This is a genomic window from Planococcus sp. TJ-301 (assembly GCF_058268475.1).
The window spans coordinates 1094284-1151589 of record NZ_JBZDOH010000001.1; the positions used below are offsets into that span (position 1 = coordinate 1094284).

General features: G+C 47.0%; 57 protein-coding genes, 1 tRNA gene and 2 pseudogenes (2 of these 60 cut by a window edge). 19 read left to right on the top strand and 41 right to left on the bottom strand.

Annotated elements, in window-relative coordinates; genetic code table 11:
• The 4 genes and pseudogenes from AC4EHJ_RS05595 to AC4EHJ_RS05610 form a co-directional block, all read left to right on the top strand.
• Positions 1-255, top strand: the final stretch of a protein-coding gene (locus AC4EHJ_RS05595) for a helix-turn-helix domain-containing protein (RefSeq protein ID WP_490974582.1). 288 nt of this gene lie to the left of the window's left edge; only the last 255 of its 543 coding nucleotides appear in the window; its start codon lies off the left edge, out of view; the stop codon is at positions 253-255.
• 2 nt (positions 256-257) lie between these two features.
• Positions 258-699: pseudogene (locus tag AC4EHJ_RS05600) on the top strand (ABC transporter ATP-binding protein); the annotation flags it as partial.
• 4 nt (positions 700-703) lie between these two features.
• Positions 704-847: pseudogene (locus AC4EHJ_RS05605) on the top strand (spermidine/putrescine ABC transporter substrate-binding protein); the annotation flags it as partial.
• Between the two features lie 107 nt (positions 848-954).
• Positions 955-2148, top strand: coding sequence for an MFS transporter (locus AC4EHJ_RS05610; protein ID WP_490974583.1), 1194 nt, complete (start codon positions 955-957; stop codon positions 2146-2148).
• A 73-nt stretch (positions 2149-2221) separates the two neighbouring features.
• On the opposite strand, the gene AC4EHJ_RS05615 is transcribed toward AC4EHJ_RS05610, so the two are convergent.
• The 6 genes from AC4EHJ_RS05615 to fadH form a co-directional block, all read right to left on the bottom strand.
• Positions 2222-3337 carry an N-acetyldiaminopimelate deacetylase gene (locus AC4EHJ_RS05615; protein ID WP_490974584.1) on the bottom strand — a complete coding sequence of 372 codons (1116 nt, stop codon included), beginning with the start codon at positions 3335-3337 and terminating at the stop codon, positions 2222-2224.
• Positions 3338-3350: 13 nt separating this feature from the next.
• Positions 3351-4064 (bottom strand): 2,3,4,5-tetrahydropyridine-2,6-dicarboxylate N-acetyltransferase, encoded by a 714-nt coding sequence (gene dapD, locus AC4EHJ_RS05620; RefSeq protein ID WP_490974585.1) that lies wholly within the window; start codon positions 4062-4064, stop codon positions 3351-3353.
• Between the two features lie 66 nt (positions 4065-4130).
• On the bottom strand, positions 4131-5006 hold the full coding sequence (ccpC, locus tag AC4EHJ_RS05625; protein ID WP_490974586.1) for a transcriptional regulator CcpC: 876 nt from the start codon (positions 5004-5006) through the stop codon (positions 4131-4133).
• Complete coding sequence (locus tag AC4EHJ_RS05630) at positions 4999-6474, bottom strand: MDR family MFS transporter (RefSeq protein WP_490974587.1); 1476 nt, start codon at positions 6472-6474, stop codon at positions 4999-5001. The genes ccpC and AC4EHJ_RS05630 overlap by 8 nt, the downstream gene beginning before the upstream one ends.
• A gap of 69 nt (positions 6475-6543) precedes the next feature.
• Positions 6544-6987, bottom strand: a complete 444-nt coding sequence (cbpB, locus tag AC4EHJ_RS05635; RefSeq protein ID WP_135505660.1) for a cyclic-di-AMP-binding protein CbpB — start codon at positions 6985-6987, stop codon at positions 6544-6546.
• Positions 6988-7109: 122 nt separating this feature from the next.
• Positions 7110-7877 (bottom strand): 2,4-dienoyl-CoA reductase, encoded by a 768-nt coding sequence (gene fadH, locus AC4EHJ_RS05640; RefSeq protein WP_490975625.1) that lies wholly within the window; start codon positions 7875-7877, stop codon positions 7110-7112.
• Positions 7878-8013: 136 nt separating this feature from the next.
• Between fadH and AC4EHJ_RS05645 the strand changes: the two genes are divergently transcribed.
• On the top strand, positions 8014-8475 hold the full coding sequence (locus AC4EHJ_RS05645) for a YkyB family protein (protein WP_490974588.1): 462 nt from the start codon (positions 8014-8016) through the stop codon (positions 8473-8475).
• A gap of 38 nt (positions 8476-8513) precedes the next feature.
• Here AC4EHJ_RS05645 and AC4EHJ_RS05650 read toward each other — a convergent pair whose 3' ends face one another.
• The 5 genes from AC4EHJ_RS05650 to ykzS all read right to left on the bottom strand — a co-directional run bounded on the left by AC4EHJ_RS05650 (position 8514) and on the right by ykzS (position 13115).
• Positions 8514-9374, bottom strand: coding sequence for an NAD(P)-dependent oxidoreductase (locus tag AC4EHJ_RS05650; RefSeq protein ID WP_490974589.1), 861 nt, complete (start codon positions 9372-9374; stop codon positions 8514-8516).
• Between the two features lie 193 nt (positions 9375-9567).
• A complete protein-coding gene (locus AC4EHJ_RS05655) occupies positions 9568-10794 on the bottom strand; it encodes a DUF4129 domain-containing protein (RefSeq protein WP_490974590.1) in 1227 nt (408 codons plus the stop codon).
• Positions 10791-11945, bottom strand: a complete 1155-nt coding sequence (locus tag AC4EHJ_RS05660; RefSeq protein WP_490974591.1) for a DUF58 domain-containing protein — start codon at positions 11943-11945, stop codon at positions 10791-10793. The genes AC4EHJ_RS05655 and AC4EHJ_RS05660 overlap by 4 nt, the downstream gene beginning before the upstream one ends.
• Before the next feature lies 1 nt (position 11946).
• The gene (locus AC4EHJ_RS05665; RefSeq protein WP_490974592.1) at positions 11947-12882 is read right to left on the bottom strand and encodes an AAA family ATPase; all 936 of its coding nucleotides are present in this window, start codon (positions 12880-12882) and stop codon (positions 11947-11949) included.
• Positions 12883-12926: 44 nt separating this feature from the next.
• A complete protein-coding gene (gene ykzS, locus AC4EHJ_RS05670) occupies positions 12927-13115 on the bottom strand; it encodes a protein YkzS (RefSeq protein WP_490974593.1) in 189 nt (62 codons plus the stop codon).
• Positions 13116-13335: 220 nt separating this feature from the next.
• Between ykzS and AC4EHJ_RS05675 the strand changes: the two genes are divergently transcribed.
• Both AC4EHJ_RS05675 and AC4EHJ_RS05680 read left to right on the top strand, forming a co-directional pair.
• Positions 13336-13947 (top strand): CPBP family intramembrane glutamic endopeptidase, encoded by a 612-nt coding sequence (locus AC4EHJ_RS05675; RefSeq protein WP_490974594.1) that lies wholly within the window; start codon positions 13336-13338, stop codon positions 13945-13947.
• 53 nt (positions 13948-14000) lie between these two features.
• Positions 14001-14642, top strand: coding sequence for a DUF8580 domain-containing lipoprotein (locus AC4EHJ_RS05680; protein WP_490974595.1), 642 nt, complete (start codon positions 14001-14003; stop codon positions 14640-14642).
• Positions 14643-14723: 81 nt separating this feature from the next.
• Here the strand turns inward: AC4EHJ_RS05680 and AC4EHJ_RS05685 are convergent, their stop codons facing one another.
• From AC4EHJ_RS05685 to AC4EHJ_RS05730, 10 genes are all read right to left on the bottom strand, one after another.
• Positions 14724-15167 carry a MarR family winged helix-turn-helix transcriptional regulator gene (locus AC4EHJ_RS05685; protein ID WP_490974596.1) on the bottom strand — a complete coding sequence of 148 codons (444 nt, stop codon included), beginning with the start codon at positions 15165-15167 and terminating at the stop codon, positions 14724-14726.
• 93 nt (positions 15168-15260) lie between these two features.
• The gene (locus AC4EHJ_RS05690) at positions 15261-16610 is read right to left on the bottom strand and encodes a TrkH family potassium uptake protein (protein WP_490974597.1); all 1350 of its coding nucleotides are present in this window, start codon (positions 16608-16610) and stop codon (positions 15261-15263) included.
• Between the two features lie 106 nt (positions 16611-16716).
• Positions 16717-18000 carry an anti-sigma-I factor RsgI family protein gene (locus AC4EHJ_RS05695; protein ID WP_490974598.1) on the bottom strand — a complete coding sequence of 428 codons (1284 nt, stop codon included), beginning with the start codon at positions 17998-18000 and terminating at the stop codon, positions 16717-16719.
• Complete coding sequence (gene sigI / locus AC4EHJ_RS05700; RefSeq protein ID WP_490974599.1) at positions 17997-18746, bottom strand: RNA polymerase sigma-I factor; 750 nt, start codon at positions 18744-18746, stop codon at positions 17997-17999. Before sigI ends, AC4EHJ_RS05695 begins: the two co-directional genes overlap by 4 nt.
• A gap of 233 nt (positions 18747-18979) precedes the next feature.
• Entirely contained in the window at positions 18980-19756 is a 777-nt protein-coding gene (locus AC4EHJ_RS05705) for a TerC family protein (protein WP_490974600.1), read from the bottom strand.
• A gap of 217 nt (positions 19757-19973) precedes the next feature.
• On the bottom strand, positions 19974-21053 hold the full coding sequence (locus AC4EHJ_RS05710) for an SDR family oxidoreductase (protein ID WP_490974601.1): 1080 nt from the start codon (positions 21051-21053) through the stop codon (positions 19974-19976).
• Positions 21054-21125: 72 nt separating this feature from the next.
• The gene (locus AC4EHJ_RS05715; protein WP_490974602.1) at positions 21126-24185 is read right to left on the bottom strand and encodes an efflux RND transporter permease subunit; all 3060 of its coding nucleotides are present in this window, start codon (positions 24183-24185) and stop codon (positions 21126-21128) included.
• A 138-nt stretch (positions 24186-24323) separates the two neighbouring features.
• Positions 24324-25892, bottom strand: a complete 1569-nt coding sequence (locus tag AC4EHJ_RS05720) for a peptide chain release factor 3 (RefSeq protein WP_490974603.1) — start codon at positions 25890-25892, stop codon at positions 24324-24326.
• A 108-nt stretch (positions 25893-26000) separates the two neighbouring features.
• Positions 26001-27461 (bottom strand): UDP-N-acetylmuramoyl-L-alanyl-D-glutamate--2,6-diaminopimelate ligase, encoded by a 1461-nt coding sequence (locus tag AC4EHJ_RS05725; protein WP_490974604.1) that lies wholly within the window; start codon positions 27459-27461, stop codon positions 26001-26003.
• 10 nt (positions 27462-27471) lie between these two features.
• Positions 27472-28527 carry a M42 family metallopeptidase gene (locus AC4EHJ_RS05730; RefSeq protein WP_490974605.1) on the bottom strand — a complete coding sequence of 352 codons (1056 nt, stop codon included), beginning with the start codon at positions 28525-28527 and terminating at the stop codon, positions 27472-27474.
• 204 nt (positions 28528-28731) lie between these two features.
• On the opposite strand from AC4EHJ_RS05730, the gene AC4EHJ_RS05735 reads away from it, so the two are divergent.
• Positions 28732-30312, top strand: coding sequence for an ATP-binding protein (locus AC4EHJ_RS05735; RefSeq protein ID WP_490974606.1), 1581 nt, complete (start codon positions 28732-28734; stop codon positions 30310-30312).
• Between the two features lie 30 nt (positions 30313-30342).
• Here AC4EHJ_RS05735 and AC4EHJ_RS05740 read toward each other — a convergent pair whose 3' ends face one another.
• From AC4EHJ_RS05740 to AC4EHJ_RS05765, 6 genes are all read right to left on the bottom strand, one after another.
• Positions 30343-31035 carry a PepSY domain-containing protein gene (locus tag AC4EHJ_RS05740; RefSeq protein WP_490974607.1) on the bottom strand — a complete coding sequence of 231 codons (693 nt, stop codon included), beginning with the start codon at positions 31033-31035 and terminating at the stop codon, positions 30343-30345.
• Positions 31036-31144: 109 nt separating this feature from the next.
• The gene (locus AC4EHJ_RS05745; protein ID WP_490974608.1) at positions 31145-31861 is read right to left on the bottom strand and encodes a PepSY domain-containing protein; all 717 of its coding nucleotides are present in this window, start codon (positions 31859-31861) and stop codon (positions 31145-31147) included.
• On the bottom strand, positions 31858-33231 hold the full coding sequence (locus AC4EHJ_RS05750) for a sensor histidine kinase (RefSeq protein WP_490974609.1): 1374 nt from the start codon (positions 33229-33231) through the stop codon (positions 31858-31860). The genes AC4EHJ_RS05745 and AC4EHJ_RS05750 overlap by 4 nt, the downstream gene beginning before the upstream one ends.
• Positions 33221-33913, bottom strand: a complete 693-nt coding sequence (locus tag AC4EHJ_RS05755) for a response regulator transcription factor (RefSeq protein WP_490974610.1) — start codon at positions 33911-33913, stop codon at positions 33221-33223. Before AC4EHJ_RS05755 ends, AC4EHJ_RS05750 begins: the two co-directional genes overlap by 11 nt.
• 60 nt (positions 33914-33973) lie before the next feature.
• Positions 33974-35362: an aldehyde dehydrogenase gene (locus AC4EHJ_RS05760; RefSeq protein ID WP_490974611.1), complete on the bottom strand. Its 1389-nt coding sequence runs from the start codon at positions 35360-35362 to the stop codon at positions 33974-33976.
• A 55-nt stretch (positions 35363-35417) separates the two neighbouring features.
• Positions 35418-36344: a Gfo/Idh/MocA family protein gene (locus AC4EHJ_RS05765; protein WP_490974612.1), complete on the bottom strand. Its 927-nt coding sequence runs from the start codon at positions 36342-36344 to the stop codon at positions 35418-35420.
• Positions 36345-36463: 119 nt separating this feature from the next.
• On the opposite strand from AC4EHJ_RS05765, the gene AC4EHJ_RS05770 reads away from it, so the two are divergent.
• The gene (locus tag AC4EHJ_RS05770) at positions 36464-36607 is read left to right on the top strand and encodes a hypothetical protein (RefSeq protein ID WP_490974613.1); all 144 of its coding nucleotides are present in this window, start codon (positions 36464-36466) and stop codon (positions 36605-36607) included.
• A gap of 88 nt (positions 36608-36695) precedes the next feature.
• Here the strand turns inward: AC4EHJ_RS05770 and AC4EHJ_RS05775 are convergent, their stop codons facing one another.
• Positions 36696-37532, bottom strand: a complete 837-nt coding sequence (locus AC4EHJ_RS05775) for a DNA-3-methyladenine glycosylase family protein (RefSeq protein WP_490974614.1) — start codon at positions 37530-37532, stop codon at positions 36696-36698.
• Positions 37533-37629: 97 nt separating this feature from the next.
• Here AC4EHJ_RS05775 and AC4EHJ_RS05780 point away from each other — a divergent pair, with 97 nt between their 5' ends.
• From AC4EHJ_RS05780 to AC4EHJ_RS05790, 3 genes are all read left to right on the top strand, one after another.
• The gene (locus tag AC4EHJ_RS05780; protein WP_490974615.1) at positions 37630-38340 is read left to right on the top strand and encodes a thermonuclease family protein; all 711 of its coding nucleotides are present in this window, start codon (positions 37630-37632) and stop codon (positions 38338-38340) included.
• Positions 38341-38355: 15 nt separating this feature from the next.
• Positions 38356-38877, top strand: coding sequence for a 2'-5' RNA ligase family protein (locus AC4EHJ_RS05785; protein ID WP_490974616.1), 522 nt, complete (start codon positions 38356-38358; stop codon positions 38875-38877).
• Positions 38878-38929: 52 nt separating this feature from the next.
• Positions 38930-39002 (top strand) — tRNA-Val (locus tag AC4EHJ_RS05790).
• Between the two features lie 157 nt (positions 39003-39159).
• Here AC4EHJ_RS05790 and AC4EHJ_RS05795 read toward each other — a convergent pair.
• The 4 genes from AC4EHJ_RS05795 to AC4EHJ_RS05810 form a co-directional block, all read right to left on the bottom strand.
• Positions 39160-41193, bottom strand: a complete 2034-nt coding sequence (locus tag AC4EHJ_RS05795) for a TRAP transporter permease (protein WP_490974617.1) — start codon at positions 41191-41193, stop codon at positions 39160-39162.
• Complete coding sequence (locus AC4EHJ_RS05800) at positions 41183-41707, bottom strand: DUF1850 domain-containing protein (protein WP_490974618.1); 525 nt, start codon at positions 41705-41707, stop codon at positions 41183-41185. Before AC4EHJ_RS05800 ends, AC4EHJ_RS05795 begins: the two co-directional genes overlap by 11 nt.
• A gap of 75 nt (positions 41708-41782) precedes the next feature.
• A complete protein-coding gene (locus AC4EHJ_RS05805) occupies positions 41783-42763 on the bottom strand; it encodes a TAXI family TRAP transporter solute-binding subunit (protein ID WP_490974619.1) in 981 nt (326 codons plus the stop codon).
• Between the two features lie 117 nt (positions 42764-42880).
• Positions 42881-43465 (bottom strand): phosphatidylglycerophosphatase A family protein, encoded by a 585-nt coding sequence (locus AC4EHJ_RS05810; RefSeq protein ID WP_490974620.1) that lies wholly within the window; start codon positions 43463-43465, stop codon positions 42881-42883.
• A 104-nt stretch (positions 43466-43569) separates the two neighbouring features.
• Between AC4EHJ_RS05810 and AC4EHJ_RS05815 the strand changes: the two genes are divergently transcribed.
• The 3 genes from AC4EHJ_RS05815 (at position 43570) to AC4EHJ_RS05825 (ending at position 45319) form a co-directional block, all read left to right on the top strand.
• Entirely contained in the window at positions 43570-44292 is a 723-nt protein-coding gene (locus tag AC4EHJ_RS05815; RefSeq protein WP_490974621.1) for an alpha/beta hydrolase, read from the top strand.
• A gap of 76 nt (positions 44293-44368) precedes the next feature.
• Complete coding sequence (locus tag AC4EHJ_RS05820) at positions 44369-44887, top strand: YjcG family protein (protein WP_490974622.1); 519 nt, start codon at positions 44369-44371, stop codon at positions 44885-44887.
• Positions 44888-45319, top strand: a complete 432-nt coding sequence (locus AC4EHJ_RS05825; RefSeq protein WP_490974623.1) for a GNAT family N-acetyltransferase — start codon at positions 44888-44890, stop codon at positions 45317-45319.
• 222 nt (positions 45320-45541) lie between these two features.
• Here AC4EHJ_RS05825 and fabI read toward each other — a convergent pair whose 3' ends face one another.
• Together fabI and mgtE are read right to left on the bottom strand one after the other, a co-directional pair.
• Positions 45542-46312, bottom strand: a complete 771-nt coding sequence (gene fabI / locus AC4EHJ_RS05830; RefSeq protein ID WP_490974624.1) for an enoyl-ACP reductase FabI — start codon at positions 46310-46312, stop codon at positions 45542-45544.
• A gap of 79 nt (positions 46313-46391) precedes the next feature.
• Positions 46392-47762, bottom strand: a complete 1371-nt coding sequence (gene mgtE / locus AC4EHJ_RS05835) for a magnesium transporter (protein ID WP_490974625.1) — start codon at positions 47760-47762, stop codon at positions 46392-46394.
• 96 nt (positions 47763-47858) lie between these two features.
• Here mgtE and prpE point away from each other — a divergent pair, with 96 nt between their 5' ends.
• Complete coding sequence (gene prpE, locus AC4EHJ_RS05840; protein ID WP_490974626.1) at positions 47859-48596, top strand: bis(5'-nucleosyl)-tetraphosphatase PrpE; 738 nt, start codon at positions 47859-47861, stop codon at positions 48594-48596.
• Here prpE and AC4EHJ_RS05845 read toward each other — a convergent pair.
• Genes AC4EHJ_RS05845 through AC4EHJ_RS05860 form a run of 4 tightly spaced genes read right to left on the bottom strand, consistent with a single transcriptional unit; the run spans position 48581 to position 51366 of the window.
• Entirely contained in the window at positions 48581-49426 is an 846-nt protein-coding gene (locus AC4EHJ_RS05845; RefSeq protein WP_490975626.1) for an RluA family pseudouridine synthase, read from the bottom strand. The genes prpE and AC4EHJ_RS05845 overlap by 16 nt on opposite strands.
• Positions 49427-49479: 53 nt before the next feature.
• Positions 49480-50280 carry an NAD kinase gene (locus tag AC4EHJ_RS05850; RefSeq protein ID WP_490974627.1) on the bottom strand — a complete coding sequence of 267 codons (801 nt, stop codon included), beginning with the start codon at positions 50278-50280 and terminating at the stop codon, positions 49480-49482.
• Positions 50277-50954, bottom strand: a complete 678-nt coding sequence (gene yjbM, locus AC4EHJ_RS05855) for a GTP diphosphokinase (protein ID WP_490974628.1) — start codon at positions 50952-50954, stop codon at positions 50277-50279. Before yjbM ends, AC4EHJ_RS05850 begins: the two co-directional genes overlap by 4 nt.
• A gap of 22 nt (positions 50955-50976) precedes the next feature.
• The gene (locus AC4EHJ_RS05860) at positions 50977-51366 is read right to left on the bottom strand and encodes a UPF0738 family protein (protein ID WP_490974629.1); all 390 of its coding nucleotides are present in this window, start codon (positions 51364-51366) and stop codon (positions 50977-50979) included.
• A gap of 116 nt (positions 51367-51482) precedes the next feature.
• Here AC4EHJ_RS05860 and AC4EHJ_RS05865 point away from each other — a divergent pair, with 116 nt between their 5' ends.
• The 3 genes from AC4EHJ_RS05865 (at position 51483) to AC4EHJ_RS05875 (ending at position 53372) form a co-directional block, all read left to right on the top strand.
• Complete coding sequence (locus AC4EHJ_RS05865; RefSeq protein WP_490974630.1) at positions 51483-52076, top strand: CYTH domain-containing protein; 594 nt, start codon at positions 51483-51485, stop codon at positions 52074-52076.
• A gap of 103 nt (positions 52077-52179) precedes the next feature.
• A complete protein-coding gene (locus AC4EHJ_RS05870) occupies positions 52180-52578 on the top strand; it encodes a globin domain-containing protein (protein WP_490974631.1) in 399 nt (132 codons plus the stop codon).
• Positions 52575-53372, top strand: coding sequence for a ClpXP adapter SpxH family protein (locus AC4EHJ_RS05875; protein WP_490974632.1), 798 nt, complete (start codon positions 52575-52577; stop codon positions 53370-53372). Before AC4EHJ_RS05870 ends, AC4EHJ_RS05875 begins: the two co-directional genes overlap by 4 nt.
• Before the next feature lie 726 nt (positions 53373-54098).
• Here AC4EHJ_RS05875 and pepF read toward each other — a convergent pair.
• The 3 genes from pepF to mecA form a co-directional block, all read right to left on the bottom strand.
• The gene (gene pepF, locus AC4EHJ_RS05880) at positions 54099-55907 is read right to left on the bottom strand and encodes an oligoendopeptidase F (RefSeq protein ID WP_490974633.1); all 1809 of its coding nucleotides are present in this window, start codon (positions 55905-55907) and stop codon (positions 54099-54101) included.
• 61 nt (positions 55908-55968) lie between these two features.
• Positions 55969-57057 carry a competence protein CoiA gene (locus AC4EHJ_RS05885; RefSeq protein ID WP_490974634.1) on the bottom strand — a complete coding sequence of 363 codons (1089 nt, stop codon included), beginning with the start codon at positions 57055-57057 and terminating at the stop codon, positions 55969-55971.
• Between the two features lie 123 nt (positions 57058-57180).
• Positions 57181-57306: the 3' end of an adaptor protein MecA gene (mecA, locus tag AC4EHJ_RS05890; RefSeq protein ID WP_490974635.1), read on the bottom strand. It continues 531 nt past the right edge of the window; only the last 126 of its 657 coding nucleotides appear in the window; its start codon lies off the right edge, out of view; it ends in the stop codon at positions 57181-57183.

Here is a 57306-nt window from a genome sequence, read left to right on the forward strand (position 1 = left end):
TCCAATGAAAAAGAGATGGAACCGGTTTATTTGACGCTTTACAGAAATGGACATTTTAAACGGTTTGAGCCTTCCCTGGCGGAAACTTTTATCTATGTTATTGAAGGAAGCGTGCGTCTGGTTCTCGGCAACATTGAATACACAGCAAATACCGGGGACTCGATTTATTACGAAGCTTCCGACAATCATCAATTGATCAATATTGCGGACGGCAAAACAGAATTGATCATTGTAGCCACACAATCTTATTTATAAACTTGGAGGGATCGTCTGACCAATCAATAATCCGATTTGATAACGTGACACAAACTTATAACGGGGATTCCCCGGTTTTGAAAGATATCAGCTTTGAGTTGAAAAAGGGAAATTCTATACACTTCTTGGTCCATCCGGCTGCGGTAAAACGACGATTCTGCGTTTGATTGCAGGCTTTAACACGCCGACACAAGGCAATATCTATATCGGAGGCAAGAAAGTCAACCGGATTCCGGCGAACGAACGCAAAGTAAATACGGTATTTCAGGATTATGCCTTATTCCCTCATTTGAATGTATTTGAAAATGTGGCATTCGGCTTGCGCATCAAGAAAGTGAAGGAGCGGAAACTGACCGTCGCGTAAAAGAAGCCTTGGAATTCGTCAATTTGAAAGGCCATGAAACCCGTGAAATCTTAGAGATGTCCGGCGGTCAGCGTAATCGTCAACGATCCCGAAGTGACTGGCGACGAGCGATTCTGCCCTACTGAAGAAATGCGGGACCGCCTGGAAGTCTATGAAAACCTGGGGCTTGAGATGCTTGGTGTTTACAACGAACTGTTTTTGGAATTTAAAATGGACATGGAAAAATGACAGGCAGAGCTTCTGCCTGTTTTTTTCTTTGGCTTCCGGGTATTGTATTAAATGACATTGTGATAAACTTTTAGTCACACGAAAGAAATAAGAGAGAAGGATCGACGATGGCCCAAAAATCAAATAAATTCGCTTTATACGTGCTAATGTTCAATATGTTCATCGCAATGAGCGGCATCGGGCTAATCATTCCCATCATGCCTGAATATCTCGATACATTCGGCGTTGCCGGCCAAGCGCTCGGCACATTGATCGCTACATTCGCATTGGCACAATTTTTATTTTCTCCGCTGTCCGGAGAACTATCGGACAAATACGGCCGCAAGAAATTGATCATTATTGGCTTGATCATCTTCGGCTTATCCCAATTGGTATTCGGTCTGGCTTCCGATTTATGGATTTTGTACTTGGCGCGCTTTTTTAGCGGACTCGGCGCCGCTTTCCTCATTCCGCCAATGATGGCTTTTGTAGCGGATATCACCACCTATGAAGAACGCGGCAAAGGAATGGGGCTCCTCGGTGCTTCGATGTCACTCGGCTTTATGGTCGGCCCCGGATTCGGCGGCTTTCTTGCTGAAGTCAGTCTGCAATTCCCGTTCTATGTTGCCACCGCAGTCGCATTGATTGCAGCAGTGATTTCGCAATTCGCTTTGCCGGACGTTGCACCGACCATTGATGCTGCGCCCGCTAAACGCGAGAATCTCTTGCAGCAATTGAAAAGGTCCAGCTACACGCCTTATTTCGTCATGTTGATTGTCATGTTCATCTTTGCGTTCGGTTTGGCCAATTTCCAATCGACAATCGCTTTGTATGTCGATAAGAAATACAGCTTTACGCCTAAAGAAATCGCTGTCCTCATCACTGTCGGTGGCTTTGTCGGCGTCATCGTCCAGACTTTCGTCATCGACCGGCTGTTCAAGCGCTTTGGCGAAATGAAAGTGATCTTGGTCAACCTGTTGGTTTCCGCTGCGGCAATGATTGCTGTGCTTTTCGTCAACACCTTCTGGACGATCCTGCTGGTATCGGCAATTTTCTTTACAGCCGCTTCACTTTTGCGTCCGGCCATCAATACGCTCATTTCCAAACTAGCCGGTGATGAACAAGGGTTTGCAGCAGGTATGAACAATGCCTATATGAGTTTAGGAAACATGATTGGCCCTGCTCTTGCCGGAATCCTCTTTGATATCGATATGAGTTTCCCGTATATTTTCGGTACAGCCATTTTGATCACCTGCTTTTTCCTGGCGAATACGTGGTCATTGCGAAAACGCCAGCTGCTGGCTGAAAGCCGGACTAGCTGAAGGCCTAACATCTCATAACTTTAATGGAAAACAAAAAATAGACAGGCAGCCACTTAGCTGCCTGTCTGTTTTTTTATTGGCTTTGGAAAAATTCGTAGATGAATTGCGGCATCGTATCCAAAACCGCTTCGTCTGGATTAAGTTTGGAATGATGAAGGCCGTAAGGAGAACCAACACCCGCCCAAAACATGAGGCCTGGAATCTGATTGGTGAAATACCCGAAATCCTCACCCGTCATCGCCGCTTCAGCGCGTTTTGCTGAAACGCCTTTATAGCCGGCGGCGAAATGCAGGAATTGTTCTGCCAATTCTTCGTCATTATTCACTTCCAGATAACTTGAACCGTAATCGATGGTGATTCGGCAATGGAAGCCTTCTTCAATAGCGCGGCAATGTGCTTCAATGCGGGACTTCATGTTTTGCATTGATTCCAAATTCAAGGTACGGATCGTCCCTTCTAGCCGCGCGTGTTCCGCGATGACATTTTGGACAGTCCCTGCAGTGAATTTGCCGACCGTCAATACCGCCGAATCCATTGGGTTGACGTTGCGGCTGACGATTGTCTGCAGTTGAAGCAGAAGCGACGCCGCTGCTACCGCCATGTCTTCCGCATTATGCGGAAAAGCGGCATGGCCGCCTTTGCCTTGAAGGTCGATGAACAATTCCGAGGTGTTTGCAAACAACAACCCCGGCTTTGTCGATACTGTTCCTGCTGGCATTTCCGGCGCGATGTGCAGTGCAAAAATGTTATCCGGCAAAAATGCCGGCATTTCAGCTTTCAGCCATTCCCGGAACGGCAATGCGCCGCCCGGCCCTTCTTCTGCCGGCTGGAACAAGATTACCACGTCATCTTTGATCGGTTTTTCGGTTAATTTCTCCAGCAAACCAAGCGCAACCGCCATATGGACATCATGGCCGCACGCATGCATCCGCCCTGGATGGAGCGAAGAGAATGGGAGCCCTGTTGCTTCCGTGATCGGCAAGCCGTCGATATCCGTGCGCCAGCCAATCAATTTACTTGGAGCAGTGCCTGAAACCTTTACTGCCAAGCCAGTCTTCCATTCCACTACATCAAGACGATCTTGCGGCAGCTCCTGGATGATGCTTTTCAAAAGAGCCTGGGTTTTAACTTCCTGAAACCCGATTTCCGGTATTTGATGCAATTCTCTTCTGATTTTCATTAAATCCATAAAATATCGCCTCTTATAACTGGCGAAGTTCTTGTTTGATTTCCGTTTTCGAACGTGTTTTTTCATCCATCAATTTAAGGACGCGTGCTGGCGTGCCGCCGACTACTGAGTTGGCTGGCACGTCTTCAATAACGATTGCGCCGGCTGCAACAACCGCGCCTTCGCCGATGCGGACGCCTTCTAATACGACTGCATTCGCACCAATCATGACGTTGTCTTCTACTATGACAGGAGTCGCTGATGCAGGCTCGATCACACCGGCAAGGACTGCGCCTGCTCCGATGTGGCAGTTTTTGCCGACAGTTGCGCGGCCGCCAAGAATAACGCCCATGTCGATCATTGTGCCATCACCGATGACCGCTCCGATATTGATGACAGCGCCCATCATGATGATGCAATTATTGCCGATTTCCACATTTTCGCGGATAAATGCGCCTGGCTCGATGCGGCTGTTGATGTTTTTCATATCCAATAACGGAATCGCAGAGTTTCTGCGGTCATTTTCTACTACTGAGTCTTCGATGACAGCAGCATTTGCTTCAAGTGCTCCTTGGACTTGCGCCCATTCACCGAAAACGGTTGCGTGGTTCCCTTCTCCAAAAACTTTAGAGCCTGTGCCATAGTCCAAAGAAGCGACGTTCTGCCCTTTTACATAAACTTTGACAGGCGTTGATTTTGTAGCATTCTGTATGTACGAGATAATTTCATTTGCATCCATTTGCTTCATCAATAAAAACCTCTTTCTATAAGTGATGGTGTTATTATAACGGATTTAGAATAATAATTCAGTACATTAGCTTAATAAAGCGGCATGTTTTTTCACTATATCGACAAATGCCTCTACTTGGCGCAGCTGGAATGCAGATTCGTAGCCGATTAGCCATGTATCACGCGTAAGCTCCAATTCTTCCGCGCTGCTCGACAGCGGGATTTTGTGGACGCCCTCTGTCCCGTCCAGCGTAATAGAAGGCAAAATCGCATAGCCGATGCCGTTGACCGCCATTTGCTTGCACGTCTCAATCTGGTCAACTGTGATTTGCCGCTTCGGGCTTGAAGCGAAATGCTTCTGCCACCATTGCTGGATTTCCTCGTAATAATTGGAATCGCTTTTAAATTGGATAAACGGCCGTTCCGTCTTTTCCACTTGTTCGAGCGATGTGATTTCCTTATCAACCAAATACAGCGTATCACGGAATAAATGCATCTTTGTGCCTTTCCAATCGGTTTGGCCCCGGACAATGCCGACATGGGCTTCGCCTTCATAAAGCGCTCGGACGATGTCTGAACTCCAGCCGGTAATCAACTGGATTTTTGCTTCCGGGTAAAGCGTGACGAAATCTTTCAGCACCTTCGGCAGCCAATTCTGGCCGATGATTGTTGCGCAGGCAATTTTCAATGTGCCGTGGACTTTAGACGTCAGTGTATGAAGGATTTCAAATACCTCTTCCTTGCGCTGAATCATGTCAATCGAATAATTGATGACAAGCTCTCCGGCAGGCGTCGGCGTCAATCCTTTTTGCGAGCGGATGAACAATTGCTGTCCCCAGTCTTTCTCGATAGACTGCAGGCGCTGCGACAAGGCCGGCTGTGACAAGAAGAGCCGTTCAGCCGCTTTCCGCATATTGCCTTCTTCTGCCAGCACTTTGATGATCAGTTCTTCATTAGCCATCTCTTCTCAGCCCTCTCTTTCGCGGCAGCCCGAAGATCAGCAATAAACTGATCAGAGCAAAAACCGCGGTCAACCCGTAAACGTTCTGCGACCCTTGTTCGAGCCCTTCCTGCAGCACTTTAATTGCTTCTGGGGATAAGGCGGCCCGGCTCTTCTCCGTCAGCAATTCGTTGACCGAGTTCAACGTGAATCCTTCCCCAGTGCTGCGGAAATAATTTAACAGCGTCACATTCAGTACACTTCCTAACAATGCCGCTCCGATCGTGCTCCCCAAATTCCGCATAAAAATGTTTGAAGCTGTCGCGGAGCCACGCTGTTCGTAGGAAACCGCCGATTGGATCGAGACGATAAACGCGGTGCTTGTAAGCCCCATCCCGACGCCGATGAAAAAGCTCGACATCGCAGCCCACCACGGGCCGAAACTTGCCTGCATCAAAACGAACAGCACCGTCCCAATGACCAGTGACACGCCGCCGAGCAGCGAGGTTTGAAAATAGCCGATTTTCAGCAGCAGCTTCCCTGAAAAAAAGGCTGCAATCGGCCATCCGATCGACATAGCTGTCAGCGTGAATCCGGCGATTGTCGCGGACTGTTCCATGACACCAGTGACATAAGCAGGCAAATAGCTCGTTACGCCGATCAGGATGATGCCTGTAAAAAGGGAAACCAGGTTCGCGAATAAAATCGATTTATTGCGCCAGATGGAAAATGGCATCATCGGATCTTCCGCTCTTCGCTCCACAAAGACGAACAGGGTGAAAATAGCGGCCGCGCCTCCCAGCAGCATGAATGACGGAATAGAAGCCCAGCCAAAACCGACGCCGCCTTCAACGAGCCAATAAAGGAACATGGAGAGCGCAAGCGTCAGTAAAGCCGCGCCAGCGAAATCGATAGCCGGTTTCTTATGGTTCACCGGTTCCACCAAAAAGAACATCACTCCCAGCAACGCCAAAATTCCAAGTGGAATATTGACCCAAAATACGTATTCCCAGCCGACAGTCGCTACCAAGATGCCGCCTATCGCAGGTCCGGTCACTGCGGAAATCCCCCACACACTCGACAGGTAGCCTTGTATTTTCGCGCGTTCTTCATTCGTATAAATATCCCCGACAATCGTTGTTGCAATCGGCAATACTGCTCCCGCTCCAATTCCTTGGACAAAGCGGAAAAAAATCAATCCATCCATCGATGTCGCCAGCCCGCAAAGAAGCGAGCCAATCAAAAATAGGATGATGCCTACAGCAAATATCGGCTTGCGCCCGAAAATATCGGACAGTTTCCCATACAGCAGCACCGTAACCGTACTCATCAGCAGATAAGCAGAGAACACCCAGCTGTATTTGGAAAATCCGCCAAGCTCTGCCGAGATGCTCGGCATCGCTGTCGAGACGATTGTCGCTTCCACTGCACCGATAAACATTGCCAGCATCACGGACGCCAGCACCAATGGACGATTTGTTTTTTTCATAAGTTATGCCCTCTCTCTTGATGACAGAAAAAAGGCCTCGCAATGAGACCTCCAATGGCTATCTGAATCTTATTTTTTTAATTGGTAAATTTGCTTTTTCAATTGTTTCAGGACGACTCGGCGAGTCAAAATCCCCATAAACATTCCATCATCGTCGATGACACATAAAAAGTTCTGGTCAATTAGCAGGTCCAATGCCCGCCGAAAGCGTTCGTTGATATGAATCAGCGGAAAATCCCGCTCCATGATATCGTCTACTTTGATGTCAGGCAGCCGTTCATATTCGATGTGGTCGAGCCCCAGAATGGCATCAGTTATACGCTGGGCATTGATCAATCCGCGAAAACGGTATTTCGGATCCAGTACGGGAATCGCGGAATAGCCTGTTTTTGTCAAAACCAATAATGCGTGTTCTGCGCTATTGCCCACTTGGACATGTGCGACTTTTTCGGAAGAAATGATGAATTGTTCGATTGGCATATCAAGAAAATCTTTGCTAGGTAATGAAATCATGTACTCTACTCCTTTAACTTCATAAACGAGCCAACCTAATTCCGGTCGTTTTCATCATAACATATTACGGTAGCCGAAACTATTTTTCACTTTACGTTTGCCGTATGAATTGCAAGGATTTCCTAGAACGGAAATTTGTTCAGCCATTGCCCTCCGTCCAAAGTGACAATCTCCCCGTTCATATAAGAAGCTCTTTCCGACATGATAAACGCTGCGAGTTCCGCCACTTCTTCCGGCTTCCCAAGACGGCCCAGCGGAATGGATTCTAACGTGCGTTTTGCCGCTTTCTCGGATTCCCATAATTTATCGGCTCCACCCGTCCGTTCAATCGGCCCTGGTGCAATCCCATTGACCCGGATGCCGTATTGTGTGCCCCATTCCACCGCCAATGTCCGCGTCAATGACATGACGCCTGCTTTGGCGGCCGCTGAATGCGCAACGCCTGCCCCTGCGTTCCATGCATAGGTAGCTAGCATATTCAGGATATTTCCCTTCGCGCCCCTTTCAATCCAGTAGTTTCCGACTGCATGTGAACAGAAGAATGTGCCGTTCAGTACGATATCAATGACGGAACGCCAGCCGTTAGGCGACAGCTTTTCCGCGTGGACGATAAAATTGCCTGCCGCATTATTGACCAGCCCGTCGATGCGCCCAAATTTCTCATGGGCGAAGCTCACCATCGCTTTTGCGTGTTCCGGTTCCCGGACGTCCATTTGAAATACTTCCACAGAACCATTAAGCACTTCCATCGATGTGACAGCAGCATTCAGCTTTTCCATATCCCGCCCCGTGATGATGACATTCGCACCTTCTTTTGCAAACCGTTCCGCCATATGGTACCCCATGCCGCTTGATCCGCCTGTTACAATAATCGTCTGTTCTTTGAACATTTCCATTTCCCCAATCCCCTTTATGTGTAATTTTTCAATTCGGCCCTGCCGTCCGTCCAGTATACAGTTTCCCGTTAATTTGGTATGATGGACATGCTTAATTAAGCAAATTCCAACTTCAGAAAGGAATGGGTCCATGGCTACACAAAAAACGGATGCGGAAATTGCCCAGGCAATCTTCACCGTTAACCGGCACGCGAAAACCGCCCCTGACAACCAGTATTTGTACGCCTTGAAAAAAGAAGCCTTATCGACGATGATCACCAAGAATCGCGCCAGAAAAATCGGTCTTCACTTCAGCAAAAATCCCCGAAAAAGCCAACAACAATCTTCAGTCCTCGTTCAATGCGGTAACTATTATTTTCACATGCTGCCGAAAAAAGAAGACTTTGAACAGCTTGACCATTTAGGCCAGTTGGATGAATCCTATCGTAATCCACCCAGCAGGATGAACCTAAAAACCGCCAAGGAGATCCTCAGCTCTTTCACCGGCCTTCAGCCGAAAAAGAAAGAAGCTCCCCAAGCGCCTTTCACCAAAACGTACACGCCGAGAGAGGCAGATCGGTTTTATTCACCCAAAAAATCCTATTTTGATTGATCATCCGATACGCCGGCTTCCAGAGCCAGCGTATTTTTTTATTCTTCGTAATACTTGATCAATGCTTGGGTGCCGTTTTCCCCGTAGCCTTGATCAGCCAGGCTTTCGTACATGCGCAGCGATTGGCGAAGGCCCGGCAAGTCAATGCCCATCGCTTCAGCTTCTTCAGCGGCGATTTTCATATCTTTGATGAAATGCTTTATGTAGAACCCTGGGTCGAAATCGCCGTTGATGATGCGCGGCGCCAGATTGGACAGCGACCATGAACCTGCCGCACCAGAGGAAATCGACCGCAGCACCTGTTCCGGATCCAGTCCCGCTTTTTTCGCGTAGATCAGTGATTCGCAGACACCGACCATATTGGAGGCGATGATGATCTGGTTGCACATTTTCGTATGCTGGCCAGCCCCCGCTGCCCCTTGATAGACGATATTCTGTCCAAGCAATTCGAATAACGGCAAAGCCTCTTGGAAAACCGCTCTATCTCCGCCTACCATGATTGACAAGGTGCCGTTCTGTGCCCCTATGTCACCGCCAGACACTGGGGCATCCAGCGATTTCAAACCTTTTTCTTGAGCCGCTTCGTAAATCCGCTGCGCCAGTTTTGGTTGCGAAGTTGTCAGATCGACCAATACCGTTCCTTCTTTAGCGCCTTCCAATATGCCGTTATTCCCAAAATAAACTTGTTCGACGTCAGCCGGGTAGCCGACCATCGTGAATACTGTCTCGGCTTGTTCCGCTGCCTGCCGCGGCGACTCCATTAGCTTTGCTCCTAAAGCGACTAGGTTCTCCGCTTTTTTTGCCGTCCGTGTATAAATCGCCACTTCATGGCCAGCCTCTAATAAATGCTTGACCAAACTATTGCCCATGACACCAGTCCCGATAAATCCAATTTTCATATGCTATCACTCCTTCTCTATATTACCAGTTTAGCAAAAATCTTCTGTTAATTCACATAATTATTCAGCAACGAAAATCGCCATTTTAATAAAACGCAAAAAAAGAAGCCGATCCGCTATTCGGACCGACCACAAAAGGGGGAAATGAGAATGTTGCTGTGTTCAAATATACTATGCCCCGTCTATCAAAAGCTTAAACCTTTTCATTGAAATTCTTTTCTGAAAGCTGTTCGATTTCTTCCAAGAAAGGATTAACTTCATTTGCCGTAACTTCCCCTTGGCCGTACCGAACAAATTCGTATGTGGCAAAAAATCTTTCAGATACCTGCCAACCCATGCGCGATGTCCATTCCCTGACAGTCTCAGAAACGCCGCGGCCATGCCCAGCAGCTTCAGCCTGACGCTCGAACTCACGGTAGACTGCTCGGATATACTGCAAGTCAACCGCCTCTGCATGCGTTTTTTCTTCATATGTTTCGCGTGCAGCCGGTTTTGCGCTATTCATGCCCATCCGTTCAATGAAGACGGGCTGTTCCTTTTCCTGCTTTGATTTTTCAGGTCGCCATTTCTTGAGCCATAGCACCAATGCGGCGGTTATCCCCAATAGCAACGCGGCCAACATCACTTCAACCGGAAAATCGGCTGCTGCCGGCACTGCTGCCAAACCATTTTCTTGCCGTGTTTCTGAAGGTCCCATTTTGTTGATGGTTTCTTGGACTTTTTCTGAACTTGATAAGGCTGACAGCGAAACACCCAATTTCTCCATCAGCCCGGAAAATGGCCAAAGTACCAATTGCAGCAGCCCGCCTGCTGCCGCTCCCGCTCCTTGCCTGGCTTTTTCAGCGATGCTATAGACCAGCAATGCTGAAAGGGCGCTTGCAGCCAGCACAAAGCCTCCAGCTGCAATCAGCTGCGAAAAGCTGATGCCTTCCGGACGGTGCTTCAAATACCGGTAGCACAAACTAAGAAGCACATTCAATACAATTGCCGCAGCGAACAGCGTATACAAGATTCCTTCAGTTTCTTGTTCGGGGTTGAATATTGTTGTGAACATGGCAATCGCAAACAGTGCGACAATCAATAGCATCGGTTTGCTAAGTGCTTCATCGCCATCTTCGCTTCCTGAAAAACGGGTGTGCAGGCGATAAATGGCGGCCAGCATCCCTGCAGCCGCGAGCCACAGCGGAAATCCGATCAGCACTCCGCCAAGTGCGGTGGCTCCAGCGATTGCAGCCGATATCCAAACACTGTATGAAAGCTTTCCAAACAGCAAGAAAGCGGACAACGCGGCGGCAAAACTCAAAATTGGCCAGGACAGCAGCAAAGGATGCAAAGCTTCATCAGTTATAATGACAGCGATAATCGAAATGGCGAAGGCATCCATCCAAAACTTTGAGGCGGCATTAAAACGGCTGCTCATGCACTATCCCTCCCTTGGCGGCTTTCCAATACAGCCAGCTGGGTTCGTTTGCTCCATTTTGCTATTATGTTCCGGATATCGGCCTTTTCATCGGTCAGCACATATGTTGTAGACGGCAGTCCATCATGCCGCTCCAAATGGCTCGCCATTGCAATGAAAGGCATCGTTGAGTGGTCTTTGGATAATATGGATAGCAGTTCCAGTGCTTTCAGCCTCTGCTTTTGCCCTTCTCCAGATGGAAGGTAAAGGTAAGGAACCGACCCTGCTGCACGTATGTTTACAGCCAGCGCGTACGGAATGCCTGCCCGGTAACAACTTTCGATATAAGAAGCTAATTCTTCGGTCCGTTCTTCTAAATTCGGGATTGTCGCGTAATGCGACGCGACGTTCATCGCGAACAGCACCGATTCGTTCGCTACTTGAGTGAAAATTTTGGTCTGGTAGCTTTGCATGCGGGCGCTCGCCTTCCAATGGATATGGTGAAATTGGTCAGTCGGGAGGTATTCCCTTGTGCCCACAGGCTGAAACGGATCATCAAACAACGTGTGATTCAAATTGAAATAGCCGGCTTTTTGGCTGGAAGGCTTGTTATGGAATGGAAAATTCCGCAGCTTCGGATAAACCAATTTTTCCTGCAGCAGCCGGTCCCGGTACTCCAGCAACACATGGCCGTCGCCGAACGGCAATGGGATAGCCAATTCCATTTTTTTCAACCTCGAGAGCCCCCGATGATGGCCTATCACCGGTATCTTCACCTTTATTTTTTCTCTGAAACCGATTGTAAATGGCACATCCACTTCAATCATCTCACCGAACCGTTCGTTATGGCTGTCCGAGGGTTGGACCGCATCCTGAAACCAGATTTTCAACTTTCCTCCCCATATCGGCAATCCTCCATTTTCAAATTCCAATTCCCATTGGGATTCTCCGCCATTCAAGACACGCTGACGCATGAAAACATTGTGGTAGGCGAGTTTTTTTCCTGCCTGTTTTATATAAGCCCATTGCAGGCCAAATACCGCAGTTCCAAACGACAGCACTGCCGCTGATTCATATTGAAGAAACACAAAAGCCATAAAAAGGGCCACGGCCAGCATCCCCAAAATGATGCCCTGCTGCCTGGCGCCTTCTTCATGGCGGATCCAACCCATCTTAAAGTGCCTCAACAGGCATTGGGATGGATTCGGCGATTTCCTTCAGAACTTCCGACGGCTTGGCAATAAGCATCCCTTCACCTGTCAGGAGAAGTCGATGCAAAGCGACAGGCTGCAGTATGTATTTAACATCGTCTGGTGTCACAAATGTGCGCCCTTCGATAAACGCACGGCCCTGCGCCGCATGGACAAGCGCTAACGCTGCGCGGGAACTCAACCCCAGCTCGACCAATGGATGCTTTCTTGTTGCTTGGACCAGCTCGATGATGTAATGCTCGATGTCTTCATGGATCGACACTTTCTTGGCCGCCTGTGTCCACGCCTGAACTTCGCTGATGGAGGCCACGGCGCTGATTTCTTTTTTATGAGATGCGTTTCCCCGGAAATCCCGGATGATCTTCAGTTCTTCCTCGAAACTCGGATAACCGATTTCCAATCGAAATAAAAACCGGTCCAACTGGGCTGCCGGAAGCGGGAAAGTTCCTTGCTGCGACTCCACTGGATTCTGCGTGGCGATGACGATAAACGGATCAGGCAGCTGCAGCGTTTCCCCGTCAATGGTTGCCTGCTTTTCTTCCATCGCCTCAAGTAGGCTCGATTGCGTCCTAGGTGTGGCGCGATTGATTTCGTCTGCAAGAAGCAGGTTCGTCAACACTGCCCCTGGGCGCAATTCGAATTCTTGAGTCCGCGGGTTGAAAAAGCGGATTCCTGTCACGTCCGATGGCAAAACATCCGGTGTGAACTGCAAGCGCTGAAATCCCCCTTGGAAAGATCCGGCAAATGCTTTTGCCATCCATGTCTTGCCTGAGCCCGGAACGCTCTCAAGCAATACGTGCCCTTCTTGAAGCAACGCGATGAGCATGAAATCAATTTCTTTTTCGCGGCCAACAATCAGGCCGTTTAAATGCTGTCTTATTAGCGTTAATTTCTCCATTTTTCATTTCCCCCTATGTATGGCATCTTCTTTTGGCCTTTATGTCATTTCGATGGTTCTTCAGTGTAATTGTAGATCGTTACGCCATGATGGTGGGCGACGCCGCGGTAATGCTTGAAATCTTCACGTGATATTAAAACTTTGCGGAATTCCAGGAAATTTTGTTTCTCGATTGTCAACGATTCTATTGCCCCCATTTTCAATTGATCCAGCAATTCTGTGTAATCTGTCATTTTCCCTTTCCCCTCTCATCTTCGATTCGCTAATCAGCTTCTGCTATAATAATTAAATGGAAGAAAGCATTCAAATCCAGCGGGTTAGCCACCCGTGTTATCATCGGCTATTTCCAAAGAAATGTTAATAACTTCGATTATACAGCATCGTCTGAAGTTGAACATCTTTGGCTTAGCCATTAACTCTATTCAAAACGGCTGTTATCTAGGAGGATATAATATGTTGAATTTTATAAAAGAACATCATTTACTGTTGCTGATTCCTTCAGCTTTCCTGCTATATTTCATAGCGTTTCAAAATACAGCGATTTTTTGGTATATGTACACGTTCGCTTTATTATTGCTCATGTCCTACGCGTTGCTGTTTGCGAAAATTTTCGATGAATTGCCAACGTGGAAGTCGCTGTTGTTCGGGCTCGGCTATGGAACGCTGATTTACGGCCTTATCGCCGGAAGCTATAGAGCGTTGCAATTATTGCCGTTTCCAATTGAAAACGCGTTATCAAACTTCTTGGCGAACTTTGCACCAGTATCCATCTGGCATTATCTTTTATTGATGTTCATTATCGTTCCTGGAGAAGAAATCTTCTGGCGCGGCTATGTCCAGCAAAAATTGAAGAAATATATGCCGATCCCCTTCGCAATCCTAACGTCTTCTGTGCTATTCGGGCTGGCGCTGGGGCTCGGAGGATTTATTCCGGGGATGCTAGCCGGAGCGGCCGCGGGCATTGTTCTTGGTGCTCTCTATGAGTGGAAACGCAGTATGCCTTTATTGATCATCACTCATCTGGTGATGGTAGTCTTGTTGTTTTTGGTGAAACCTTTGCTTTAATTGAAACGCCTTAGACTTATTAAACGTCAACTAGAGGAAAGGGAGGAATTATTATGAAAATAAATAATTTATTTTTAGCCGCAGCGGTATTGTCGGTCGGTGGCCTATTGGCTGCATGCGGAAGTTCTGAGACCGTACAAGAGCCGAATGGGGCTAAAGAAACTCCAGAAGAAACAGACCCGATTGAAGAAACCACAGAAACGCCTGTTGAAACAGAAGAACCAGAAGCGGAAGAAGAGCCTGAAATAGCCGAAGAAGAACCTTCGAAAGCTGAAGCCGAAGGTGAACTTACCAAGAGCGATGAACAGCAGTACGAAATGTACGTTCTGTCTGGCTTTCAATTAACTTCTGAAGAACCTGGCAAAGATGCTTTGCTGTGGGAAGAAGATTCTGCGGTATTCATGCGCATTGAAACTTTTAATAAAGAAGACATTGAATTCGCGCAAGCGGAAGCCGCAATGAAGGAAACGCTGGCAGCTTCAAATCCGGATGCCGAAATAGCTGAAGCCGCAGCTCCACAAGGTGCGGAATTCCTCAACTCCGTTGCTTATGAAATACCCACCGCGGAAGGCAAAGTAACTGGCGTCGTTTATGAAAAAGAAAACCTAATTGTCCGCCTCACCGTTTTTGACAGCACAGCAGTTAATGCCACGGCAGACTTCATCGACATGGGAAGCACAATCGGACGTCCTTAATACACCAAATAAAAAATGCGCACTGGACAAAGTCCGATGCGCATTTTTTATTGTTTTTTTGCTCAGTCTTGCCCGCAGCCGTTAATAGGATAGATCTTTGATCGACAAGCCGAGTTTCTTCATGAGCTCGATTGCCTGATCCTTTTCCTCGCTCGTCAGTGCATTAGTCAATTCATGCAAATTCTTTTCATGTTCTGGAAAAATCTCACTCATAAATTCTTTGCCTGCTGGTGAAATCGCAGCATACGTGACGCGGCGGTCTGTAGGGCAATTCACGCGTGTGATAAAGCCGCGCTTTTCAAGTTTATCAATGACATACGTGATCGAACCACTTGCCAATAAAATCTTCCCGCCTATTTTTTGAAGCGGCTGCTGACCCTTATGGTATAAAAGTTCCAATACCGCAAATTCAGTCGGGTTGACGCCATGTGCCTGAAAAAAATGGTTGGTCTGTTCTGTTATCGCTTTATGCACCCGCGACAAGACGATAAAAAGCTTCAACGACTGTTTCACATCTTCGCTCATAATTAATCCACTCATTTCCGGTTTAAAGATCCTCTTAAAACAATTATATTCTTTTTTTTGGAAAAAGGCACGATTGTTAAGTCTTAGCCTTTATTAGCCGATGATTACACGTTCTTTCGGGTAATGGTACTTCGTTGGGTCAGTCTTGCCTCCGATGGTGAAGAGGAACGAAATCAGGCCGACACGGCCGATGAACATCAATAACATGACAATAACCTTTCCGAAATCGGACAAATCATCTGTTATACCAAGAGACATTCCGCAAGTTCCAAACGCGGATGTTATTTCAAAAAGTATTTCAACTGCCGTCGCATGAGGCTCTGAAATTAACAAGGCCACAGTGGCAACAAGAACCATGAACCCTGCCAAAATGATGACCGCAAATGCCCGGAACACATCTATCAATTCAATTTCCCTGCTGAATATTTGGATGCTGTTCTTGCCTCTTGCAAAATTAATTAAAAATAAGACAGCAATGGCCAATGTTGTTGTCCGGATGCCTCCGCCGACAGAGCTTGGGGAAGCGCCAATAAACATCAATGCGCTCAAAAAGACGTTCGTCGCATCGCTGAAAGTAGTGATATCCATTGTAGTCAATCCGCCTGAGCGGGATGATACCGAATGGAATATGGAAGCAAATAACTTTTCGTGCCAAGACATGCCGGTAAAAGCATTGAAATATTCCAATGCCAGATTGCCGATGCTCCCGACTACCAGCAAAATGCCGAAAGTGCTTGTTGTAATTTTCGTGAACAGTGAAAAACGAAAATTTTTGTTTTTATTGGACAAGAATTCCTTTAATTCGATTAGTACCGGGAAGCCGATTGCCCCTAGAATGATCAAAATCATAGTAATGATCTGCACGAAATAATCATTGAAGTAAGGGGCGAGCGAATTGCCGGTGATGTCGAACCCACCGTTTGTCGTCGCTGATACCGATGCAAATACTCCGTGGAGCAATGCTTCGCTGAATGTATCATAAAACTGTGTAAAATACGACGTCAAAATAATAGCGCCTATCAATTCAATCATCAACAGAATTTTAATGATTTCCCGGATCAGCTTCACGACGCCTGACATACTGAATTGGTTATGATCGACCATAATCAATTGGCGTTCGCGCAATCCGATGCGTTTGCCGACCAACAGCCAGAAGAAGGTGCCGATGGACATGATTCCGATTCCGCCCAGCTGCAAGATGAACATGAGAACGATGATTCCAAACACTGAGTAGGTTTCGGAAATATTCACCACCGTCAATCCGGTAACGCTGACAGCGCTGATGGCTGTAAACATCGTATCCATATATGACAGCCGTACTCCCTCTTGGTGCACATTCGGCAATTTCAACAGCAAAAAGGAAATTGCGATTGCCGCAAAGTAATAAGAAACAATCACTTGGGCCGGAGTTAAATTTTTAATTTTTTGAAACGTGTTGTTCATGGAGTTCATTTCCTTTCGGCCACATTATCCTCTCCCTATTCTATGAAAAGAAAATGCAAAAAGAAAGGGTAAATCACATTTCTTCCAATTAAAAAGAGCAGAAGAATCACTTCTGCTCTTTCTTTTCGTCCACAGCCTTACCTTTAGGCATCTGGGCTTGATTTTGTCCTTGTTGATTCTGTGAATGCTGTGTCACTGCTTTTACCGGTTTTTTAGGCTTTGCGTCTGCCACTTTGGCTTTCTGTTTGACTTGCTTTTGCATTTTTTCTTTTGCCTTCGGCTTCGGTTGGAGCTTTGGCTTCACTTTCTCAGCCGGTTTTTGTTTCTGTTTTTTTGCAGTTTCTATTTCCAGCTTCGAAACTGCAGGCACGCTTCCAGATTGTCCAGTAGAAGCAGGCTTCGCCTTTTTAGGAGGCGTTGGAGCCGATGCCGATTTTCTTTCAACCGCTTTGGTTTTCTGGCTATTTCCGGCAGGCTTTACTTTTTCGGCTTTGGCCGGTGGAACGAATTTTTTTGTTTTCGCAGCGTTCGGTGATTCAATGGTTTTTTTATGCGGCTGTTCTATGGCCTTTTCCTTTTTGACAGGCGCATGCTCTTTGCCGGCTTTAGATTTTGCATCGGGTTTTCCGTGCATCTCCTTGCCCATTGCTTTATTTTTGACACGGGATTGGTTCTTTTCAATTTTCAATGCTTTAATTTCATTATCTACATCTGTTTGTAAATCAGAGCCAGTTCCGGATTGCTCTTCACTCTCAATCGAAGTATAGCTTTCGACTTTCTGTCCGACAGGAATGTCTTCTTCAACTGACTGTTCCCATTGAACAAAAGTCGCTTTTTTCACATGGATATCGATATCCTTTTCTACAGCTGCAGCCGAAGCTGCCAATACCATTTTTTCAAGCTGAGTTCCCGCAGCATCATCGCTTTTTTCAGCAGCAGTGGTAATCGTCACTTTTTCCGTTTCATCCATCACGGAAATAGCGATAGAGCGCTCAATCAGGTTATCCAGCGCTTCACCTTTCCACTCACCCAGTTTGCCGATGAGTTTTTGTCCGCCTTCATCAAGTTCACGAATGGAAATGACGCGAATTTTTTCATCTACGCCAATTTCAATGCTGGAATTCATTTCCAACTGCACATAGGCAAATGCATCTTCAGAAGGAAACAATGCACTTAAAAATAACCCGAGTGTTGCAACAGCTGCAATGGCCGGGGCAAATATTGGCTGCCAATTCCATTTTGATTTTGCGGTTAGCGGATAGAAGGACCCCTCTTCTCCAATTTCAAGCGGTGCAGTTGGACGGCCATGGATAAATCGGCCATCATGCATGAGAAAAACGGAGCGGTTTTTCTTTTGTTCTATATATAAACCTTTTTGGATTCTCCTCAAAACAACCGCTCCTTTAAATAGTCTTTTAAGTAATACAGTTCACTATCGATCAATATTGCCATGGCGATTATGTATTTTCTATTCCGTTCAAGCGTTTTGCGCGAAACCCGAACGAGCTTTTCGATATCTTTGATCGGCAACTTTTTCTTGTCGGTCAGGTAATCGAAAAATTCATCGGTTTCGGCAACTAGCTGAGCAATTTGCATACAGGATTGCCGCGCATCTTCATGGGCGGGAGACACTTTCACCAATTGCTGAAAGTCCAGCCCAAATGGCGCTATAAGCTGCTGATATGCTAGAATCTCTTCTTTTCGCCTTTCAGCCTGCTGCTCTTCCTTGTAAAACTTCTCTGCCTGGCGCCCTTCAATCCAGCCGTTTGAATCTTTTGCATCTGATGCAGCTGTAAAGTCATGGCTGAACTCATTGCGGCCGCTTTCCTTGCGAATAAAATCGATAATACGCCGGCGAATAATCATATGCGCAAATGTCAGAAATGAAGCATTTTTACCTTCTTCATATCTAAGCACCGCTTCGTGGAAAGCGGACAACGCGATGCTGTATTCATCGTCGCTGCTGCTGATAAACCGTTTGCAAACTTGCGAAGCCGTCTTTTTCATAAAAGGTCCATACGATTCGATCAGCTCATTCAACGCATCGGAATCTCCTTGTTGTGCAAGTATTGCTAATTCTTCCGCTGTGCATTTAACATTGCGGCCGAATATTCCGCTGATTGCAGTTATCAGCACGCCGTTCACCTCATCTCTCACCTAACGTTACTATCATTGATTGTAACGGCAGATATTGTAAAAGAAAAGGGGATAACCGCTTATAACAAAGGTATTCGGCTATTATTACATTTTTATGTCGGTAGCATTAAAAAACTATTTCAAGACAAAAAAAAAGACCATCGACCGCCCGGTTGTGCCGGACTTGCCGATGGTCGGAAAAGCACAACAAAAGCGCTTATCCTTCAATCACATTATGCATTTTCTTTTTTGTTTTGGCGCACGGACACAAGTCCGCCTACTACTACAATTCCCATCAATACGGTCCAGAACGTCAACGTCCAAGGAGTTGAGTGCGGGAAGTCGTGAGGCAAAATGCCGACGTTGTCGTGCGACAATGTCATCACAAGGAGTTTTACTCCTACCCATCCAACGATGACAAACGCTGCTGTTTCCAGCTGCGGATATTTCTCAAGCAATTGAACGAATTTGTGGGCTGCGAAACGCATGATGATTACACCAATCAATCCACCGGCAAGCATTACCATGAATTGCCCTGCATTGATTCCCCCGATTTCGTCTATGCCGAAAACAGGCAGATGCGGCAAAGTCACGGCTAGCGCGACAGCTGCAAGCATCGAGTCGATTGCAAACGCAATGTCGGCCAATTCCACTTTCAATACCGTCATCCAGAAACCAGAACCCTTTTTCGGTTCTTTTTCTTCATCCAGGCTCTGGTCGCTATCGCCTTTTCGCTGGTCATAAATACTCTTAATCGAGATAAACAGCAAATATGCTGCTCCTAATGCCTGAATTTGCCAAATGTTCACTAGCAGCGTGATCATGAATAATGCCGCGAAGCGGAACACGAATGCTCCCAGTAAACCGTAGAACAATGCTTTTTTCTGTTGGTCTTTCGGCAAATGCTTGACCATTACGGCCATTACTACAGCGTTATCCGCTGCTAGCAATCCTTCAAGCCCTACTAACACTAATAGGACCCATGCATACTGTAATAATTCTGCTTCCATTTTTTCTCCTCCTGTTTTTTGCCAGCAAAAAAGACCCCTGCCTAAATAAAGGCAAAGGTCTCGCTAAGCAATTAAAATCGCTATCATAACCGATGGGTACTAACCATGTATTGACGATTATGAAATAGGTTTCCCTACAGCTACTCCCCCTTGACTGAACGTCAAAGTGTATTGAGTTGTAATGTTATTATAGCATTATTTTTATTGTTGTAAAACATTAGCGTATGGCAATCCGGTATTTTTTGTCCGTTTTGTGCAATTCGTAAAACCGGATCATCTGCGGCATCGTCTCCAGGAAATCGGCGCACTGGATACCACTTCCCTTTAGCAGCCTTTGAGCTTCCGAAGCATCAAATGACGCCTGCCAGGTCATATAGTCCAAAGTTTCTTTTTCCACTCCAAGAAATTTGCGGACCGGAGAAACCGACAGAGACCATTCAGCCAACCGATGCGGCAGACGGGCTTTCGGCATTTTGCCGGTCATTTCATTGACCATCTTGCGGTAGACTTCCTCGACCGGATGCGGATTCGGATCCGTCAGGTGTACAGTTTTTCCTGCAGCTTCCGGCAGCAAACTCAAGTAGATGCTGGCATCCAGTATGTAATCGATCGGCACCACATTGATGTAAGTCGAGGACTTTCCTAGATACGGGATTAACGGAAGTTTGCGCACTTTGTCGATCATATTCAGAAAGAAATACGGCCCATCGAACTTCACAGTCTCACCGGTAACTGAATGTCCTCTGACGATGCCAGGACGAATGATAGTGACCGGAACTTTCTCCTTCAGGCTTTCGGTAAGAACTTCTGCTTCGAACTTTGTTTCTTCATAAAAGTTCTTAAATTTTTCCGGCCGGATCAGTTCATGTTCATAGAGCTTCCCTTGTCTTGAACCCGCTACATATGCGGTGCTGAAATAGACATAGCGCTTCAGCTTCGGAATGGATCGCACGAAGTTATTGACATTTGCTGTGCCTTCCACGTTCACTTTCCAAGCCGCCTGCCTGGGCACTGCCAAATCATAAATTGCGGCCAAATGCCAAAAAATCACTTCTTGCTTTCTTAGGTATTCGGCGTCTTCAGCAGACAGCCCCAACCCCGCCTTGGTTATATCGCCTGAGATTAAACGAATCGGCCGGCAGCTGGTTTCCTGCTGGATTTTTTTCGCTTCCTGCTCAGCTTTCTCTATCTCCGATGGCAATACTATTGCTGAAATTCCATGTTCCTCATCCACCGATCTTCGGATAAGCTGGCTTGCGATAAAACCTGGAAATCCTGTAAAAACAACTTCAGACATGATCGACACCTCCTCTCCATGATTATACATAATATTCCAACATAAAAGAAAATAAAAAAAGAGCCCGAAGGCTCATCTTTTATTCAATCTTCTCGTTTCCCGATCAAAAAGGCTGTAAACAATCGGCACGATGTATAAAGTCAGGAAAGTGGAGCTGATTAACCCGCCGATAACGGTGATTCCCATCGGCTGGTTGATTTCAGTTCCTTCACCGATGCCAAGTGCCAATGGCAGCAGGCCGAGAATGGTCGTCAATGCCGTCATCAGAATCGGCCGCAGGCGATCGCGCACCGACGTAAGGATGGCTTCATATGACTCCATGCCGGCTTCTTTCCGCTGGTTGATGTAATCGACGAGGACAATGCCGTTGTTGACGACAATCCCAACGAGGACGAGCATCCCGATGACGGCAGTGATGCTGATCGGCGTCCCTGTGATTAACCAGGCAATCGCTACGCCTATAACCATGAGCGGCACAGTGAACATGATAACGAGTGGATATTTGAATGATTCGAACTGCGCTGCCATAACGATGTAGACAAGCACAACCGCGAGCACTACTGCGAGCAGCATGTCGTTGATGGCATTATCAAAAAGTTCACGGTCCCCGCCGAACGAAATAGACGTATTGTCATCTAGGTTGAGGCCTTCGAGCACTCCGTCCACTTTATCCGACATATCGCCGAGAGTAACATCGGATCTATGCTGCAGCGTAAACGACACGCTGTCCGCCTGATCGACCCGTTTGATGTCGACCGGCCCTTGTGAAATCTCAATATCTGCCAGTTCCTGGAGTTCAAGGAATTGGCCGGAAGGCGCACGTAATTTCAGCACCTCCAATTTATCGACACTGTCGCGGAATTGCGGATCCAACTCCGTAAAGACGCTCAAAACTTCGTCTTCTTCCGTCAAGACCTGCGTCGTCAAAACCCCTCTGGTCAAATTATTGACTGTTTGGGCTATTTGCGCTGGAGCCAAGCCGTTTTCAGTAGCCGCTTCTTTTTTGACGATAAGCTGTATTTCTTCGACCGTTTCTTCACGGTCATTGGTCAATTCAGTCACTTCCGGCACTGCGCGAAGCTCGCTGCTGATTTTTTTGATCGCTTCATCGAGCCTCGCTTTATCGGTATCGGTCACCGTGAATGACAGCGTATTCGGCGAAGATCCAGCCGCCGTCTGCAAATTAAAACTGACTTCCGCCTGCTCCCCTATCTTTTCCAGGACGCGCGGTTGGACATCGTCCACGAAGTCGAACACCGACCTGCTTCGTTCATCCAACGGAATCAATTTAATGTAAAGTTCAGCGATATTGGTCTGTGCCGTCCCTTGTGCCTGTCCCTGCTGGGTGCTTCCGACCAGGCTCACATAAACATCAACTTCCTCTTCCTTTTTCAGCTCTTCTTCTATCATGTCCACCACTTCATTTGTCGCGGCAGTGGATGAACCATTTTCAAGCTCGACTGAAACTGTGACGAAGCCTTCATCAGTAGCGGGCAGGAATTCCGTCCCTACTTGGAACGCGCCGAACGTAGCCACTCCAAGAAGCACCAATGTCGTCAGCAAAACAATTAGCCGATGCGATAGAGACCACTTGATGGAACGCTCAAAGTTTTTCAGCCCCTTCGATCGGCGCTGCCTTGCTTCAATATTGCCTTTCGGTTTATCAAGCATCCTTGATGCCAACATCGGGATGACTGTTAAAGCGACGGCCAAGCTGGCAAATAAGCTGAAGGAAATCGTAACCGCAAATTCAAAGAAGATTTCGCCGATCAAGCCTGTAATGAAAACGACTGGAACAAAAACCGCGACGGTCGTCAACGTCGAAGCGATGATTGCGCCCCCTACTTCTTTCGTCCCTTCCGATGCTGCCTGTTTCGGATTTTTGCCCATCGACAAATGGCGTTCAATATTTTCGATGACCACAATGGCATTATCCACGAGCATGCCAATGCCGAGAGCCAACGCGCCAAGCGTCATGATATTCAATGCAAAGTCGGAAAAATACATCAGAACAAATGTGACGATGACGGAGTAAGGGATTGCCACACCGATGATGATCGGACTCTTGATGCCGCGCAGGAAAAAGAACAACACCAGCATCGCAAAAATACCGCCATATATTAACGTTTGACCAATATTGCCAACAGCCAGTTTCACGTAATCGCCCTGATCAAAAAGGACATCCGTCTCGACGCCTGCAAAACGTTCTTCTTGAAGTAATTCGTCAAGTTTATCTTGGAACGCTTCGGAAACATCTGCGGTGTTCGCACCGGATTCCTGCAATGCCGACAAGAGAACGGCGGGTTCTTCGTTAGCTCTTGTTTCACTGCTGAGCTCTTGTTCACCAAGTGTAACTTCCGCCACATCGCCGACAGTCACATTGCCGCCGTCCATTGGGTTCACGGTGACAACCAAATCCCGGATTTCGTCTTCGCTGGCCAGCGAACTGAGGACACGTGTCGTTAATTGGCGGCCGTCGTCTGTCTGAATCGGTTCACCTGGCAAGGATATATTATTAGCTTGGATAACTTGGACAATATCAGATTGCTGTAAGCCCTTTTCTTCCAACAGTTCCTGATCCAAGGAAATGAGAATCTGTTCGGTCAGTGAACCGGAAATGTTGACACTGGCGACGCCTTCCGTCTGAAGCAATTCCGTCTCCAGCTCTTCAGCCAGAACGCGGACATCTTCTCCGCCTTCAGCTGCTCGAACCGCTAATTGAATGACAGGAAATTGAGATGGGTCGAATTTAAAAAATTGCGGTTTATTGGAGTCGTCCGGAATCGGGGTCTGGTCAATACGCTGCATGATATCCGTCTGGACATCATCAATACTCGTCGACCAGTCGAATTCCAATAAAATGAAGTTGGAGCCTTCTTCTGAAGAAGATTGCAGGGATTCAATTCCCGGCAAAGTCGATAAACTTGCTTCAAGCGGCCGTGTGACTTTTTCACTGACTTCTGTCGGACTGGCACCAGGATAATCGGTCACGACCACGCCAATCGGCGGATTCAGTTCAGGAATTAATGTGACCGGTATTTTGAAAAATGAAACGGCCCCCAAAATAATGATCAAAAACATGATGACAATGGTGAAAACCGGTCTCTTTATCGAAAAATCGCTTATTTTCATAAACTCATACCCTCTCTTTACCTCGTGCTTTAATCATAAAAAAAAAGAAATAGAACCGCAAACTTAAATGGCTTCCGCCACACTTTTGTCACCACTGTGCATATTGGCGATAAAAAAAACCTGCCTAAGCAGGTTATTTTAAAGAAGGCTATATAATTTGATTTCTGGATTTTTGTCTTGGAACCAGCGTGTCGCGAATTCATTTTCGAATAAGAACACGAGGTTGTCGTAGCGGTCTTTCACAAGCATAGAACGGCTGCTTGACATGGATTCTTTAACTTCTTCCTCGTTTTCGATCCATCGGGCGATTTTGTTGCCGACTGGCTCCATCCGCACGTCTACGTTGTACTCGTTTTTCATCCGATGTTCGAACACTTCAAATTGAAGCTGTCCGACCGCGCCTAAGATGACTTCCTCCAAGTGAAGCGTTTTATAATACTGGATTGCGCCTTCTTGGACCAACTGCAAGATCCCTTTATGGAAATGCTTTTGCTTCATGACGTTTTTCGCTGTCACTTTGACGAAAAGCTCCGGCGTAAACTGCGGCAGCGCTTCAAACTGGAATTTCTTCCCGCTCGTTATCGTATCGCCGATCTGGTAATTGCCGACATCGTGGAGTCCGATAATATCCCCTGCCACTGCCTCACTGACCATTTCGCGGTCATCCGCAAGAAATTGCGTGGTTTGCGTCAGCTTGAACGATTTTCCAGTACGGGCCAATGTAACATTCATGCCTTTTTCAAATTTGCCAGAAACGATGCGAACAAACGCAATGCGGTCCCGGTGTGCCGGGTTCATATTCGCCTGGATTTTGAAGATGAATCCTGAAAATGGATTTTCCAGTGGATCGATCAATTCCGTGTCCTGCGTCAAGCGCGGCTGTGGCGGCGGCGCAAATTGAAGGTAAGTTTCAAGGAAAGTCTCCACGCCAAAATTCGCCAAAGCACTGCCGAAGAATACCGGCGTCAATTCGCCTTTTCTCACTTGTTCGATTGAAAAATCATTGCCTGCTTCGTTCAGCAAATCGATGTCATCGAGCGCTTGGGTATAATAAGACGTTTTGGTCATTTCGTGTTCGCCCTCGAGCCGGCCATTTTCGTCCAAAGGCATAAATCGGCCCTCTTCAGAACGGAAAGGTTCGATGCGCTTATTGTAGCGGTCATAAATTCCAAGAAACTCTTTCCCCATGCCGATCGGCCAATTCATCGCATACGATTGGATGCCCAGTACTTCTTCAAGTTCTTCCATCAATTCTAGCGGCTCTTTCCCTTGGCGATCCATTTTGTTAATGAACGTAAAAATAGGAATGCCACGCATTTTACATACTTTGAATAGTTTTACTGTTTGAGCTTCGATCCCTTTGGCAACATCGATAATCATTACAGCACTGTCCACCGCCATCAATGTACGGTATGTGTCTTCACTGAAATCTTGGTGCCCGGGCGTATCAAGGATGTTGACGCGATTCCCGTCGTAATCGAATTGCATGACGGAAGACGTTACTGAAATTCCGCGCTGTTTCTCGATTTCCATCCAGTCGGAAGTCGCGAACTTGCCGCTCTTTTTGCCTTTGACGGTTCCGGCATCGCGGATCGCGCCGCCGAAAAGCAATAGTTTTTCTGTAAGGGTTGTTTTCCCGGCATCCGGGTGGGAGATGATTGCAAAAGTTCTTCTATTTTGAATTTCTTTTTTTAATTGGTCTGACATGTTTATACGCTCCTTTAATTCTACTCTTCTCATATTAGAGAAGGGTGCCGCAAAAGACAAGAAATTTCAATAGCTGCCATGAAAAAAGAAGCCGGCTGCGGCTTCTTTTTACAGGAATTTTTTTGTCGCTCTTTCGACAGCTATATCCTTGTCGCTATGCGGATATTTTGTGGCTCCAATAATTTGGTAATCCTCGTGGCCTTTGCCCGCAAGAATTATGATGTCGCCTGGTTCCGCTTGGTCAATGGCGTGCTTGACTGCTTCTGCACGGTCTCCAATGCAAGCGAATTTGGAATGCGTCATCCCTGCTTTCAGATCTGTCAATATGCTGTCGTATTCTTCATGCCTCGGATCATCTGTCGTTAAGACGACGTAATCCGCAACCGATGCTTTTGCTGCCATGATTGGCCGTTTCGTTTTGTCGCGATTGCCGCCTGTGCCGACCAAAAAGATGATTCGGTTCGTTTTAAAATCCGTTACTGCATCGATGGCTTTTTCAATTGCATCTGGCGTATGAGCGTAATCGATAAAAATCGATACCGGTGCCTCCAGTTCGACTTTTTGCATACGCCCTTCAACCGGCGCAATGCGCGATAAAGCTCCCAGCACAGAATTCAGCTCGTAGCCTTCCGCATATAAGGCGGTGATTGCGGCCAATGCATTGGAAACATTGAAATGGCCCAATAACTTCATGGAAACCGCGAATTCGCCTTCCGGGCACACCAGTTTGAACTTCGTGCCTTCATTGTCCATCACTATTTCCGCCGCTCGGAATTGCGCAGGCTCTTTTACGCCATACGTATAGACTGGATGCGATGTCATTTCGGCATAGCGTTCCGACCAAGGATCATCAGCATTGAGCACCGCCCGCTTTTTCTCTTGCAGGTTTTGGCCAAGCTGGGAAAACAGCAAGCCTTTTGCATGGCCGTATTCTTCCATCGTGCCGTGGAAGTCCAGATGGTCATGTGTCAAGTTTGTGAAAATAGCTGTATCGAATTCGACGCCAGCTAAGCGGCCCAGCACCAGTCCATGGGACGATACTTCCATCGTCATATGTGAACAGCCCTCATTTTTTGCTCGCGCGATCATTTGTTGGGTGGTCAATGCATCGCTTGTCGTGTTCGTCGATTGATGCAGTTCACCGTTCAGATTAAAGCCGATTGTCCCTGACAGCGCTGATGTTTCGTCCAGCTCCATCAGCATCGAATGCAGCATGCCAGCGACACTCGTCTTGCCATTGGTGCCTGTGACTCCGATCATTTTGAGCGCTTTTGAAGGGTAGCCATAGAACTTGGCGGCGAGCAAGCCAAGCACACGGTCCGTGTCATCGACAATCAATACCGCCGAACCATTTGCCTCAAGCGGCCGTTCTGCCACGATCAATGCAGCTCCTTGTGCTGCGGCTTGTGCTGCGAAATCATGGCCATCAACTGTGTAGCCTTTGATGCAGATAAAAAGAGAGCCATTTCTTGCATCCCTGGAATCCATCGTTATGTGGTCAATCGTTTCCGGCAGCTGCCCCTGCAAAAGCTTATAAGGAATATTTTCGATCAATAGTTTTGTATTCATGAAAATCCTCCTACTCTGTTACTAGCGGAGACAATACATATGCATGAAGCAATGCTGCCGCAGCCTTAAGTGAATCGACATGTGTCCGTTCGTACGAATGGGAAGCTTCGATTCCCGGTCCGAAAAGCGCATGTTTGACGTCGTATCCTGCACGGATCGCTGCGGATGCGTCAGAACCGTAATATGGATAGATATCTACTTTATAATCAATTTTATTTGTGTTCGCCAAGGCAATCAAGTGCCGAGTCAATCCATAATGATAAGGGCCGCTGGAATCTTTTGCGCAAATCGATACGGTGTACTCATCCGATTGCTGGCCGTCGCCGATTGCGCCCATATCCACAGCGATATATTCCACTGTTTCTTTCGGGATATTCGAATTGCCGCCATAGCCGATTTCTTCGTTATTGGAAATATAGAAATGGGTGGTGTGCGGCAATACCACTTCGCCGCTGCTCAATTGTTTCACTAATTGCAGCAATAATGCCGTACTTGCTTTGTCGTCCAGGTGGCGAGATTTGATAAAGCCGCTGCTCGTTTCGGTATAGCGTGGATGGAACGATACAAAATCCCCTACTTCAATTCCAAGCACCTTTACTTCTTCGGAAGAAAACACTTTTTCGTCCAGCCGCACTTCCATATTGTTTTCATCACGGCTTGCGGTGCCGGCATCTTTGTATACATGGACGGTCGTCTGGTGCATCAGAATCGTGCCTTGTACAGTTTGCCCGTCTGCTTTATGTATAAGGCAATTTTCTCCTTCAATAGCATTGAATTTAAATCCGCCGACTAAAGAAAGCTTTAAACGGCCGGAAGGTTTGATTTCTTTAACCATCGCGCCAAGCGTATCAACGTGCGCCGTCAACAAACGGTGCGCTTTCTGGTCGGTTCCGGAGATAGTTGCTATTATAGCCCCTTTATGGGTTTCAGTATACGCCACATTCCACTTTTCCAAATGGTTTTTAAGGGTCTTCATGATGCCCATAGTGTATCCCGATGGACTCGGAATTTCAGCAAGCTCTTTTAACAAATCGAGCGTTTCTTGTTGTTTCCATTCGAATGACATAGTAAATGCCTCCTCTATATCTATTTATCATATCAAAACGCGGCATTTTCGCACAGGAAATTGTGGATTTACTGTGCATTTATTGAATTTGGAGGCGAAAAATCCTTGCGCGAACCGTGAAGCTCTGACTTTTCTTCCCAAAATTGAGTGAAAATCAAAATAATATAGTAATATTAAATGCAAATCGACTTTTTGAGGTGAATCATGGAACGCATTGCAATGAACCGCTACAGGAACAGATTGTTCATCCATTTATTCGGATTGGCCCATTTGATACACACCTTTATCCATTTCGTAACTGGAGAAACTCTTCCCCATTATTCTATTGCTTTCGGCATTTTATCATACATAGCTCTTTTGTTGCTCTACCGGATGAAAATCAATCAGCGCGCCCTGGAAATCACAATTCTATTGCTGATGAATCTGGCGGTGTTCATTTTGAATTTTGAGACCGTCGCAACAGTCAATATCGTCTATTTTGCCATTCCGATTGTGGCATCGGCATTATACTACGATACTTTGCCCATTATCGGCCTTGGCATTTTATCCGCGATTGAAATTCTGCTGCTGGCATTCGTATTTGACCAGTTAGGCGGGCGGGCTCCTATGTTTTACGTCAACCTTACCCTTTTCGTTTTTATCTTTTTCCTCCTTGCCATGACAGTCCTTCATTCCGTTTTCTTCAGAAAGGTATGGACCCAGATTGAAAAAAAGAACGAATCGATGGAGCGGGCATTAATGTCAAAAGAAGGCTATCTTCACCTGTTTTTCGAAACAGCGAAAGATGCCATTGCCGTATTCGACTCGGAAAATAAAATCATCGCCATTAATCCCGCGTTCGAAGAATTGTATGGCTGGACACTGGAAGAATGCATCGGCCGCACACTTCCGCTGGTCCCTTCGGAGCACCAGAAAGAAGTTGCAGACCGGACATTCCGGGTCCGGCAAGGAGAAAGTTTCTCTCTGCTGGAAACACAGGACTTGAAGAAAGACGGTAGCCGATTCGATGTGCAGATCACTCTTTCGCCAATCACAGATGAAGCAGGCAATGTGATTGCCACTTCAATAATTTCAAGAGATATATCGTACAAGAAAGATGCAGAAAAACTGATTCTTCAAGCAGAAAAGTTAAAGCTGACAGGCGAAATTGCCGCCGGCGTCGCCCATGAAATTCGAAATCCGATGACCGTCATCTCCGGATTTGTCCAGATGATGGACAGCGACGCAGATTACCCGTACAAAGAATACACGAAGCTCATTCATTCTGAAATCGAGCGCATCAATTTGATCATCAGTGAATTCCTGGTCCTTGCCAAACCGCAGCCTTCATACGCGCGAAAGATAAGTTTGAAGAAAGTCATGGGTGATATCGTCATGCTGTTTGGTCCTGAGATGAATATGCGCGGCATCACTTTCCATTCCCGTTGGGAACAGGAAGATTATTTCATCAACGGCGAAGAACACCAAATGAAGCAAGTTTTCATCAACTTGATTAAAAACGCCATCGAGGCGATTGACGGCATGGACAGGATAGGCAATATTAAACTGATAGTCGAAGGGCATACCGACAGCCATGTGTCGCTGAGGCTGCATGATAACGGAGCGGGAATCTCTTCAGAAACCTTGGCTATGATCTTTGAACCGTTTTATACGACAAAAGACACTGGCACGGGCCTCGGTTTGCTGATCTCCCAGAAAATTGTCCAGGAGCACAACGGCACTTTGACAATTGAAAGCCGTGAAGGAGCAGGTACAATCGCCACTGCTCTGCTGCCGTGCATTTAAAAAGGACCCCTAGGGGCCCTTTTTTTTGTTTCAGTCGTCGTCTCTTTCGTTGTCATCATCACGGTCGCCGTCGTTGTCATCACGGTCATCATCATCATCATCTTTATCGACTTCATGTTTTAAAATTGTACCATCTTTCGCATTCACATAAACTTCGTGTTCTGTACGGCCATCTTCAAATTTGATTTCATAATAGGCAACCCCGTCATCGTTATCCAATTCCAAATCTTCGATGGTGCCGCTTGCCACTTTTTTAGCTGCAGCGACAGCTTCATCGCTTGAGATGTAATCGCCAGCTGAGGCCGCTGCTGAAGATGATTTTTCATCTGATGTGTAGTTGTCATCCCAGTCATCATCGTTATCGTCGTTATCATCTTTTTCACGCTTTTGCTCAAGGATTTCACCTGTAACGGCGTCCAGTTTCAAATCATAGTCGTAGCCATCTTTGTCGATGTCAATTTCGAAATGCGGAACACGGCCATCGCGTTCAAGTTCGATATCCGTAATTTTCCCGTCAACTTCCTGAAGTGCTTTTGCAGAAATTTCATCGAATGTCAGGAATTCGGTCTGGTTTGTTGATTGTGAAGCATCCGCTTTAAGGTCGGTGGTATTTTCTGCCTGCACCTTGCTGTCCGTTGGTGTTGCATCCGTGTTCGCCCAAGCGATTCCACCCAATGCTAGAATACCTGCTGCTGCTGCTGGAATGTAGATCATTTTTTTCATGTTCATTCTCCTCCTCATTTGGTATACCTTTACTATAGCCGCCCCTTCTGTGAAAACAGTTAAGGCTTTATGAGAATTTGATGAGAACTCCATGAGTTTTCATTAATGATCAATCATCCCATTCCACAGTCATTGTTTCTCCGCGGATCGCGTGGATTTGGATTGTCGCTTCTTTGTCCAGCCCTTCGTTTTCAATTTCAATCAAATAATAACCGCCGTCTGCTGTTTCCGTGAACTCCACTTCCTGGACTTCTCCGTCAAGCGTCCCTTTGGCGATCGTTATGGCTTCTTCCCTGCTGAGCACGGGTTTCGGCTCGGGGGAAGGTTCCGGTTCAGGAGCAGGTTCCGGCGATTCAGAAGAAACATCCGTAATTTTTCGGACATCGCCCGTATCTGCCGCAACAAACACGGTTTTCTTTGCTGAACCTTCCGTGATGTCCACTTCGTACTCATTCGGCTCTTCTAAGTAGCGGACTTCACCGACCGTTCCACCGACTTCCTTAAGGGCAACCGCTTTTGCTTCTTTTTCTGTCAATTTCTCTTGAACAGGCACCGCTGCTTTTTCAACGAGCTCAACCGATAAAACGCGTCCCGTCGAGCTGTCTACCGCTGCTTTGTATGTGCCGTCGTCCCTTGTGAATCCTACTTCGTACACCCCTCCAGATAGGGCAGTTTCTTCAATCACACCGCCATATTGGGAAATGACCGTTTCGCCTGCTTGTGAAGCGCTGATGCTGTCGCCCTCAGCGCCCATAGACAATAAGTAGACAAGCGCCGCCACGGCCAAAATGGCAGATGCAGCAGCCATGAACATCCATTTTCTCATCGCGATCCCTCCTGCTTCAAGTGTACAGGCTGAACATTAAAATCTCCTGAGAAAACGATGGAAACCGTGGTGCCCATATTCTCAATGCTTTCAATTTCCAGATTAGCGCGGAGCGTATCCGCCAGCTGCTTCGCCAGCGACAAGCCAAGGCCAAAGCCTCCGGACTCTCTGTCTCGAGCTTTGTCCACCCGGTAAAAGCGCTCGAAAACAAACGGCAGCGACTCTTTTGGAATGCCGATGCCAAAATCTCTGATTTGGATGGTCGGCTCACCATCATCTTTCACTATTACTTCAATGCGGTCTGAGCTGTACTTTCTCGCATTATCGAGCAATATATACAAAAGCTGCTTGAGTTTCGGCACATCCGTTTCCACGATAATCGCATTTTGGCCGCTGATCAGCCGGAATTCTCTATTGAAAGAAGTCTGCATCACTTTGACGGTCTGGCCCAGCACTTCCTGCAAATTCACATTGGTAAGTTCCAATTGGGTTTCACTGCGCCTCGCAATGTGGAGCAATTGCTCAATGAGCGAATTCATGCGCTCGGTTTCCATGCGGATTGCTGCCAGGCTTTCTTCTGCGATGGCTGGATCCCCCATCCCTTGGCGCTGCAACAATTTTGCGTAGCTGCTTATGACAGTTAACGGGGTCTTCAGCTCATGGGACGCATTTGATACAAACTCTTCCTGCTTGCGGTAATTTTCCTCTAACAGCTCCATCATTTCATTGAATGTACTGCCCATCTCGCCGATTTCATCTTTCGACGTTTGGGTGATGGGAAGCTTCTCGAATTGCCCGCTCTTCTGAATCCGCGTCATCGTATTGGTCAAATCCGTTACCGGTTTAGTGACCAGCCTGCCAAGCACCGCACTCGACAAGATGATCGGAATCATCGCTACAGCAACAGCGCCAAGCAGGACGAAACGAAGCGCTTGCAGATTGCCGGCTACTTCATCCATTGATTGGGCCATGACTAGTTCTGCTACTTCCCCGTCCACCCAAATGACTGGTGCTGTCACATAAGCGAATCGACTAGTTTCCACTTTAATAATCCCCGAGTTTTCGGGCAATACCATCGGAAATTGGATTTCCACGTCCGGATCCTGGCTGTCTGGGGTCAGCTTGGCCCCTTCGGATGCCGCCCGGACAAGCCCGTCTGCCGGCACATAGCCGCGCAAGATTTCCCTTGGATCATCCGCTGGATTTTCATTGAATGCAGTGACGAGCGCTTCAAGTTCGGTCTGCAGCTGGCTTATTTCCGTATCGTAGGCCAGTTCGCTGAACGAAAAATAAATGACCGCGGTCAGCACGCCTAAAATGACCAGCATCAGCAGCGATGACCATAAATGGATTTTCTGCTTAAGTTTCATGGGTCTGCTCCTTCATGACATAGCCGATTCCCCTGACCGTTTGGATATAGGTAGTCGTTTCCCCGGCATCCAATTTTTTGCGCAAATAGCGGATATAAACATCGATGACATTCGTATCACCGTAATAATCAAAGCCCCATACTGCATTCAGCACCTGTTCACGGCTAAGCACTTGCAAAGGATTGCGCAAGAAATAAAGCAGCAAATCAAATTCACGCGGCGTCAAATCCACTTGGCGCCCCGCACGGGAAACTTCCCTCGTGCTTTCATTCAATTCAAGCTCTCCGAACCGGTGGAGCATGGGATTTCCAGATCCCGTCGTCAACCGGAGGCATGCACGGATGCGCGCCAGCAATTCTTCGATTTCAAAAGGCTTTGTTATATAATCGTTAGCGCCAAGATCGAGTCCGGCCACTTTATCTTTAACATCATTTTTGGCAGTCAGCAAAATAACCGGAATAGCGGGATCTGATGCGCGGATTCGTTTCAAAACATCGAGCCCATGGATTTCAGGCAGCATGAGATCGAGCAGCACCAAATCCCATGGCTTTTCACGGAATTTGATCAGCCCATCCGCTCCTGTATGGGATACCCCAGTTTCATAGCCTTCGTACGTCAGCTCTAACTCCAACACACGCGCTATGCTTTTTTCATCTTCAACGATCAATATGCGTTCAGCCATTATGCCACCCCTTTCTTTTATCATAATATCCGAAAATGGAAAAAGCGACCCGAGGGCCGCTTATTTCAATAACCGTCTGACAAACTTCACTTTATCTTTATAAGGAGGAAATAAAACATTTGTCGATAATCTCGTCGACTTTTTCAAAATCGATTTCGCATGGGTGAATGTTTCAAAGCTGTATTTTCCGTGATACGAGTTCACACCGGATGTGCCGATTCCCCCGAAAGGAAGATGCGCGCTGCCGACATGGGAAACCGTGTCGTTGATGCAGCCGCCGCCGAATGGCAGCTCGTCCAGGAAAAAGTTGATTGCCCGGTCATTTTCCGAGAACATATAAGCCGCAAGCGGTTTCGGCAACTTGCGAATTTGCCGCACCAATGCCGGAAAGTCATTGTAAGTGATGACCGGTAAAATGGGTCCGAACAATTCGTCTTCCATCGAAGGACTGTCAAAATGAATATTGTCCAAAACAACCGGTTCAATATACAGATCCGTTCGATCGGTGTGGCCACCGACAACAATGTTCGCTCCTTCTTTCTCAATGATTTCAACGAGGCGGTCAAAATGGCCGGTGCTGACAATGCGTCCGTAATCCGGGCTCTTCTGCGCATCTTTGCCGTAAAAACTGCGGATATTGGCAAGCAATTTCTCCATGAATTCCTCTTTCACCGATTCGTGCACACAGACATAATCAGGCGCAACACATGTCTGGCCTTTGTTCATCAGTTTCCCCCAAGCGACGCGTTTTGCCGCAAGGTCGAGGTTCGCTGTCTGGTCGACGATGGCCGGACTTTTGCCGCCCAGTTCCAAGGTGATCGGCGTCAATCGTTCGGACGCGGCTTTCATGACGATTTTCCCAACATTGACGCTGCCGGTGAAAAAAATATAATCGAACGGCGCATGGATCAGCGCATTCACTTCTTCCCGTTCTCCTTCGACCACACGAATGTAATAAGGCGGGAATGCCTCTTCTAAGATGGTGCGGATGACTGCAGCTACGCTCGGCGTCGTTTCCGAAGGCTTGACGATGGCGCAATTGCCGCCGACAATTGCCCCGACCAATGGCTCCATCACTAGCTGGAATGGGTAATTGAACGGTCCGATGATCAACACCGAGCCATATGGTTCACGGATGATCATGCTTTTCGCAGGATGCAAGTGAATCGGCGTTTTGACAGATTCCGGCTTCATCCATGAATCCAAGTTTTCGATCATGTAATTGATGCTATCCAATACAAAGCCGACTTCCGTCGCGTAGGCTTCAAATTCGCTTTTCCCTAAGTCCTTTTTTAGCGCATCGACGATTTCGCTGTCGTGGGCTGAAATCACGCTTTTCAATCGTGTTAATTGGGCTTTTCTAAAAGCTGCAGGCTTTGTCGCCCCTGTATAGAAATAGTCGCGCTGCTGCTCAATCATGTTTTCTACATCTGAAGCTGTGAAATTCATTCTCTTACCTCCATTTTCTTCCATGCCTTAGTTTACCCGTTCAGGACGGCAGCAATCATCCATTCTTCAATAAATGATCGACATGCCGTTGGACGATCAGCCCTTCTTCAAAAGGCACCAGCAAAGTCGATTGCTGTCGCATCGATTCAAAGAGCGATGGAACTTCTGGAAATTCAAGCAGCTCCGTGCGTTCTTCGTATTTTCTTTCTTCATACAAGTTCGACCAATTTTCCAGCGTCAGCACCCCTTCTTCGCCGAAGACCTTGAATTGCAGCAACTCTTTTTGTCCGATGCCGCTAATTCCCGACAGCAAAAGCGGTGTGCCGTCCGCAATCACGCCATGAGCGAGCAAACCGGTTTCGCACAGGTCCGCTTGTTCCGGATACGTGACGATGTGGTGCTGAATCGACAAGCCGCCAAAAATGCGGTGGATCAGCTGCAGGTAATGCGGGAAGACTTCGCGCACAAAACCGCCTTGGCTCCTCGAGCCAATCCACGGAGTCTGCTGCCAGCCGCGCGGCCAATCCGGGAAAAATGTCTGCAGCTCGACGCGCGTAATTTTCCCGATGCCCCCGCCGCGGATCCGTTTCACCATTTCATGCACGGCTGGCTTATACATTAGCGGAAAATGCATGGCGGTCTGGATGCGGTTTCTGTCTGCAGCCTCCGCCATTTCCTGGCCTGCCTCTGCATCATGGGCGAGCGGCTTTTCGCTTAGCACATTGATGCCGGCGCTTGCCGCCAGTTTGGCGATGGGTGCATGAGAAGCCGGCGGCGTACCGATATAAAGCCAATCGATGTCTGAATGCAATACTGCTTCCAGCGAGTCAGCAATAGGAACACCATAGGTTGCCTCTAAATAATCCAGCCGGTCCTGCTGCTCATCAAAAACCGCTTTGATGTTCACTTTTTCTTCTTGTTGAATTTGTTTAATGATGCGTTCACCCACGATGCCCGCCCCGATCATACCGATTGAAATCATAATTCTCCCCTTTTCTGAAGCCGAATGGCTTTTTTACATTGTCTTTGTTTATTAGTGTAACCTTTCAGGGTATAGAATAGTCAAACAATTCAACTGCAATTATTGAGGAGGCATAAATGATGGATAAACAAGCAAATTGGTGGGAGCCTATTTTTTCAGGTGAACTTGAAGTCGGCATCAATAAGGATAAGATGGAAACGGTCGAACAGGAATCTTTCCTTTATCTCGAAAGTTTTGCAGCCGACATGGAGCCGCAAGCATAATTGGCTCCTATGACAATCGGATTTTGCAGCCACAGTACATAAAAAACGCCTTTCCGAAAGATCATGGAAAGGCGTTTTGCTATGTTTTCTATTCGACGCTGCGCCACAAATAAAGAGCCGCATAAGACAAATATGGGGACCATTCCGGCAGATGCTGCAGGATTTCTTCGGCTTTTGGCTTGTCGTTGCGCGACCATTGGATTTTCAAGGCATTCTGCAAACCGATATCCGCCAATGGAAATAAGTTCGGGCGCCCGAGGCCGAACATCAGAAAACTCTGTGCCGTCCATGGCCCGACGCCTCGGTATAAAACCAGCTCAGCCGCCGCCTCTTCATCTGATTTTTGTGAAAGCTCTTCCAAGCGCAAAGTCCCCGCCGCAATCGCCTGTGACAAGCCGATGACGTATTCTGCTTTTCGGGTGCTGAATTGAAGCTCCCGCAGCTCTTCAGGCTGCAGCATAGCGATTTTCTCAGGCTCCGGGTAAAACCACACTCCGTCCCTTTCATGTCCGTAGTTCTGGACGAAGCGGCTGGAAAGCGTGTGCGCAAAAGAAAGATTCAATTGCTGATGGATTATGCTTTTCATCAGCGAACCATAAAGGGAGAATTCTCTCACCAGCGGCGTACCTTTGTGTTTCTCAAACAATTGTGCCAGGCTAGTGCCGCTGAAATGTTCAGCGACCGGATCCAATGATTGATTGAAATGAAAAATCTCTGAAATGTGGTTCATCTGTCCCCCTTCTGCGCCTTCCACAGTAAAAACGGGGCTGTCGCTTGTGCCTTCAGCTTTCACGGACACGATATTGCCTTCCGGCATAGGAACACGGACAAACCGGTCAGAAAGCGAGACAACATGGAGAGGGTCAAGCGACAGCCTTTCGAGTACTCGATTAAAGTCATAATAAAATGGCACCGTCAATTGCATCGTGAATCCCCCTTTTTTTCAAACTTAGATGAAAGCGTTCGGGTTTGCAAGCGGCATCATTGGAAAATATAATGGAAAGATGGGAGATGGAATGACTATGAAAAAAATAATCGGCTTATTGTTGTTGGCGTCCATCCTTTCCGGATGCGGCCTGCTTGAATCGACGGATACTTCCGGATCGGAAGAAAGGATTGCCGTCGAAGTTACTTCAGTCATCGATGGAGACACCATCAAAATCATGTATGAAGGCAAAGAAGAGACCGTCCGCTACCTTTTGGTCGATACGCCCGAGACCAATCATCCACGGCTCGGCGAACAGCCGCTTGGAAAAGAAGCGACAGCGGAAAACAAGCGCATCATAAATTCCGGAGATGTTACGATAGAATTTGATGTCGGAGAACGTTTCGATGATTATGGCCGTTTGCTTGCTTATATCTATGTAGACGGTGAAAGTGTCCAGGAGGAACTTGTGGCATCGGGCATGGCGCGCGTTGCATACGTTTATCCCCCGAACACCCGCCACCTCGACGCTTTCGAACAGGCGGAACAAAAAGCGAAAGATGCCGGAGCCGGTATCTGGGAATATGAAAATTATTCAACCAGCCGTGGCTTCAACTCGGATGCTTATGGAGGCATCGCTCCACCAGCGGCAACTGATGACTGCCGGATAAAAGGCAACATCAACCGCAGCGGCAAGAAGATTTACCATATGCCAGGTGAAGGTTCCTATGAAGAAACCAAGCCGGAAGAATGGTTCTGCACAGAACAAGAAGCACAGCAAGCCGGGTTCCAAAGTACCGGCCAGTAATGGAGGAAGATATTGATGCAAGCGATCGTCTTAAGGTTCGACTACACGACATCCACAAAAATAGAACACCTGCAAAAACAAGCGAATGCTGCCAGCCTGGACTCCACACCTATGCTGCCGCCGCATATGACGTTGCAGGCGTTTGAACAAACCAATCCGGCTGACTTGAAAAACGCGCTTGCCCCCTGGGCCGATCAGCGCGCCCAATTGCCGCTCGAATTCGGTGCACTCGGTTTCTTCAAGCAGCAAGGCGTGTTTTACACAGCCCCTGCATTAACTGATGCATTGAAAGTTTTTCATCAAGCCGTGAATTTGGCGACGCGCGACTTTACAGGCCAGCAGGATTATTACTTGCCGAATCAGTGGGTGCCGCATGCCACCATCACCAAAAACATCGCGCCGCCTTACTGGGGTCCGATGTTCGCGCGGCTGTCACTGGAATTCGAACCGTTCAGCGGCAAAGCGGTCGCTATTGAATGTTGGTCGATTGCACAAGGCAAAGCGCAAAACGAATGGAGTATTTTTCTTTCAGAATAGTTATTGACTTTTCACCAGGACACGATATAATTAAATTTGTCCTGGTAATTGAGATTCCTTAGCTCAGCTGGGAGAGCGCTACCTTGACAGGGTAGAGGTCGCTGGTTCGAGCCCAGTAGGAATCATATATGTGGTATGGAAAAATGCGCAGCTTTAAAGCTTGCGCGTTTTTTTGTGCTTTTTTGCTTTTGTAGGATTATATATTCGATCATAAAATCGATTTTGCGGCCAATACGCAAAAAGCGCTGCCCGGAAATCCAGGCAGCGTTTTTCTTATGCTTCTTATGCTTCTAATGCTTTCGGTGTTTTTTTCTCGCGCGACATCCATTGCAGAGCAAACAGGATGATAAACGAAATCGCTCCGATTGTGTCAGTAAGCCCTTCAGGATAAATCAATGCCAATCCAGTGGCGAAAGCGATGATCCGTTCAAGCCAATTAAGCTTGCGGTACCAGAAACCGATCAATCCTGCTCCAATGGCGATCATCCCAGTGAACGCCGTGATCAGTACCCATATCAATTCCGGCAATGTTGTATCGATCATCAGCAGCGCTGGTGACAACACGAACATATAAGGAATGATGAACGCTGCAGCAGCTAGTTTGGCGGCGATAAATCCGGTCTTGATCGGCTCCCCACCTGAAATGCCTGACGCGGCAAATGCGGCAAGCGCAACTGGTGGCGTGATATCGGCAATGATGCCGAAATAAAACACGAATAAGTGCGCCGATAATGCCACAACGATCGGGACAGCAGCCCCTACCGGCTCATCGATCATCAATAAAGTGATGATTGCCGGTGCAGCAATTGTTGACGTGATGACATAGTTGGCTGTTGTCGGCGATCCCATGCCCAGCACGATTGCAGCGAGCATTGTAAAGAATAGCGTCAGCAGAATATTTCCACCGGAAGCGGAAACCAAACCGTTTGCTAAGCTCAAGCCGAGGCCGGTTTTTACAACAACCCCTACGATGATGCCAGCTGCGGCAGTAGCTGCGGCTACTGCGAGCGCGGTTCTTGCACCATCTACAAGTGCGTGCACCATGTCTTTAGGGCTTAATCTTGTTTCTTTATTGAATGAGCTGACCACAATTGTCAGCAAGATGCCGTATAAAGCGGCGTGCATCGTCGGGATTCCAATAAGCAGGAAGACGATGATTGCTACAATCGGCAGCAATAGATAAATTTTCTTTAGAACTTCTTTGCGGTCAGGCATCTCTTCTTTGGTCAAGCCTTTCAACCCGACCCGTTTCGCTTCAAAATGCGTCATGATCCAAACGCCTGTGAAATAGAGGATAGCCGGAATAGCGGCTGCTTTGGCAATTTCCCAATACGTGATGCCGCCGATGAACTCGACCATCAGGAATGCCGCGGCACCCATAATTGGCGGCATGATTTGTCCGCCTGTAGAAGCGGCGGCCTCCACAGCACCTGCGAATTCTTTCTTATAGCCTAACTTTTTCATCATCGGAATTGTATACGATCCCGATGTTACGACGTTTGCAACAGAACTCCCCGAAATTGTCCCTTGCAGGGCACTTGAGAAAATGGCGACTTTTGCGGGTCCGCCCGTCAAATGGCCAGCAAGCGAAACAGCCAAGTCATTAAAATACTGTCCGACTCCGGTTTTTACAAGAAAAGCTCCGAACAGCAAGAACACGAAGATGAATGTGGCCGAAACGCTGATTGGCGTCCCTAGAATACCATCTGTCGTATAGAACATCAGCTGAATAACCGATTCGAGATCCTGGCCGCGATGGCGCAGGAAACCTGGGAAATAAGGACCGAAAAACGTATATGCCAGGAAAATGGATGCAATGATTGTAATCGGCAAACCGACAGCGCGCCGTGTAGCTTCTAGCGTCAAGACAACCGCTAATATCCCGACAATCAAATCCATTTCTGTGACGCGGCCTAGACGGAACACTAAATCATCGTACATAATCGGCCAATAAAGACCGACGCCTATGGCCAGCAAGGCGAGCACATAGTCATAAACTGCCACTTTTCTGCGCGCGCCATGGCGCTTCCGCGCTGGGAACAAGAGAAAAATCAGGGACAAGGCAAATCCTAAGTGAATCGACCGTTGAATATACGCTGTGTATTGGCCAAAAATAGCTGTATATAATTGAAATAATGAAAAAGCGAGTAAACCATAAAACACAACATGCTTCATCGTGCCGCTCAAATCACGGGTGTTCGATTCCGGGTCGTACTTCTGTAAAATCTCTTTTTGTTTTTCCTCCGAAACGTAATGTTCATCTTCCGGCGGCAGTTTCTTTTCTTCTCTTTCTTCCGGCGGCAATTTATCGGTCATCGAGATTCACTCCTTTTAATAGCTGATAGGCTGAGAGGCGCTGCACATTGAATGTGTAAGACTTTCCACGTGCAAGTGTTTTTTTCAAATCGTATTCTTTGCCATCTGCTATAAAATATAGCCCGGCATCCACATCGCCGACAAACAGCCGGAACTCGTCCATGCGCCTGTCCATTCCTTCAATAAAATACTTTCCGTCCTTTTCGACAAAGGACTCTCCTTCTCCTGCATTCGAAGGCATACCGATATTAAAATCCTCGTATTCCAGCGTTACCAGTTGCAGTGAATTGCCAGAAAGGATTTTATAGCTTTCGAGCACTTCCGAGAGATGAATTGAATGGATGTATTTTATTTTGAAAGCTGGTTCTTTTACGCGCAAATAGGCCGTGATATCGCCTGTCCGGTTATCAGTGAATGCGAAGCTCTTCAGGGCGGGCACAAACAACAAGACGGAGATGGCTAGAATGAGGGCTAGCAGCGATAAAAGAATACGGAGCACTGGCTTTGGCTGCATAAAAAGCCTCCTCTATCGGCGAAAAAAAATAACGACGATAAAGCTTGCGCTTTACCGCCCATTATCTTTTAGCTTTTATTTATTTACTTCGTCAAAATATTTTTGCGCGCCTGGGTGAATATCGATGCCGATTCCATCCAAAGCTGTTTCGGATTTAATGAATTCAGCTTTTGCGTGCTGGATTTGATCCGTGTTTTCATAAATTGCTTTAGTGATGTTGTAGACAAGATCTTCTGAAAGATCATTTTGAACGACTAGCATAGCCAATACCGAAACCGTCGGCACGTCTTCAGTTAACCCGTAAGTTCCTGATGGCACAGTGTCGTTCGCGTAGTATGGGTATTTTTCAATGAGCTCTGCCGCTTTGTCTTCCGCTACTGGCACAATAACGACGTCCGAAGTAGCGCCCAAGCTTTCAACCGCTCCAGTTGGCGTTCCAGCTGTAATGAAAGCTGCATCGATCTGGCCGGCTTGCAGGCTTTCCTGTGATTCCCCGAAATCCAAGTTCTGTGCATCAATGTCTTCAATGGTCATGCCATGAATTTCAAGTAATTGCTCAGCGTTGATGTATGTTCCTGAACCAGGTGCTCCTACGGAAATCTTCTTGCCGGCTAAATCGTCAAATGTAGCAATTCCTGAGTCCGCAGTTGTGACCAACTGGATTGTTTCCGGATATAGGGCACCGATTGCCGATACGGTATCGATTTTTTCCCCTTCAAACATGTTCGATCCTTCTGCTGCGTAGAATGCCGTATCCGTTTGAACGAATGCGATCTGCGCTCCGCCATCAGCCAAAGCCGTCATGTTCGCCGCTGAAGCCTGGGAAGATTCTGCCGTTGTGTCAATGCCGGTTTCGTTTTCAACGATTGTCGCCATTGCCCCACCAAGTGGATAATAAGTTCCCGTTGTTCCGCCAGTCAAGATGCTTAGGAATTCCGGATCTGCAGACCCTCCTGAACCGCCTTCATCTGCCGTTTCTCCGCCGCCGCAGCCTGCTAAAAAAACTGAACCAGCCAAAGTGATTGCCGCTAAAACCCCAAATTTCTTTTTTTGCATGATTTGACCTCCCCTTCAATAAATTAAATATTTCCAATTATATCTTAACATGACTTTCTATCCAATTGCCATCTGATTTTGAAAATACAGGGCATCGTTAGTTTCGCATGAAGCCTATTAAGTTTCTGCGCCTTCCACATAGTTTTCAGGAGCCGTTTCTTCGGGTGCGATATCTTCAAATGTCAAGCCTTTTTCTTCCAGGTCACGCGTCCGATGTGCGATTCGGGCCGAGGCGCAGGCTGCAATGCTGCATACCAAGTCGTCAAGGAAGGTATGGACTTCTTCTCCCACCTTTGAATCGAGCCGGTTGATGATGCCGCCTTTGTTTTTATCGAGGTGTCCGAAAGTAGTCACCGCGATGCTTCCATAAGTAAGAACCGCTCCTAGACCGATCATTTCATCGACGCCGAACAGCCCTTCATCCGATTCAACAATCTGTTGGAGCGGTGCAGACAGTTTTCCTTGTTCAGATAAGACATCCAGTTCGATGCCTACGAGCAAAGCATGCTGCATTTCTCGTTTTTGGAGGACGCTTTCCACTGATTCGGTACAATGCGCCAGTGTAAGTCCAGCATTAAAAGGAAGCTGCATTTCGAGGACGATTTCTGCAATATCTGTTACCGTCACTCCTCTGCTTTTAAGTGCGTCGTGCGCCGCTTTTGTCACTTCTTCTGAATGGACTCTTGAATTTCCACCGTTCATAGAAAAAAACCCCTTTCGTGATCACGAATGCTTACAAGGTGATTATACCAATAGCTGAAGATTATGTTACAATTTTCTTACAGATTTAAAAAGGAGGCATTGGGATGAATAGAGGCACGGTTCAAGACATCTCGCTTTACAGCAACGAATTGCAGGAAGAGATGCAATTATTGATTTATCTTCCAGCAAATTATTCACCATTATATAAATATACTGTCCTGATTGCATCAGACGGCAAAGATTATTTCCAGCTCGGCCGCATTCCGCGCGTCGTGGATGAATTACTGGACAACAAGGAAATTGAGAACATCATAGTTGTCGGTGTTCCTTATAAAAGCGTCGAGGACCGCAACAATAAATACGAGCCTACCGGCAAACAGCATAGCGCCTATTTGCGTTTTCTAGCACACGAGCTTGCCCCTTATCTGGACGAACATTACCCGACGTACCAAGTCGGCATGGGCCGTACCTTGGTTGGCGATTCTTTAGCTGCGACCGTATCACTGAGTGCGGCACTCCGATACCCGAATATTTTTGGCCGGGTCATTCTGCAATCGCCTAAAGTGGGCAAGGAACTTCTTGAATCCGTCGAGAATTTCAAATCAGCCCAGCCTTTCACCGTATACCACGTCATCGGTAAAGGCGAGACTGCTGTAAAATTGACTTCAGGCGGCACCGAAGACTTTGTGGAACCGAACCGGCAGCTGAATCAAATGTTGAAGAATAAAGGATTTTCCATCTTCTATGAAGAATTTGATGGAGACCATACGTGGAAGCACTGGCAACCGGACCTGAGACGGGCACTGGTGCAGAATTTTGGCATGTAGCCAGAATTCACTGTTGCCAAACTTTTTTTGATATAATGATCTATGAACTAATTACTATGGACGAGGAGGTCTTTTTATGAAATATGGTGTTGTTGCATTTCCATCAAAAAAATTGCAAGATGTTGCGAATTCGTATCGCAAGCGTTATGATCCGCATTATGAATCGATCACCCCGCATATTACGCTGAAAGATGCTTTTGAAGCGGATGAAGTACAGATTAAATCAATGACTGAAGAAATGGCCAAAGTCGCTAAGCGCCACAAGCCTTTCTCTATTCATGCAACACGCGTCAGCACTTTTGCACCACTGACGAATACATTGTATTTTAAAGTGGACCCGACGCCGGAGCTTGTTGCCATCCATGAAGATCTGCATTCAGAATTCTTTGGCGGCGCGCCTAAATTTTCATTCGTTCCACATATCACTGTGGCGCAGAAATTATCCGACTCGGAACACGCAGATATTTTTGGCCAATTGAAAATGGTCGGAATCGATCATGAAGAAACTATCGACCGCTTCCACATCCTTTACCAATTGGAAGACGGTTCGTGGACAGTGTATGACACATTCCGCTTAACTGGAGATGAAGTTTAATTGCTGAAAGTTAAAATCGCAGAAACTCCCGCTGAAAAAGAGCAGGCATTTGATGTAAGAAGAAAAGTATTCGTGGAAGAACAAGGTGTACCTTTGCACATCGAAATGGACGAGTACGATGATTCCGCCACTCATTTCGTGGGCTTTAATCTGGAGCAGCCGATTGCAGCTGCACGGATCCGTGAAACCGAGTCGGGCATCGGCAAGATTGAACGCGTCTGTGTACTCCCTGAATACCGCGGACAGCACGTCGGTGTGCTGATGATGAACGAAATGGAAGAGTACGCCAAAACGGCCGGGCTATTCACTTTAAAACTCAATTCGCAATCTTACGCGATCCCTTTTTATGAAAAGCTGGGCTATGATGTCAGTTCACCGGAATTCCTCGATGCGGGCATCCCGCACCGGGCAATGGTGAAAAATTTAATGTAATCGATGCAAAAAAGCAGTTCCGCTGAAAATCGCGGAACTGCTTTTTTCTTTCTATTAAGAAATTCTAGATTATTATGGAACATGAAAGCTAAACTTGCTGCAAGTTCTTTTCGTTTTCTAGATATGGATTAAAATAGCCCCGACTCCCACGGGGCTGCTAAGCAATGCAGAAGCATATGGTTTAGCGGGGCTATTATGCTGAATATCGACTAATATAATTTCTTATAAGATATGGTAGCCGCTGTCTACGTGGATTGTTTCTCCGGTGATCCCACGGGACATATCGCTGAATAGGAAGGCTGCTGTATCGCCCACTTCTTCCGGTGTCGTGTTGCGGTGAAGCGGCGCTTTTTCTTCGATTTCGCGAAGGATCGTGTTAAAGTCGCTGACGCCTTTAGAAGACAATGTGCGGATCGGCCCCGAAGAAATCGAATTGACCCGGATGCCTTGGCGCCCTAAATCAGCTGCCAAATAGCGCACGGACATTTCCAGGGAAGCTTTCGCAACGCCCATGATATTGTAATTCGGCATTACGCGTTCGCCGCCGATATAAGTAAGTGCAACGATGCTGCCGCCTTCCGACATCAATTCTTTCGCATAGCGTGCAACGATCGTTAACGAATAAGAGCTGATGTTATGCGCTAGCAAAAAGCCGTCGCGTGATGTATCCGAGAAATTCCCTGCTAATTCTTCTGTTTTTGCAAATGCGATGCAATGTGCCAAGCCGTCGATGTTGCCCGCCTGCTCTTTGATTGCAGCAAAGCATTGCTCTACGCTTGAATCGTCGGTAACGTCACATGGCAAAATGATTTCGTGATTGCCATCGAGTGTCGCCACTAAATCGCGCACCGATTTCTCGAAGCGTTCTCCGGCATATGTAAAGATCAAGCGTGCGCCTGATTGGTCCAGTGAACGTGCGATGCCCCAAGCGATGCTCCGTTTGTTGGCGACTCCCATGATCACGTAAGTTTTGCCAGCTAATGATATTGACATTTAAATTCCCCCTGCGCCTATTATTATAACCTGGTACTAATAATACATCATAAAAAAGAAAAGTGCAATTTGCACTTTTCTAGAGTTGATTTAAAAAGGTGGTTGCCAATCCCAGGTAAATCAGGATTGAGATGATGTCGTTCAAGGTAGTGATGAACGGACCTGAAGCAACTGCCGGATCGATTTTCAAGCGGTGGATCAATAACGGGATGAACGAACCCGCTAGCGTCGCTACAAAGATCGAACTCATCACTGCAATCCCGACAAGCAGCCCGATCAGCAGCTCGCCTTTCCAGAAATAGACGAGCCCCACGACAAATGCGCCGCAAACGACTCCGGTGATCAACCCGGTGCCCGCTTCCCGCAGCAGCAGTTTCATTTTGCTTTCTTCTTCGATGTCACCAGTCGCAATACCGCGAACAGCAACGGCCAAGGCCTGTGTTCCGCTATTCCCTGCCATTCCGGCAATCAGCGGAATGAACACCGCAAGCAACGCCACTTGATCAAGCGTCTCTTCGAACATGCCCATCAGGTTCGCCGTCAGCATTCCGAGGAAAGTCAGCAGGATGAGCCATGGCAGCCTTTTTTTAGCCGCAGTGAGCGGTCCTCTGTCAAACGTATCCATATCAGATACAGCGGCCAGTTTGGAATAATCGTCAGAAGCTTCTTCGTCCAGTACGTCAATGATATCATCGACAGTAATGATGCCTAGAAGATGATCCTGGAAGTCGACAACCGGCATTGCCAGGAAATCGTAATCCTTGATCATGCGTGCGACTTCTTCCTGGTCTTCTCCGACGGAAACGCTGACGACCCGCTCGTTCATAATCGTGCTGATCAATGTGTCTTCATCTGAAATGATAAGGTCGCGCAGCGTCACGATGCCAGACAGCCTGCGGTCCTCATCGACAACAAATAAATAATAGATCGTTTCGGCATTCGGTGCTGCGTTCCGAAGAATATTCATGGCCGACCGGACAGTCGAATTTTTTGGAATTGAAACGAATTCGGTGGTCATGATAGAACCCGCTGTATATTCTTCGTAATGCAGCAAGTCTTTGATCTGCCTTGCCGATTCCTTGTCCATCACAGTCAAATATGTGGCGACTTGTTCTTTGTTCAATTTGTTCAGCACATCAACGGCGTCATCAGTATACATCTCTGATAGCAGATCAGCTGCATAATTCACGTTCATTTCCTTGAAATAATCTTCGTACTCATCATCGTCAAGTTCGATGGCTTCGTAAATGTCCGCCATTTCTTTAGGAGAGAGATACCGATACATCATCTGGCGGATTTTAAGCTCTGCCTTCTCGTAAAACGTCGCCTGGTCATAAGGATGGTGCGACAGGAATTCTTCGCGGAAACTTTCAACGTCTCCTGTTTCAAGAAGGCGGTTCAAAAGCTCTTCGTCCAATTCAGTTTCGTGCTGGGATTTTTCTTCCATCATGTATGCTCCCTCCTTTCTTTCTGGGTAGTCCTTGTTATACCATGTAATACGTTACACTATGGTTGAAGATAATCAAGATTTAAGAGGTGAAATTTAATGAAATTTGACATAATCGGCGATATCCATGGCTGCCACAGCGAGCTCCTCCAATTGATCGGGAAATTGGGCTATCAGCAGCATGGCGACGTCTTTATCCATCCAGAAGGGCGCAATTTATCATTTGTTGGTGATGCCATGGACCGCGGCCCCGATTCGCTTAATGTGCTGAAGCTTTTGTTCCGCATGCAAGATGAAGGGCTGCTGTTTTATTCGCCAGGGAATCATTGCAGCAAGCTTTATCGGTATTTCAAAGGCCATTCCGTCCAGATCAGCAATGGCCTGGAGACGACATTAACTGAATGGCAGAGCCTGACGAAAAAAGAGCAGCTTATGTTCCGCACACGCTATATGCAATTCTACGAGAAACTGCCGCTTTTTCAGGATCATCCCCCGCACTTGATTGTCGCGCACGCGGGACTCAAAGAAGAGATGGTCGGCCAGCCGCTGTCAAGAGGCATCGCCAATTTCGTTTTATCCGGCGAAACGACCGGCAATTACCACGCTGACGGGCGGCCTATTCGCCGCGACTGGGCTAGAAATTACGGCGGACGGCCGTGGGTGGTTTATGGCCACACCCCGACCGAGGAGCCTTATATCATCAACCGTACTGCGAATATTGATACCGGCTGCGTTTTCGGCGGTTCATTGACTGCATTGCGGTTCCCAGAGATGGCGATTGTATCGGTTTCTTCACTTCAGCCTTATGTGCCTGAACGATTTTACCGCTTTACCTGAAGCAAAGCCGCCATGTCGTCGTGCAAAAGAGATTCGAAACACATCTTTTCACCAGAAACAGGATGCAGCAATTCGAGCGATCTGCAATGCAGTGCCTGGCGCTCGATAATGCTTCGTGTCCCGCCGTACAAATCGTCGCCGATAAGGGGATGGCCGATATGCGACAAGTGGACCCGGATTTGGTGCGTGCGCCCTGTATTCAATTGCAGGCGCAGGTGGCTGAAATCCCCGAAATCATGCAACACTTCCACCGCAGTCTCGGCGAACTTCCCATCCTGTCTTACTTCCCGTTCGATGATGCTGCCATCTTTTCGGCCAATCGGTTCGGTGATCAGGAAATCTTCCCGCACTACCGTGCCATGGACAAAAGCCTCATACTGCCGCTTCATTCTCTTGCTTTGCTGTTGCAGCGACAGCATATGGTGGATGTGGCGGTTTTTTGCAATGCACACGAGACCCGAAGTGTCGCGGTCAAGCCGGGTTGCAATATGAAGCGTTGCCGGAATGCCATTGTCTTCAAAATGCTGGGCGACATAATTGGCCAAGCTGCCGCCTGGATGTTCACGCGAAGGAATCGTATTCTGCAGCGCCGGTTTGTCAACGATCAAAAGCGCTTCATCTTCATGAACGATCCTTAGCGGACCAGGCTCTGCCTTCAAGCCGCCGCCAAGCTCTTCAAGCGGAAAAATAACGGTCACGGCATCGCCCTTTTCCACGATGTGCCGGACCGTTACTTCAACGCCATTGACCAGTATCAGGCCGCCGCCGTATTTAACCGATGCCAATGTGCGCTTGGAAATACCCCAATCGCTCAGTGCCTCTCTCAACATGCCGTTTTCTTTTGCGGCGTAGGTTAATTGAAATGGATTAAGTTGTTTCACTTTTATACCTCACTATCGATAAATGAATCATGTACCCTTTTCCAAAACGGAAACGCCCGGAACCGTGCAAATCTGACTTTTTCATCCGCAACTCTGTATTCAATCGATTTTACATCTTTGTGGAGCAATTGCAAATGGTCCACAGTGACCATGAAGTCTGGGGCCTTGACTGGGCGCAGCGCACAGCGGTGATGTGACGGAAGCACAAGCGGAGAGCCCACTGTCCGGAACACACGGTTGTTGATCGACGCCATTTCCGTCAATTGCATCGCTTCGAGCGACGGGTGGATGATTGCGCCTCCTAATGCTTTATTATATGCCGTACTGCCAGACGGTGTGGACATGCACAGACCGTCTCCGCGGAAACGCTCAAAATGGCTTTCATTCAGAAACACGTCCATGACAAGCGTGACGTCCGGGGACTTCACAGTCGACTCGTTCAACGCCAGATACACAGCCGGCTCATTTTTGTTTTGGTAATGGATGCTGACTTCCACTAAAGGATATTCAATGACTTCATATTCCTTTTTCGCGATTGACAACACCAGTTTTTCAATTTCGATCGGCTTCCAATCTGCGTAAAAGCCCAGATGGCCCGTGTGGATGCCGACAAACGCGACCGAAGAAATCTGATCGCGGTATTTATGGAAAGCGTGCAGCAATGTGCCGTCGCCGCCGATTGATAACACGACATCCGGCGACTCCTCGTTCCATTCCATGCCGAAATCCTGCAGGTAGGCGCGGGCTGTCGCCATCAAATCGTTTGAAAGTTCATCGCTTCTGGATTGAATATAAAATTTCATAGGCTTTTTTTCCCTCCTTGGCGGTCTGTTGGAAAATGGGTGCTCGCTGCGTCCTTAAATTCCGTGAAATAAGCTTGTGCATCTTGAATTTCATCTCGGATCTGCGACATCTCCTCATCCAGCTGGAACGCTGCTTCTGCTGCACGCTGCAGCCGGATTTTAATTTCTTCCGGGAAGACGCCTTTGTATTTATAATTTAATGAATGCTCAATTGACGCCCAGAAATTCATTGCTAATGTCCGAATTTGGATTTCAGCAAGAATGAGCTTTTCGCCTTTAATGGTCTGAACAGGGTATTCGACGATGACGTGATACGAACGGTAACCGCTCTGCTTTTCGTGGGAAATATAATCCTTTTCCTCCACTATGCGCAAATCATTGCGCTGGCGCAGCAGCCCGACAACTGTTTCAATATCGCCGACAAACTGACACATCATCCGCAATCCAGCTATATCCTGCAATTGATGCGCTAACTCATCTGAAGGCTCGAATGGAATGCCTTTTTCAAGCGTCTTGTCGTAAATGCTTGCGAGCGGTTTGACGCGCCCGGTTACAAACTCTATCGGGGAATTCGAATTATCCGTTTCAAATTGCTGGCGCATCCCTTTGAATTTTATCTTCAATTCATCTACCGCCTGTTTATAAGGTGCTAAAAAACGATCCCATTGACCCATGCTGTATCCACTCCAATTCTTTCTATGCTCGTGAAGCCAAGGCTTCTTGAAATGCTTTTTCAACGGCTGAGCTGAATGCACCACCGTAATTGTCGTTACCTTCTATATTCTCCAAGAGCATCCACAATTCCTCGTGGTATGAAGCTAAAGGCATGATTTGCTTACCCCATTGAAGCAGTGGCACTTCCTTGCGCTGCAAAGCGGCAAGCATCGCTGGCCATAAAGGTTCCTTAAAATGCATATAGATATAATCAGTGCCTGTATCCAATAAATAGACAAAAGCGTGGCCTTCCGAATCCGCGATCATGCGGCCCGAAGCTTCCAATGCTTCAAAAGGCTCCTGTGCTTCCACTATGAATTGAATCCCTTCATCTGAAATAATTCCGTTCTGGACTTCTACAAGTTTACGCAATGGAATTCTCCCTTTCCTGCTGTTAATATATAGTGATATTTTAACACAGCTCTCGCATTCGTTGCAGTTACACCCGGATTATCTCATAATAGATCATACGAGAGAGGTGCTGCGACATGTCAAAAGAACTTGAAATTGAATTCAAAAATATGCTTGAAAAAGAAGAATACGAAAAATTGGCCGCGCATTATGGATTTTCAGAAAGTGATGCAAAAACGCAGGAAAACTTTTATTTCGATACCCCTGATTTCCAGTTGAAAAACCTGAAATGTGCGTTGCGGATACGAAAAAAACATGACGGCTTTGAATGCACGCTAAAAACTCCGGCTGCCCATGGCCATTTCGAAACTACCGATGCCCTGACGGGAGAGCAGGCAGCAGCCATGATCGAGGGGCATGCTTTTGAAGCACCTGAAGTCTGCGCCGCTTTGGCAGAGTTATCCGTATCCTCGGATGCCCTCCAATTGATTGGCGCATTGACCACCCACCGCATGGAATTGGAAACAGATGATGGGCTGCTGGTGCTCGACCATTCCGAGTATGCCGGAACGGAAGACTACGAAATTGAATTTGAAGTAAAAGAGGCACCAGCAGGTGAAAAAAATTTCTACGATTTACTGGAAAGCCATAGCATTCCTGTGCGCCATGCCGATAAAAAAATAGCTCGATTTATGGCCGCTGCAGAGCGCCGTCAGCAAGCAAGACATTAAGCGAACGGACGTTTCCACATTTCCCCAAGTAGTCTATATTGTTTGAGAAAATCCCACTCCGTTGTTAGAATGAATTTACAGCTAAAGCAAAGGAGACACAATAATGACTGGAAAACCGATTATTCCGTACGAAGAAATTGGTGCGGAACGCTTGTCTCAACTAGTCGACGCATTTTATGCCCGCGTCGCCAGGCATCCAAAGCTGCAGCCTATATTTCCTAGCGACTTAACTGATACAGCAAGAAAACAAAAACAATTTTTGACCCAATATTTAGGGGGCCCGAACATCTACTCTGAAGAACATGGGCATCCCCGCCTGAAAGCGCGCCACCACCCTTTTCCAATAACTCCAGACAGAGCACAGGCATGGCTTGAATGCATGCATGAAGCAATGGATGAAGTAGGCTTGGAAGGAAAGTTTCGGGAAGTCTTCTTTCAGCGGCTTGTTTTGACCGCTCATCATATGGTGAACGAGCGCGACAGCGAGGAGGAATTAGAGTGAACGATTTGGATTTAGCTTTACCGTCAGACGTCCACACTAAGACGTCTAAACCGATGGAATTATATGTTTTTCTTGACCCCTTGAATCCGGTATGCTGGGAACTCCAAGCGATCATCCGTAAATTGCAAATCGAATACGGCCATTATTTTTCAATGCGTTTTGTCATCAGCACACAATTATTCAGCTTAAACAAAGCCGGTGCTGCGCCGGTCATCGACACGGACCGCTTGTCCCATCCGGTATTGGCATCCGTTGCCGTGAAAGCTGCTGAGCTGCAAGGCAAGCGGGCAGGCAACCGCTTCCTCCACAAATTGCAGGAATACTTGCTGCTCCAGACAAAAGACGTGTCTTCTTATTCGATTTTGCTGGAAATTGCAGAAGAGTCTCAGCTGGACCCGGAAGAATTCCAAAAAGATTTCCACTCTGTCCATACGGCCAAAGCGTTCCAATGTGATTTGCACATCACACGGGAAATGGAAATCGACGAAGTACCAAGCATTGTTTTTTTCAACGATTGCATAGAAGACGAAGGCGTAAAAGTATCCGGACTTTATACTTACGATGTTTACCAAGCCATTATGCAAGAAATGTTAGGCGACAAAAACTTAAACCGCCAACCGCCGCCATCACTCGATGAGCTATTCCTGAAATATTCCACAATGGCGACAAAGGAAGTGGCTTCTATTTATAATATTTCCGAACAAACCGCTGAATGCGAATTAAAGAAAAAAGTCCTTCAGCAAAAATTGGACCGGATCACTTTGCCAAACCAAACTCTCTGGACCTTAAAATAACAGCCACTGGAATTGAGCGAACTTCTAACATACAAAAAAAGCGGAGCTGAACCCCAAATGGGATTCAGCTCCGCTTTTTCAAATAAACGATGAAAGGCGCCTTCCACGTCCGGAAGGCGCCTTTCCATATTACACAAAGGGGATGGGAGAAATGTTCACGCTCAAACAAAGGGGTGTATGTTTGTATGTGATTTATTTCACAACCTAACTTTATCACGGAATAATAGTTAATGCAATAATTCACAAAGACTTTCACAAATTTGTCATATTGTATAGATTAGGTTAGCTACTATTATAAGTTGAACCACGGTTGATAGATCATTGATACTTCGCAAAACAACAAAATTACATGAGCTTTTTTCTTATTATGTGCTTATCCAACGTTGGAGCGTCAAGAGCTAGGCATGGGAATAGCCAATTGGAAATTGGACCATTTCCCTTGCTTCGAAGCTAGCGCAGCGATGCAACGCACTTTCATGTCTCGAAGCTAGCGCAGCGATGCAACGCACTTTCATGTCTCGAAGCTAGCGCAGCGATGCAGAGACAGAGACAGGGATAGAAACAATCATCTTTACTCTGCGCGAAGCGATGTTCAATGATTTACTATATTTAATTCAATTTATAGCTTGTTACACTCTAAAGAAACAAAGATATTAATAAAAATTACTATTTCAGAAAAACAAAAAACCCGGAAGCCGCTTTGTAATTGCAGCTTCCGGTTTTCGTTTATTTTTTCAGTAAAAGCTTTTCAAGTTCGTTTAATTTCTCTTCAAAAACCTTGCATGCTTCTTCGACCGGCTGTGGCGATGCCATGTCCACGCCTGCTTTTTTCAAGACTTCAATCGCATAATCTGAGCTTCCTGCTTTAAGGAATTCATTGATGTAGCGGTCTATAGCGGGTTGGCCTTCTTCAAGGATGCCTTTGGTAAGCGCAGTGGCTGCGCTGAAGCCGGTTGCGTATTGGAAAACATAATAATTATAGTAGAAGTGTGGAATGCGCGACCATTCCAAACCGATTTCTTCATCCACCGCGACTTCTTCACCGTAGTATTTTTGATTTAATTCATAATATACTTCCGTCAGGCGATCAGCTGTCAGCGCTTCGCCCTCTTGGTCCATTTTATGGATCAAGTGCTCGAACTCCGCAAACATCGTCTGGCGGAATACAGTTCCCCGGAAGCCGTCAAGCCAGTGGTTGAGAAGATAAATGCGCTCTTGGTCGTCTTCTGTCGTTTTCACCAGATAATCATTAAGGAGCGCTTCGTTTGTCGTTGAAGCCACTTCTGCAACAAATATTGAATAATCACCGTAGACATAAGGCTGCGCTGCCCGCGTGTAATAGCTATGAACACTATGGCCAAATTCATGCGCAAGCGTGAACAAATTGTCGACGTTATCCTGCCAATTCATGAGGATATAGGGATTCGTGCCATAAGCTCCCGAGGAATAGGCGCCACTGCGCTTTCCTTTATTCTCTTTGACGTCCACCCACCGGCTGTTGATGCCTTTTTCAACAATGCCTGTATATTCCTCACCTAAAGCTTCAAGGCCTTTAAGCATTGTCTCCGTCGCTTTTTCGTACGGAAACTCCATCTTCACTTCTTTAACCAGCGGCGTGTACATATCCCACATATGGACTTGATCCAAGCCCAATACTTCTTTGCGCAAAGCTGCATAGCGGTGAAGCAGGTGGAGATTGTTGTTGACTGTTTCCACCAAGCTGTCGTATACGCTTTCCGGTATATGGTCATCCGCCAATGCTGCTTCACGCGCGGAGCTGAATTTGCGGATACGGGCATTTACGTTATCACGCTTGATATTTCCAGCAAGTGTCGATGCGAACGTATTGCGGAATTTGCCGTAAGTGGCGTATACCGCTTTGAACGCATCTTCTCTTACTCGGCGGTCCGGGTTTTCCAAAAAGCGGCTGTAATTGCCATGAGTGATGCGGACTTTTTCACCTTTTTCATTTTCGATTTCCGGAAATTCCAAATCGGCGTTGTTCAGCATGCCGAACGTTTCGGAAGACGCGCTGACGACTTCGGACAACTGCGCCAGCAAAGCTTCCTGCTCAGCAGGCAGCACATGCGGGCGATGGGCATTCAACTCATCGAGTGCGTGCTTGTAAAGTTTAAGTCCATCATGCTCTTCCGCATAGCCGGCCAATACAGCTTCATCAAGGCTTAGAATTTCCGGCGTCAGGAATGAGAGGCCAGTCGAAACTTTCGCGTAAAGTGATTTGATGCGGCTATCCATCGCCTGGTATGTAGAATTCGTGGTGTCCTGGTCATAGCGCATATGAGCATACGTGTATAACTTTTGTAAACGTTGAATCAATTCGTCTTTATAGGTAAATGCTCCATAGAGAGCTTCCGCTCCTTCACCTAGTGTGCCTTGGAAAGATGACGATTTCTCTGCAAGTTTAGCCACTTCCTTGAATTCCTGTTCCCAAGCTTCATCGGCAGCGAAAATGTCTTCTAATTTCCACGTTAATTCTACAGGAACTTCTTCCCGCAATAATAATGTATCAGCCATTCCCTTTTCCTCCTTTGTCCTACTTATTCAGATGTCGAACTACACTCCATTTTCTCAATTTTCACCCATTTTTGCAATAGTGAGCATATAATACCTCCATTAATTTTCCATTATCGGGCTCTTCTCCCGTTATCTTGCTGTATATACGTGCGTAATCTTCCAGTAGCGCCAGCGCCTCTTCATCCACAGTTCCAGTTGAGAGCTTGATGATTCCCTTGTCAATGAGCGTTGCAAGCGGCACTTTATTGCGAATGGCTTTGATGACGCGCATTTGCCAAATTACAGGACGCTCCTCAAAAAGTCTTGCAGCACCTAAAGGCACGCCGATGATTGCCGGCAGCTCGAGCCGATTGAGTTTCAACTCATACGCCATGAGCCAAAAAGGATTTTGATGCCGTAGTTTCGCGTATTGCTGCGAACGGACGAAAGCATCCCGTTGCGCCGCCGACAGCTGAAAAATCGCTTTGTACTCTTCAAACACTAATTTTTTGGGCACTGCAAAAGGGTATTGCTGAGCCTTTGCAGGCAGTGACTTCAGCTTGGCCGCCCAGCGGTTTCCGCCAATCCAAAAAAGACCAGTGGCGTACGTGAACACGTTTGTTTCCGGACAGAAGGACAAGAGATAGTCGATTCCGTTAGTGCGCCTGGCCATTGCCCATTCATATTGCTTGATGCGGATGAGTTGAATACCGTCTCTCTGTTGCAGTCGTGCACCTAAGATCCACAGCGGTTCAATGGCAATGGACTGGTAACCTTCAGTCCTTGATCTAACCTGGCCGGCCGAAATGGCGCTGCACTGGAATTCAATGGCCGTAGTTTGGCCGACAAACAGATCTGCCCGCTGTTTGATGGGAGGAAGATATTTTTCGAGTTCAGTAGGGAGGTTTAAACGTGAGAAGAATTTTTGAAGCTGCAATTTGCCGTGCAAATGCAAAGGGGTTTCCGGTTCGCTGAAGGCATCGCAATCAGCAAGGGATCGATGTGCAAAATGGGGGATTTTCACTTCACCGGCTTTCAGCACTAAATCAGCACCGCAGCCAGGACAAAAATATTGCTGCTTTCTAAGAGCGGCTAACTCTTCAGTTCTAAAATTTTGTGCCAATGAAACCAATTTGTTTAAGCTGTTCAACGCGATTAATATGGCGCTCACTCTCCTTTTGTTGATTGTAGTCAAACAACAGAGGTTAAGCAATATCTTCTTTTATTAGATTGAAATGGCTACATTTGGCTAAAGGCAAAGAAATAAAAAAAAGATCTCCTCAACAGGAGATCTTTAGCCGAAATAATGCAAAACGTTCGGCAATGCGTCTTCTTTAAAAATCGGTTTTCCGTATTCTTCCAAACGATGGATAGTCAACGGAGATGCAGTCAAATATTCGCTAATGATGCTGATATAATT

Bases quoted from the DNA above. Each gene is read 5' to 3' on its own strand.
- AC4EHJ_RS05610 (WP_490974583.1), top strand. From the start codon at position 955: ATGGCCCAAAAATCAAATAAATTCGCTTTATACGTGCTAATGTTCAAT.
- AC4EHJ_RS05615 (WP_490974584.1), bottom strand. From the start codon at position 3,337: ATGGATTTAATGAAAATCAGAAGAGAATTGCATCAAATACCGGAAATC.
- dapD (WP_490974585.1), bottom strand. From the start codon at position 4,064: ATGAAGCAAATGGATGCAAATGAAATTATCTCGTACATACAGAATGCT.
- ccpC (WP_490974586.1), bottom strand. From the start codon at position 5,006: ATGGCTAATGAAGAACTGATCATCAAAGTGCTGGCAGAAGAAGGCAAT.
- AC4EHJ_RS05630 (WP_490974587.1), bottom strand. From the start codon at position 6,474: ATGAAAAAAACAAATCGTCCATTGGTGCTGGCGTCCGTGATGCTGGCA.
- cbpB (WP_135505660.1), bottom strand. From the start codon at position 6,987: ATGATTTCATTACCTAGCAAAGATTTTCTTGATATGCCAATCGAACAA.
- fadH (WP_490975625.1), bottom strand. From the start codon at position 7,877: ATGTTCAAAGAACAGACGATTATTGTAACAGGCGGATCAAGCGGCATG.
- AC4EHJ_RS05645 (WP_490974588.1), top strand. From the start codon at position 8,014: ATGGCTACACAAAAAACGGATGCGGAAATTGCCCAGGCAATCTTCACC.
- AC4EHJ_RS05650 (WP_490974589.1), bottom strand. From the start codon at position 9,374: ATGAAAATTGGATTTATCGGGACTGGTGTCATGGGCAATAGTTTGGTC.
- AC4EHJ_RS05655 (WP_490974590.1), bottom strand. From the start codon at position 10,794: ATGAGCAGCCGTTTTAATGCCGCCTCAAAGTTTTGGATGGATGCCTTC.
- AC4EHJ_RS05660 (WP_490974591.1), bottom strand. From the start codon at position 11,945: ATGGGTTGGATCCGCCATGAAGAAGGCGCCAGGCAGCAGGGCATCATT.
- AC4EHJ_RS05665 (WP_490974592.1), bottom strand. From the start codon at position 12,882: ATGGAGAAATTAACGCTAATAAGACAGCATTTAAACGGCCTGATTGTT.
- ykzS (WP_490974593.1), bottom strand. From the start codon at position 13,115: ATGACAGATTACACAGAATTGCTGGATCAATTGAAAATGGGGGCAATA.
- AC4EHJ_RS05675 (WP_490974594.1), top strand. From the start codon at position 13,336: ATGTTGAATTTTATAAAAGAACATCATTTACTGTTGCTGATTCCTTCA.
- AC4EHJ_RS05680 (WP_490974595.1), top strand. From the start codon at position 14,001: ATGAAAATAAATAATTTATTTTTAGCCGCAGCGGTATTGTCGGTCGGT.
- AC4EHJ_RS05685 (WP_490974596.1), bottom strand. From the start codon at position 15,167: ATGAGCGAAGATGTGAAACAGTCGTTGAAGCTTTTTATCGTCTTGTCG.
- AC4EHJ_RS05690 (WP_490974597.1), bottom strand. From the start codon at position 16,610: ATGAACAACACGTTTCAAAAAATTAAAAATTTAACTCCGGCCCAAGTG.
- AC4EHJ_RS05705 (WP_490974600.1), bottom strand. From the start codon at position 19,756: ATGGAAGCAGAATTATTACAGTATGCATGGGTCCTATTAGTGTTAGTA.
- AC4EHJ_RS05710 (WP_490974601.1), bottom strand. From the start codon at position 21,053: ATGTCTGAAGTTGTTTTTACAGGATTTCCAGGTTTTATCGCAAGCCAG.
- AC4EHJ_RS05715 (WP_490974602.1), bottom strand. From the start codon at position 24,185: ATGAAAATAAGCGATTTTTCGATAAAGAGACCGGTTTTCACCATTGTC.
- AC4EHJ_RS05720 (WP_490974603.1), bottom strand. From the start codon at position 25,892: ATGTCAGACCAATTAAAAAAAGAAATTCAAAATAGAAGAACTTTTGCA.
- AC4EHJ_RS05725 (WP_490974604.1), bottom strand. From the start codon at position 27,461: ATGAATACAAAACTATTGATCGAAAATATTCCTTATAAGCTTTTGCAG.
- AC4EHJ_RS05730 (WP_490974605.1), bottom strand. From the start codon at position 28,527: ATGTCATTCGAATGGAAACAACAAGAAACGCTCGATTTGTTAAAAGAG.
- AC4EHJ_RS05735 (WP_490974606.1), top strand. From the start codon at position 28,732: ATGGAACGCATTGCAATGAACCGCTACAGGAACAGATTGTTCATCCAT.
- AC4EHJ_RS05740 (WP_490974607.1), bottom strand. From the start codon at position 31,035: ATGAAAAAAATGATCTACATTCCAGCAGCAGCAGCAGGTATTCTAGCA.
- AC4EHJ_RS05745 (WP_490974608.1), bottom strand. From the start codon at position 31,861: ATGAGAAAATGGATGTTCATGGCTGCTGCATCTGCCATTTTGGCCGTG.
- AC4EHJ_RS05750 (WP_490974609.1), bottom strand. From the start codon at position 33,231: ATGAAACTTAAGCAGAAAATCCATTTATGGTCATCGCTGCTGATGCTG.
- AC4EHJ_RS05755 (WP_490974610.1), bottom strand. From the start codon at position 33,913: ATGGCTGAACGCATATTGATCGTTGAAGATGAAAAAAGCATAGCGCGT.
- AC4EHJ_RS05760 (WP_490974611.1), bottom strand. From the start codon at position 35,362: ATGAATTTCACAGCTTCAGATGTAGAAAACATGATTGAGCAGCAGCGC.
- AC4EHJ_RS05765 (WP_490974612.1), bottom strand. From the start codon at position 36,344: ATGATTTCAATCGGTATGATCGGGGCGGGCATCGTGGGTGAACGCATC.
- AC4EHJ_RS05770 (WP_490974613.1), top strand. From the start codon at position 36,464: ATGGATAAACAAGCAAATTGGTGGGAGCCTATTTTTTCAGGTGAACTT.
- AC4EHJ_RS05775 (WP_490974614.1), bottom strand. From the start codon at position 37,532: ATGCAATTGACGGTGCCATTTTATTATGACTTTAATCGAGTACTCGAA.
- AC4EHJ_RS05780 (WP_490974615.1), top strand. From the start codon at position 37,630: ATGAAAAAAATAATCGGCTTATTGTTGTTGGCGTCCATCCTTTCCGGA.
- AC4EHJ_RS05785 (WP_490974616.1), top strand. From the start codon at position 38,356: ATGCAAGCGATCGTCTTAAGGTTCGACTACACGACATCCACAAAAATA.
- AC4EHJ_RS05795 (WP_490974617.1), bottom strand. From the start codon at position 41,193: ATGACCGATAAATTGCCGCCGGAAGAAAGAGAAGAAAAGAAACTGCCG.
- AC4EHJ_RS05800 (WP_490974618.1), bottom strand. From the start codon at position 41,707: ATGCAGCCAAAGCCAGTGCTCCGTATTCTTTTATCGCTGCTAGCCCTC.
- AC4EHJ_RS05805 (WP_490974619.1), bottom strand. From the start codon at position 42,763: ATGCAAAAAAAGAAATTTGGGGTTTTAGCGGCAATCACTTTGGCTGGT.
- AC4EHJ_RS05810 (WP_490974620.1), bottom strand. From the start codon at position 43,465: ATGAACGGTGGAAATTCAAGAGTCCATTCAGAAGAAGTGACAAAAGCG.
- AC4EHJ_RS05815 (WP_490974621.1), top strand. From the start codon at position 43,570: ATGAATAGAGGCACGGTTCAAGACATCTCGCTTTACAGCAACGAATTG.
- AC4EHJ_RS05820 (WP_490974622.1), top strand. From the start codon at position 44,369: ATGAAATATGGTGTTGTTGCATTTCCATCAAAAAAATTGCAAGATGTT.
- fabI (WP_490974624.1), bottom strand. From the start codon at position 46,312: ATGTCAATATCATTAGCTGGCAAAACTTACGTGATCATGGGAGTCGCC.
- mgtE (WP_490974625.1), bottom strand. From the start codon at position 47,762: ATGATGGAAGAAAAATCCCAGCACGAAACTGAATTGGACGAAGAGCTT.
- prpE (WP_490974626.1), top strand. From the start codon at position 47,859: ATGAAATTTGACATAATCGGCGATATCCATGGCTGCCACAGCGAGCTC.
- AC4EHJ_RS05845 (WP_490975626.1), bottom strand. From the start codon at position 49,426: ATGTTGAGAGAGGCACTGAGCGATTGGGGTATTTCCAAGCGCACATTG.
- AC4EHJ_RS05850 (WP_490974627.1), bottom strand. From the start codon at position 50,280: ATGAAATTTTATATTCAATCCAGAAGCGATGAACTTTCAAACGATTTG.
- yjbM (WP_490974628.1), bottom strand. From the start codon at position 50,954: ATGGGTCAATGGGATCGTTTTTTAGCACCTTATAAACAGGCGGTAGAT.
- AC4EHJ_RS05865 (WP_490974630.1), top strand. From the start codon at position 51,483: ATGTCAAAAGAACTTGAAATTGAATTCAAAAATATGCTTGAAAAAGAA.
- AC4EHJ_RS05870 (WP_490974631.1), top strand. From the start codon at position 52,180: ATGACTGGAAAACCGATTATTCCGTACGAAGAAATTGGTGCGGAACGC.
- pepF (WP_490974633.1), bottom strand. From the start codon at position 55,907: ATGGCTGATACATTATTATTGCGGGAAGAAGTTCCTGTAGAATTAACG.